Raw genomic sequence first — 57,671 nt, forward strand, 5'->3', positions numbered from 1 at the left:
GCTTTACCGTTTAATTCACTTGCTATTTCAGCAATTACATGTTTTACATCTCCAACAATTGGAAGATCAACTAATACATTTTTATCAATTGCTGTTGGGTCAATATCAACATGAATTTTATATGAGTTTGGAGAAAATGTTTCGATGTTTCCGGTAACACGATCGTCAAATCTAGCGCCTAAAGCTATTAAACAATCACATTCATTAATTGCCATATTTGCCCAAAAAGTTCCATGCATACCAAGCATTCCTAATGATTGTGGATCAGTTCCCGGAAATGCTCCTAAACCTTGCAAAGTCATTGTTACGGGAATTCCGGTTTCTTTTGCCAAAACGTGAAGTTCTTTATTTCCATCCGACATAATAACTCCACCGCCAACATACAATAATGGTTTTTTAGCATTTTGAATTATTTGCGCAGCTTTTTTAATTTGATTTATGTGACCTTTATATTGAGGTTTATAACCTCTAATATCAGTTTTTGATGGATAAACAAATTCTGTTTCCATAGCAATAATATTTTTTGGAAGATCTACAAGAACCGGTCCAGGTCTTCCGGTAGAAGCGATGTAAAATGCTTTTTGAATAGTTGGCGCCAATTCTTCTATTGAACGAACTAAAAAATTATGTTTAGTAATTGGCCGAGTGATTCCAACAATATCAGCTTCTTGAAATGCATCATTACCAATTAAGTGAGTTGCAACTTGTCCGGTAAAAACAACAAGCGGAACAGAATCCATATAAGCATCGGCAATTCCGGTAACTGTGTTTGTTGCACCAGGTCCGGAAGTAACTAAAACAACCCCAGGTTTTCCGGTAACCATTGCATAACCTTTAGCCATATGAGTTGCACCTTGTTCATGTCTAACTAATATGTGTTGAAGGAAATCAATGTCATAGAGTTTTTCATAAATTTTTAATGTTGCGCCTCCGGGATATCCGAAAATTACTTCAACATTTTCTTTTTTTAATGATTCAAAAAATATTTCTGCACCAGACAGTTTTTTAGTTGGACTCATTTTATTTTCCTTCCATCATAAAGTTTAGATTTTTAATATTGCTCCAGTATTAGCTGATGTTACCATTTGAGTATATCTTGCTAAATATCCCCGTTTAATTTTAGGTTCAAACTTTTCCAATTTACTTTTTCTAATTTTTATTTCTTCTTCACTTAAAATAACTTCTAATTTATTATTTGGAATGTCGATAGAAATTATATCACCATTTTTTACAACAGCAATTGTTCCGCCTTCTGCAGCTTCGGGAGATACATGTCCGATGCAAGCTCCGCGAGTTCCTCCGGAAAACCTTCCATCCGTGATTAATGCAACTTTACTCCCTAAACCCATACCCATAATTGCACTTGTTGGCGCTAACATTTCCGGCATTCCGGGTCCACCTTTTGGTCCTTCGTATCTAATAATAACAACATCTCCGGCTTTAACTTTTTTATTTTTAATTCCTTCAAGTGCTTCATCTTGACTATCAAAAATTACTGCAGGACCTTTGTGAACTAACATTTCCTTTTCAACAGCTGCTGCTTTAACAATTGAACCATTTTCAGCGAGATTTCCGAATAAGACAACTAATCCTCCGGTCTGCGAATACGGATTTTCTAATGTTTTTATTACATCATTATTTAGAATTTTAGAATTCATTACATTTTCTAAAAGCGAATTTCCGGTTACTGTTATAACATTATTTGATAATAAATTTTCATTCTTAGAAAGCTCATTAAGAATTGCAGAAATTCCGCCAGAAAAATGTACATCTTCAATGTGAATATCGGGACGAGCTGGACTTACTTTACAAATATTAGGAGTTTTTTCTGAAATTTTATTTATATCATTTAAATCAATTTCAATTCCAGCTTCATTGGCAATTGCCAAAGTATGAAGTATTGTGTTTGTACTTCCTCCCATTGCAACATCTAATGTAATTGCGTTCCTAATTGATTCTTTTGTAATAATATCTGAAGGTTTAATATTTTTTTCAATAAGTGTTAGGAGTTGTTTTGCGGATGCTTTCGCTAATTCATGTCGAGCTGGATCAATTGCTAAAATTGTTCCGTTTCCCGGAAGTGCCATTCCTAAAGCTTCCATTAAACAATTCATTGAATTTGCAGTAAACATTCCCGAACAGGAACCACAAGTTGGGCAACTTAAATCTTCTAATTCTTTTAATTCGCTTTCGTTTATTTCACCGGATTGAAATTTCCCGACTCCTTCAAATACAGTCACTAAATCGCTTGATTTTCCATTTGATAATTTTCCAGCCTTCATTGGTCCGCCAGAAATAAAAATTGTTGGAATATTTACTCGTACAGCTCCCATTAACATTCCGGGAACAATTTTATCACAATTTGGAATACAAATTAACCCATCTAATTGGTGAGCTTCAACAACTGTTTCAACTGAATCTGCAATTAGTTCGCGACTTGCAAGAGAATACCGCATTCCGATATGCCCCATTGCAATTCCATCATCAACACCGATTGTGTTAAATTCGAAAGGAATTCCGCCAAATTCCCTAATTGCATCCTTTACAATTTTACTAAATTCTTGAAGGTGAACATGACCGGGAATTAAATCAATATATGAATTACAAACTCCAATAAAAGGTTTGTTAAAATCTTGATCACTTTTAATAACTCCGGTTGCTTTTAACAAACTTCTGTGCGGAGCTTTATCATAACCTTTTTTAATTATATCAGATCTCAAATAGACCTCAAAAATTTATACCAATTTAACACCTCTTTTAAGGTCATTCCAAATTTAATATTAGGATTTTATTTCCGGGAATGACCTTTTATTCTAGCCAATAATAATAAGGCTGAGAATAAGGTTAATACCGAGAATAATCACGATGCTAATTGGTAGGTTTATTAAAATATTGATGTTTGCTGAGTTGTTTACATCAACTGAGAAGCTACTAGTAATATTTTTTTCTAAGTGTCTCATAATATTGACGGTAATTATATCAGTAAAAAAAATTTTTGTCAAGTATAAAAAAAATTATACCTATTTTATTTTTATATTTGTTTGAAAATTTTGAGATATTATTCGCATTACTAAATAATTATTCATTTTTTAAAATAGGGGTTTTTGTGACAGATAAAAAAAATCTGGAAACTTGGAATTTTCCAAAAGAATTTTGGCTCGCAAATTTTATGGAATTATTAGAAAGAGCTGCTTACTATGGATTTTTTATTGTAATAACTCTTTACTTAACAAATATTGTAAAGTTTTCAGATATTGAAACCGGAATTATTGCTGGAATTTTTGGGGCATTAATTTACTTCTTTCCTCCTTTTGCCGGCGCAATTAGTGATAAAATTGGTTTTAAGAACGGACTCATTTTAGCTTTTGCGTTTTTAACAGTTGGATATTTTTTCTTGGGAATTTTCCATTCAAAAATATTAGTAATATTTTTTCTTTTAATTGTCGTTGTCGGAGGGTCTTTTATAAAACCTCTTATTACAGGAACCGTTGCTAAAACTACAAACGAAGCAAATAAAGCAAGAGGATTTTCACTTTTTTACTGGGTTGTAAATATTGGAGCTTTCAGTGGTAAAACCGTTGTGCCTTCAATTAGACAAGGAATTGGTTTAGAATATGTGAATTTCTTTTCCGCCGGAATGTCTCTTCTGGCTTTGCTTTTTGCAATTTTCATTTTTAAAATTGATGAAAATCGTGTAGAAAAAAGTAAAACTTTTAAAGATGTTTTCAAATCCTTAAAGGCAATTTTTGCAACACCAAGACTTATAATTTTAACATTAATTGTTTCCGGATTTTGGCTAATTCAACATCAGCTTTATGCAACAATGCCAAAATATGTTATTAGACTATTAGGAGAAGAAGCAAAACCAGAATGGCTTGCAAATGTTAATCCACTTATTGTAGTACTTTTTGTTGTTATTATTACTCAACTTTTCAAAAAAGTAAAAGCTGTTTCAGTAATGTTAATTGGAATGATGATTATGCCCTTATCTGCATTAGCAATGGCTTCAAGTCAAACTTTAGAAACATTTACAGGAAACTCAGTTGATATATTTGGACTTTTCACAATGCATCCGCTAACTGTTATGATGATTATAGGAATTGGAATTCAAGGTTTGGCTGAATGTTTTATTTCACCAAGATTTTTGGAATATTTTGCGCTTCAAGCTCCCAAAGGTGAAGAAGGAACTTACATGGGATTTAGTCATTTGCATTCTTTCTTTTCATACTTAATAGGATTTTTCATCTCCGGATTTTTATTGGATGCATATTGTCCCGATCCAACAACATTACCTGCTGGAATTTCTGAAATTGAAAGAACAGCTATTTATGCAAACGCTCATATTATTTGGTATTATTTTGTTGCAATTGCTTCAGTTGCGGCAATAGCATTGTTTATTTTTAGATTGGTTACGAATAGAATTGATGAAAAAAAACAAAACATAATTTCTTCAAAAAATTGAAAATAGATTTTCTCCCGCTAATTTTAATTATTATATCGGTAGCAATTCATCTTGTTGCCGATTATAAAATTAAAAGTATTACATACTTCACAAAACCAATTCCAATGATTATTATTATTGGCTTCTTCTTATTCTCAGAAAATTGTTTTTCATCTAACAAAATTTTTATTCTTTTTGGATTTATTTTTTCTTTAACGGGTGATATTTTTTTATTGAATAAAAATAATTTTGTTAAAGGATTATTATCATTTCTAATTGCACATATTTTTTATATCATTTTTGTATTATCAACTTCTCAATTTCAATTTACAATTATTTTATTTGCAATTACATTTTTAATATTTTCAACTTTTTATTTTGCGATAATTAGTAAAATAAATTCCAATAAAATTTTTGTAATTATTTATTCACTAATTATTTTATTTCTACTTTGGCAATCTTTAGAGTGGACTTTTCCTTCACCAAATAATGTAAATATAATTTTCTTAATGGGAATAATTTCGTTTGTGATTTCAGATTCAGTTCTTGCATACAATAGATTTGTTAAAAGTTTTTATTTAGCACAATTCGTTATACTTTTTACATATTTTGCAGCACAGTATTTAATTCTAATTTCAATTTCTACATGAATTTGCAAATTGTTTTTGGTTGCAGAAAATTCTGTTGGTTTCTGATTTCCAAAATATTGAAAGTTACAAGGAAAATTGGGAGAATGAATTTTGCGTTAATGTGAGTTATCTAAAATATAATTTTAAAAAATTATTTTTATGATTTTTTTACACATCAATTTTGGATAAAAGTTTTGAAGCCTTGCTATACCCCAAAGAAACTGACGTTTTCAAATCTAATTTTGCTCCATCTAAATCATTAAGTTTAATTTTAACTTCTCCACGCTTATAATATGCAACAGCATATTTATTATTTATTCTCAATGCATTATTAAGATCTTCCAAAGCGCCGGAATGATCTTTATACAATTCTTTAATCTCAGCACGCATAAAATAAGCTGTTGAATTTTGCGGGTTTGATTTTATAGCTTTATCATAATCTTCAAGCGGACCTTTGTACGCATTAAGTTTTTCGTAATTTATCTCATTAGAAATTTTCATATTCTGTTGAAATAAATTTCCTTCAAGATTATTTAAGTCAATTACATCATAAGCTCTTGTATCACCCAAAGAAGCAGCTTTTTTTAAATCTTCAAGTGCTGCTTTTTTATTCTGAATCTTTAAATTTGCAACTCCGCGTTCATAATATGCGCAAGCATCTTTCGGATTTAACGCAATTTTTACTGTAAAATGTTTGATCCTTCCTTCGTAATCTCCATATCTCACCCGTTCACTTGGTTTTGATTTTTTGAATATAATAAAACCAATTGCCGAGATAAAGATAATTAGAGAAAATATCCAAATCTCCCCCATTTGGTAATCCCTTATTAAATAATATTTTATAATCGTTAAAATGATTTAGAAATTTAATTTTATGGTGTGATTTGAATTACATTTATGACTTGAAGAAATGTATTTTTTAACTGAGATTTCAATGTATGATTATTTATTTTTTATTGAAAAAACTTACAAATTCTTTTCCGTTCCAATATTTAATTTTATTCATAATATTTTCTCTAAACTCACGAGTATCTGTTAGTGGATAATTAAGTTTTCCGTTCTTAACTAATTTATCTCTATCAACACTTGCATTATCTCCAATAACAATGTGCGTTGGGATTAAACTATTATTAAACTCAACCCCGTACCAAAACATATTTTTATAGATATTTGCATTACCTTCATTTACTGAAATTCTTAATTTATTACCTTCTAATAGCGGTTCATGTGAAACAGAATTATATTTATTAAAATAAAGTTCACCCATATCCGTAAGCGGAAATAAAATATATTTATTAAAATCTGCCATTTTCATATTTAAAAAAGTATAATTTCTATTTGTTGGAAAAGTTCCTTCCAACTTATTGTGATCAATTGAAAATAAAAAAGCTCTGTGCATTCCGTTAGAAATTCCACCCGCAATAATTTCCTTAATTCCATCTTTATTAAAATCACTTAAAACTGCACCAACAATTCCACCGGAATGCCAAAGAATTTTGCTGATTTGTTTTCCGGTTCTAAGATTTAATTTCATAATTCCATTTGGGTAATAATTATTGTGCTGAAAAAAAATTAATATTTCAATTTCACTCCCATTATGAATTGTATCTATAATTCCATTAATTCCAAAACGGCCAGTAAATTTTTCATTATTCGTTTCAACACTATCGTGATGGAAATATTTCCAAATTTCTTCACCTTTATGATTGAACAAAATCAATGGTGCATAATCTTCAGCATAAGTTAATAAAACTTCATTTTTTCCATCGCCGTCATAGTCATAAATATTTGCAAAATTTTTTATTGAAACCGGTGAATCCTTAAATCTTGCATTCAAAATGTAAGATAAATCAGCTGATTTTTTTAACCATAAAACTTCATTCTTACTATTTTTAATTACATAACTTCTATTTTCAATTTCAATTTTGAAGGGATTTTTATCAATATTCAAAAAATAAAATATTGGAAAAGCAGTTATTACTAAACTCAAAAACAGAACAACAAATTTACTTTTAAGAAATTTTTTTGCACTCCATAATAAAATATTTTGTTTTTCAATTTTAATAATATCTCGTCTGTTTAAAACATCTGAAATATTTTTAACCGGCAAAATTTCAAGTTTACGATTTGGATAATTTTCTGATAAATCGTCAAATTCACTTTCTAAATTTTTGAAATCAGAAAACGGAAGAATAAATTTTGCTGAAGTAGAATAAAAAGCAATTCTTGATTTTGGCTTAATAATATCTTCACCTATTCCACCAATTTCACCATTTTTATTTACCGAGCCGGTAGCAATTATTTCATTTTCGTAAGATATTTTTTCTCTCAAATCATAAAATCTATATAGTTCATTTATAAAACCAATTGTAAGTGCAACTCCTAAAGAATCGCCTTCATAAATTCCTAATTTATTAACAAACTTAATTGTTACTTCCAAGTTTGGAAAAAATTTGCCAAAATTTGCAATGAAGAAATTTTCAGAAAATTTCCAAGAAGTATCAATTTGATGTTGAAGTTTTTCTTCTAAATGCGGCAAACTTGGTGAAATAATAAAATCAACTTTTTCAGAATTTCTATTTTTGTTTATTGAAATTTGCAAATATTCAACTGCACCAAAATTTTCAAACTGATTTTTTGATTTTTCTATTACGGGAAAACTTAAGTTACCTTTTATATTATTTCCTTTAAGAACAGAATCTAAAATATTAAGTTCGGATTCAATTCGGTTAATGTTCTTTTTTACAATTTCTAATGTTTCTAATTCCGGAATGTATTTGTAAAACTTTTTTATTGTACCAATTATTTTTATTGTATGATTTGGCTCAATTCCAAATGCGGAATAAAGATTTAAGGATTCAATTAAATGCGGTAAAAGTTCTAAACAATAAACTACTTTTAAATTTTCATCATCTTCAAAAGATAATTCTTCCAGAAATTCAATAAGTAAAAGAATTGATTTCCTTACAGATTTTTCATTCTGATGAATTTCTAAAAATTGATTTTTCCTTTCTTCAAAGTGAAATGAATTCATTTTTCAAATTAGTGAATTTAGTTTTGAGTAATATTTATAAATACTTTAATACTAAACTGATTTTCTGAACAATAATTTAATTCTTTTTTTGCTAAAAGTTTCTGATTATGTTTGCAAAATATTTTTTGGTATAAATAATTGATTAATTGTTTAAGAAGAATTATAAAAAAGTATTATGTTGTTACAATTGTAAATTACACGGCAATATTTTTTTATTTTTGTTATCCACTTTTAAAGTACAGCGAATCTCCGTTTCATCAATCCAACACAAATGATTTCATTTATTCTTTACCGATTTCGGAATTTGCAATTATTCCCGGGAAAGTAAATAGTCCACAAAAAACAAATGGAAATGAAACAAGTGTTGAAAATATTAAATATGTTCAAATTTCATTAAATGATTTTGATTTAAAATCTCATCTAAAATATTTTAATTATCAAATCGTTAAAACTGATTACCACAAATTAAATTTTGTTTTCAATCAAATAATTTCACGTGCACCTCCAAGTAATATTTTTTCAGTTTAAAAATTCCAATAATTCCTAAAAAACTAAAATTTACTTTGAGGTAAAAAATGTCAAATAATTTAAATGAAAATAAAGATGAAAAAATTACTAAAAATGATGTCGTGTTAGAATTGTTAAAACTGCTTGGACCAATAGTTTTAATTATTGCAATTTATTATTTCTTTTTTGCGTAATAAAAAATTTGGTTGTCTCAAAATATTTTGAGGCAACCAATTATTATAGTTTATTGTTTTTCCAGCCAAGCGATAGCTAAATTCGGATCACTGAAAACATTAACTTTTACTCCCATCCCTTGGTAACGTTCAATTATTTTTTTCATATTCATTTGTCCTACAACTTTTTCCGGTAAAATAATTGCCCAAAATTTCCAACCGGCTTTAAATATTTTTGGTTCCCAATTTGCATGTGCCCAATCCAAATCATCTTGCTTTAAAGCAGAATTTCCTCTGTCATCGGAAAGCCATTTTGTACATTTATTTTGAACAAAAACATCCGCAGCTTTAAGCATAAAATTTCTAAAATTATCACCAAATAAAAATTTTTTTATTTCGTGATGAACAATTCTTTTTTCTGGATAATATTTTAAAGTTGCGAATTCTGTATCAAGAACTGTTTGCATCAAACCTCCATAAATTATTTTTCACTAATTATAATCGGATAATTATAACTTATGTTAAGAAATTATTTCAAAATGTGATATTAATTTCACTCTGAAATCTATTCTTTAGAGATTTAACTAAAATATATTATAATTAAAATGTTGATTTAATTTTTCTAAACCTTATTGAGGATAAATGGTAAATAAAGAAGATTTAAAAATGCTGAGAGAAATGGTAAAAGATTTTACAGATTCGGAAATAAGACCTTTAGCTGCTCAGATTGATCAAAATGAAGAAATTCCTAAAGAATTGATAAATAAAATTGCAGAAGTTGGAATGCTTGGAACTGCTTTTCCTGAAGAATACGGCGGCGGAGGTTTCGGAGAATATGGATTTTGCATTGCTCAAGAAGAAGTTACAAAAGCTTGCGGCTCAACCGCAACATTTATTGGTGCGCATCAATCAATTGGAACAAATGCAATTTACATTGGCGGGTCAGAAGATTTAAAATATAAATATATGCATGATTTAACTGCTGGCAAAAAAATTGCAGCATTTGCTTTAACAGAGCCAGATGCTGGATCAGATGCATTTAATTTACAAACAACTGCAAAATTTGATGGAACAAAATGGATATTAAATGGTCAAAAATTGTGGATTACAAACGCAGCAATTGCTGATGTTTATTCGGTATTTGCAAGAACAGAAAAAGGCATTACTGGATTTGTGGTTGAAAGAAATTTCCCCGGAATTATTGTTGGTGCAAATGAAAAAAAATTAGGAATTAAAGGAAGTGTTACAAATACTTTAACTTTCGAAAATGTTGAAGTTCCTCAAGAAAATATAATTGGTGCTGATGGTAGAGGTTTTGCAATAGCTATGAAAACTTTGGATGCTGGAAGAATTGGAATTGGTGCCGCAAGTGTTGGCGCAGCAAAAGAAATGTTAAGACTTTCTGTTGAATATGCAAATCAAAGAAAACAATTTGGGCAACCGATTTCAAAATTTGAAGGAATTCAATTTATGATTTCGGAAATGACAACAAAAATTTACGCAATGGAAAGTATTCTTTACCGCGCTGCCGAAAAATATGATAATAAAGATGAAGTTATGCAAGAAGCCGCAATGGTTAAATTATTTTGCTCGGAAGCAGTTTCAGAAGTTGCTGATATGGCATTGCAGATTCATGGCGGAATGGGATTTTCAAAAGAATTATCGATCGAAAGATTTTATAGAGATGCAAGAATATTAAGAATTTTTGAAGGCACAAGCGAAATTCAAAAATTAGTTATAAGCAGAAAAACAATAAAAAATAATGGAATTTGGAAAATATAAATGAGAAAAATTTTAGTAATTCCTTCAATTGATATTAAGGATAGAAAAACAGTAAGAGTTGTTCAAGGAATTCCCGAACTCGATTGTAAGGAATATGGAAACGATCCGGTTGAAATGGCAATGATTTGGAGATCGGAAAATGCAAAAGTAATCCACGTTGTAGATTTTGATTTATCGCGTGAGCACTCAAGAAAAAATTTAGATTTAATCGGAGAAATTTGTAATTCGGTAATTATCCCAATTGAATTTGGTGGAGGTATAACTAATATTGATGATGCTGAAGAAATTTTAAACTTAGGGGTTTTCCGTTTAGTAATTGGTTCGCTTGCATTTTCTAATCCTAAAGAATTTAAGAGAATTTTTGAAAAATTTGGTCCACTTAAAATTTCTGCTGCAATTGATGTTGTAAATGATGAACTTGTAGTTCATGCTAGAAAAGAAAAAGCCGGAATTTCTGCCGTAGAATTTTCAAAAAAATTATCTGAAATTGGAGTTAACCGTTTTGTAGTAACTGATGTTTTACGAAATGGAATGCTTGATGGACCCAATATAGAATTATGCAAAAAAATTGCCGACGCAACAAATACAAAAGTTACACTTTCCGGCGGAGTTTCTGGATTTGATGACTTAATGAAAGTACAAGAAAATGCTGAGTGCGGAATTGATTCGGTAATTATTGGTCGAGCACTTTATGAAAATAAATTTCCGTGTCAAAAAATTTGGAGAGTTGCGGAATCTGGAATTTTTGATTAAGTTGAAATTATAAGAAATCCTTAAATTTCAAAAATAAGTTTTAACATAAAGAATATTAAAAATCCATGATTTAATATAGGAGGTACGAAATGGAATCAATAACAAAAATATTAGTTCCAGTTGATTTCTCCAATTATTCAAAAAATGCACTTCGGTATGCAGTAAACTTTTCCAAAAAATTTAATTCAAAAATTTATCTCGTTTATGTTGTTGAGCCGGTTATTTATCCTTCTGATTTCAGCATGGGACAAGTAACTTTTCCCGTAACGGATACTGAATTAAATGAACGTGCAAAAGAAGAATTAGAAACTTTAGCAAAAGAAGAGATCGGTTCTGAAATTCAAGTGGAAACAATAATTAGAACCGGAAAACCATTTGTTGAAATTAACGAAACAGCAAGAGAATTGGATATCGATTTAATTATAATTGCGACACATGGCCACACCGGAATGGAGCATTTGCTTTTTGGAAGTACAGCAGAAAAAGTTGTACGTAAAGCTCCATGTCCAGTTCTAACTTTGCGTGAACCTATAAAAGGATATAAATTTAATCCAAACGAAAAGTAATTTCTTAAATATTTAATATCGTTCTTTAATCAAAAATTTATGATGAAAATCATTCCGATTATTTTATTTGCGTTTTTTATAAATATAAATTCTCAAGAAAATATTGAATTTTCTGAATGGGAACTAGTTGTTTCAAATCAACAATTTCCCGAAGGAATAACTTATGATCAAAAAGGAAATTTATATTCTTCAAATTGCAACGGAAATTGGTTAACAAGAATATCCGAAACAAATATTGATACTTTTCTTCTTGCTTCAGATTCAACATTTCAAAAAACCAACGGAATGTTCGCAATACCGGATGGATCAATATTGGCAACTGATTTTGGAAAAGGTGTAATTTTAAAAATTGATGAAAATCGAAAAACGCATATTTTAATTAATGGATTTGAGGGGAAAAAATTTAACAGACCAAATGATTTGACAATTGATGAAAATGGAAATTTATTTTTTACAGATCCAAAAACTTGGGGACCCGAAATTTTTGACGGCAGAGTTTTCTATTATAATTTTTCTACTAATTTGCTTAAACAAGTTTTAGATAGTATTGCATTTCCAAACGGAATTGGAATTTCTCCAAAAGATGGAAGATTATATTTATCAGAATCCGCAAAATCAAGAATCTTAAGTTTTAAATTAAATTCTAATGGAACTTTAGAAGATAAAAAAATATTTGTGGTAATTCCCGGCGGAGATCCGGATGGTTTAAATTTTGATGAAGAAGGAAATTTATACGTTGCGCATTTTGGCGGTGGAAATATTTATGTAATTTCTCCCGAAGGAAAAATTTTGAAGAAAGTTAAAACTCCCGGATTAAAACCAAGCAATGTTGAATTTGCTGGAAAAGATTTAATGACTTTTTACATTACTGAAGACGAAACAAATTCAATTTACAAATGCAGAGTTAACAAAAAAGGATTTAATATTTTCTAAATAAAAAATTGCAAGATTTCCAAGATTGCAAAATTACAAGATTTGAAAAGAATGATTAATAAATAAAAACCTCCAAGATTTTGCAAACCTTGGAGGTTAAATTAAACTCAAAAGAAAAATTAAATTAAGCTCTCAACTTTTCAACAACCATTTTTTCATCCATTCCCAAATTTTTAAATACCGGTTTTAGATCATCTAAAGAATTCATTGGTCCGGATATTTTACCAACAAGTTTAGCAACATTTAAATATGAATCAATTCCCGGAATAATTTTAGCAAGTTTATCAAAATCGCTTTTTTTTCAGTCAACATCATTTAGTTTTTGTTATCTAACTTTGCAAGTGATGTTTTTGCGGTTTCCACTAATTTACTATTCGGAAATTCATTTACAATTTTCGTCCAATTTAATTTTGCTTTATCAAAATTACCTTTTCTTGCTTCCATTACTCCAAGATTATAAATTGCTTCAACACTTTTAGGATTTACTTCCAAAATTTTATAAATATAATTTTCAGCTTCAGCAAAATTATTTTGCTCAAATTGAATAATTGCCAAACTCATTAAAATATCTGTTCGTTTGGAATCCTTTGATAAAATTGTTTTATATAGCTCAATTGATTTTTGCGGATTATGCGAACCGTATAGTAAATCGGCATATTCTCTAACTTTTGCTGTATCATTTGGATTTTTGGTAACATAATCTTCTAGTGATTTTAATCTATTCTTAAATTCTGATGTTACGTTTTGTCCTGTTGGTGATTGAGAATTATTCAATTGAGAATGAACATCATCGTTTGGCATTTGTTGTTCCGTGAATGAAGTGTTATTTATAGAATTTTCGTTTATTGCAAAGTAAACAATCCCAATTATTGCAAGAGCAGATACTAATAAATAAACATGTATTGATTTTAATTTCATTTTTTCTCTTAAATTTATTTTTGATTTAAGAAAAATAATCAATTTTATTTTTAAGAATTGCTATATTATTTCTTTATCATTTCCAAAACTAGTTTTTATTTTTCAAAACTAAAATAGTTTAATTCGAATATTTAGAATTTATGTTTTTTTAGAAAATTAAAATTTTATTTTCTAAAAATTTATAAATTTATTTCAATATTATTATTAATTTAGAGCAAAATTTAATCAGCAATTTTAAGGTGATAAATATGGCAGATTTTGAAAAACTTGGTGCATTTTATTTGGGAAAAATTTTTGATCCAACCTCAAATACTCTAAAAGATGATTTGGTTCTTTATGATTCAAAAGATTTAACAACCCATGCAGTGTGTGTTGGAATGACCGGAAGCGGAAAAACCGGTTTATGTATTTCCCTTCTTGAAGAAGCGGCAATTGATAATATCCCGGCTTTAGTTGTTGATCCAAAAGGTGATATAACAAATTTACTTCTCACTTTTCCAAATTTGGAAGGAAAAGATTTTCTTCCTTGGATTAATAAATCTGATGCGGAAAGAAAAGGAGTTTCTCCCGAGGAATTTGCCGATTCGCAAGCCCAACTCTGGAAAAACGGTTTGCAGCAATGGGGACAAGACGGAAACAGAATTAAAATGCTTCGAGAGAATTCAGATTTTATAATTTACACACCAGGAAGTACTGCAGGAATGCCGATTTCAATTTTGGATTCTTTCAAATCACCAAGTGACGAAATTATTGATGATGGAGATTTATTTGGTGATAAAATTTCAGCAACAACTGCAAGTTTACTAGGGTTATTGGGAATTGATGCAGATCCTTTAAAAAGTAAAGAACATATTTTGCTTTCAAATATCATTCAATTTCATTGGACAAATAAAAAAGATTTGGATTTGGCAACAATAATTCAAAATGTTCAAACTCCCCCATTTACAAAAATTGGTGTTTTTGATATTGAATCTTTCTATCCAGAAAAGGAAAGATTTGAATTAGCAATGCAGTTGAATAATATTTTGTCTGCACCGGGATTTCAAACTTGGTTAACCGGAGAACCGCTTGATATTGATAAACTTTTATACTCAAATTCCGGGAAACCAAAAACATCAATTTTTTATACTGCACATCTTTCAGATTCAGAAAGAATGTTTTTCACTTCTTTACTTTTAAATCAGCTTATTGGCTGGGTAAGAACTCAATCCGGCACAACAAGTTTACGAGCATTACTTTATGTTGATGAAATTTTTGGTTACTTACCTCCAGTTTCAAATCCACCGACAAAAAAACCATTTTTAACTTTGTTGAAACAGGCAAGAGCATTTGGAGTAGGATTAGTTTTGGCAACTCAAAATCCGGTTGATTTGGATTATAAAAGTTTATCAAATGCCGGAACTTGGTTTATCGGCAGACTTCAAACAGAGCGAGATAGAATGCGTGTTTTGGACGGATTAGAAGGTGCAACTTTGGAAGGTGGAAGTAAATTTGATAGAAATGAAATTGATAAACTTCTCTCAAGTTTGGATAATAGAATTTTCCTTTTACATAATGTTCATGAACCTCATCCAGTTGTGTTTAATACACGTTGGGTAATGTCATATTTACGGGGACCGTTAACGAGAAATCAAATTAAGGAATTAAAAAATCCAAACTCCTCTGAATCCGAAAATTTAAATACTTCAATAAATTTAAATTCAAATAAAATTTCTGTAAATCCATTGCCAAAAGAAGTAAAACCAATTTATTTAAAAAGAGAAATTACCGAAACTGAAATTTCTAAAACTGTTTATCAGCCGTATTTATTTGCTCAAGCAGATGTTAATTTCCTTGATAAAACAAAAGGTATAGATTATAAAAAAACCTCAAGTTTTATTGTTCCAATTACCAGTGATGTAATTTCAGTAAAATGGCATGATGGTTACGAAATTAAAATAGATGAAAATATTTTAACAAAAGAAGCAAAAGATAATATTTCATATTCTGAACTCCCAAACTCAGCTAAAAACATTAAAAATTTTCCAACATGGCAAAAATTCTTTGAAGATTATTTAACAACTGATTACTCACTTGAACTTTTTTACAGTCCAAATTTTAAGCAAACTTCAAATCCACTTGAAAGTGATAGAGATTTTAAAATTAGATTAACTCAAATTACTAGAGAAAAACGTGATACGGAAATCGGAATAATTAAAGATAAATTTGCAAGAAAAATTCAAACTCTTGAAACAAAAATTCGCAGAGCACAAGAAAAAATTGATAGAGAAAAGTCACAATCAACGCAAGTAAAATTGCAGACAGCAATTTCTGTTGGTTCAACAATTTTAGGTGCATTATTTGGTAAAAAAGCAATAAGCACTTCCACAATTAGTAAAGCTGGAACTGCAATGAAATCTGCCGGAAAAGCAATGAAAGAAACCGGAGATATAAACCGTGCACAAGAAGAAATGGAATTATTAAATCAAGAAATGGTGGATTTGCAAGATAAACTTCAAGAAGAATTACATATTCTTCATGATAAATTTGATTTATCGATCGAACAATTAGAAACAATTAAAATTCGACCCAAAAAAGCAAATATTTCAGTAAAACTTTTTAATTTTATTTGGATTCCAATTGGAAATGAAATATTAAAAGATATTCAAGAAATTGAATTTATATAAATATTAGATTTGGTAATAATCTTTAGAGTTATATATATTTAGGTGATTTAAATCACACAAAAGGGGGATTTACTTATCACAAATTATGGAGAAACTATGAAGAAAATTCTTTTAATAACACTTGTGTTTACTATTTCGGTTTTTGCTGAAGATACAAAAAAAGATAGTATTGCACAAAAAACTTGGCTCCCGATTGGTGTTGCCGGATTAAATATCAGTCAAATTGCTTTGGATAATTGGACACAAGGCGGTGAAGACGCTTTAGCATTTACACTTTATGGCAATTTTGGTTTAGATTATTTTGATAAACCATGGTCATTCACAAATAAACTAAAATTAGCTTTTGGTAAAACCAAATTAGGCTCGGAAGATTATAAAACTACTGATAATGAAATTTTTCTTGAAGATCTTTTAACTTATAGTGCCGGATGGTTTGCAGATCCATATTTTGCAAATACATTTAGAACCGTTTTAGCAAATGGTTATGATTATAGTGGAGATTCTCCCATTCAAACTGCAGCATTTTTTGATCCGGGTTATTTGATGCAGTCAATCGGTATGGCATATAAAATTTCGGATAATTTTACAACACGTTTGGGTTTTGGATTTCAAGAAACATTCACAAGCAAATTTACTGGATATTCTGATGATGTTGAAACTTTAGACGAAGTTGAAAAATTCAAATTTGAAACTGGTATTGAATCAGTAACTTCTGCAAATTTTAAGCTTGATGATAATTTATTTTACACCGGCGAATTAAGATTATTTAGTGCTTTTAATGAGCTTGACGTTTGGGATGTAAGATTTGATAATATTATTACTGCCCAAATTAGCAAATTAGTTAATGTTAATTTTAATGTACTTCTTATTTATGATGAAGATCAAATTAAGAAAACACAAATGAAAGAAGCTTTACAAATTGGAATTGCATACGCATTATTTTAATCAATTAAAAAGAAAGGAGTAAAACCATGAGTATGATGAAAGAATTTAAAGAATTTGCCATGAAAGGTAATGTTATTGACATGGCAGTTGGTATTGTAATAGGCGGTGCTTTTGGTAAAATTATAAATTCATTAGTTCAAGATGTAATTATGCCTCCAATAGGAGTTTTATTAGGTGGAGTAGATTTTTCCAAAATGGGAATTGTAGTAAAAGCAGCTACAGAAACTACTGAAGCTGTTATTTTAAAATACGGTTCTTTTATTAATACAATAGTTGAATTTTTAATTATTGCGTTTGCAATTTTCATGGTTGTTAAAGCAATGAATTCGCTGAAGAAAAAAGAAGAAGCTGTTCCTGCTGCACCTCCGGCTCCAACAAAAGAAGAAACTCTCTTAACGGAAATTAGGGATCTTCTAAAAAATAAATAAAAAGGTAACCCAAATGCATAAGAAAATATTCTATTTAATTTTGTGTAATCTCGTTTTATTTTCATTTACAAATAATTTTGCACAATTAAATGATTATCCATATAAAATTGGAATTCATGCATCTGGTTTATTACCCGAAACAGATTTTAAAAATGATGATCTGAAATTATCTTTTCTCGGCAGAGCTTTTCTTCGTTTCAAAATTATTGATTTATTTGATATTGAAGCAGGTGCTGGTTATGCAAGACTTGCTGGAGAAGATACCAAAAATAATTATTGGGAAACTACACTAATTCCAGCGGACTTGAGATTGATCTTAAGTCCGTTTAATTCTAAATCAGTTAATCCATATCTTTATGGCGGAATTGGTTACGCAAAATGGAATGTTGAAGATAAGCCAAGCGAAGTAATTGGCTCAACAAAAGAAGATGGTGCAGATTTATATTCTCCAATTGGGCTTGGAATTGAAATGAAGTTATCAAATTCCATTTTGCTTGATCTTTCCGGAGGATATAACCAAATATTTTCTGATTATGTAAATTATGTAAAAGGCGGCGATTTTAATGACGGATTTTGGAATCTAGGAATTGGATTAATTTTTACTGGTGAAGGGGGAACTTCAGATTCCGATTTAGATGGATTAACTAAAGATCAAGAAATTGAATTGGGTACAAATCCGGATAATTCAGATTCAGATAATGATGGTTTAACTGACGGATTGGAAATCAATCAATACAAAACTGATCCGTTAAACTCAGATAGTGATGGTGATGGTTTAACAGATAATGATGAAATTAAAAATTATACGACAAATCCAAATTTAATTGATACTGATAAAGATGAAATAACAGACGGTGATGAAGTTTATCAAACTCAAACTGATCCGCTAAGAGAAGATTCTGACATTGATGGAATAAAAGACAAAATTGAATTAGAGGAATTTAAAATTGATCCAAACAATTCAGATTCAGATAAAGATGGATTAAAAGACGGAGACGAAATTCATAAATACAAAACTGATCCGGCAAAACAAGATACAGATGGAGACGGCATTTCTGATGGTGATGAAATTTTTAAGTTTAACACAAATCCTTCAAAATCTGATACAGACGGTGGAACTGTAAATGATAAAATTGAAATTGATAGAAAAACAAATCCTTTAAATCCAGAAGATGATGTAATTCTCAGCATTGAAACTCCAGTAATTTTAGAAGGTGTAACCTTTGAGGCTGGAAGTTCAGAACTTACTCCCGAAAGTGAAAAAATGTTATCACGAGTTTTAAATACGTTAAATATTTATCCTAAAATTAAAGTTGAAATTCGCGGATATACCGATAATGTTGGAAACGCACTTAAAAATCTAAAACTCTCACAGCAAAGAGCTAATTCAGTACGTTATTGGCTTATAAATAAAGGAGTTCCTCAAGAAAGAGTAACAGCTAAAGGATTTGGAAAAGAAAATCCGATAGCAGATAATTCTACTCCGGAAGGTAAGAGATTAAACAGAAGAATTGAATTTGTGAAAATTGATTAAGAATAATTATAAATAAAATAAAAAATATTTTTTAATGCCGAATTTATTTCGGCATTTTTTTCTCATCTCAATAATTAATAAAAATTCAAGCAAATCCGATTATATAATATGTGTCGAAAAATATTATATATATTAATTTTATTATCAAACATAAATTTTGCCCAATTAAATAATTATTCCATAAAATACGGAATAAATGGCAATTTACTTTTTCCAGATTCCGAATTTAAAAATGAAGTTTATGTTCTTTCGTTAATGGGAAAAGGTTTTGTAAAGTACGAACTAAATCAGAATTGGGAAAGCGAAGTTGCAATAGGATTTGGAAACCTTTCCAGTGTTGATTTCACAAAAGAAAAATGGGAGACAATATTAATTCCATTGGAATTTAAAATTAATTTCAGCCCTTTTACATCACAAATTTATAGCCCATATTTATTTACCGGATTAGGTTTACTTCGGTGGCAAGTAACAAATTTACCAAGTGGCGAATTTGAAAAAAAAAGTGGTTGGGATTTGCAAATTCCAATCGGCGGCGGAATTGAACTTGCTATAAATAGTAATTTGATTATTGATTTTTCCGCAAGTTATAATTTTACATCAACAGATTATTTAAATAATTATACAAATAAAAAATATAATGATGGATTCTATACTTTTGGAATTGGCTTTACATTTGTGGAAGGAGGAAATTTAAATGATCTTGATAATGATGGAATAATTACAAAACTAGAAGAAGAGATAGGAACAAATCCAAATAAATTTGATAGCGATGAAGATGGATTATCTGATGGAGATGAAATAAATTTGTATTCAACAAATCCAAATAGTTTTGATTCAGATAACGATAAATTAACTGATTTTGAAGAAGTAAAAAGTTTTTTTACTGATCCAAATTCTAAAGATTCTGATGGAGATGACATTTTAGATTTTGATGAAATTGATCTTTACTCCACAAATCCTAATTTGAAAGATTCTGATAAAGATGGATTAGGCGACAGCTACGAAGTTTTTAAATATCTAACAAATCCAACTTTGATTGATACTGATATTGATGAGCTTGATGATAAAAAGGAAATTTTTGAGACGAAAACAAATCCGAATAAATTTGATACAGATGAAGACGGAGTTTCTGATGGAATTGAAATAAATATTTTAAAAACAAATCCGCTTGTAAAAGATAATCATCAAAATTATTTACAATCACTACAAAGTAAAATTGTGGATTTAAATTCTTCATTAGAAATTCTAAATTCAGAAAAACCAGTAATTTTACAAGGTGTTCAATTTTTACTTGGTTCTGCGGAAATAAATTCAACGTCCGAAATTATATTAAATCAAGTTTTAAAAATCCTAAATGATAATCCAGAATTAAAAATTGAAATCCGTGGATATACTGATAACATTGGTGAATCAAATTATAATTTAAAACTTTCGCAAGTGCGTGCTGAAAAAGTAAAAAATTGGTTTACCGAAAATGGAATAGATTCTGGCAGAATAATTACAAAAGGACTTGGTGAAGAAAATCCGATTGGCGATAATAATACTTTTGAAGGTCAAGAATTAAATAGAAGAATTGAAATTATTAAGATAAAATAGATTTAAAATTATTTAATTGTGAAAACAAAATCTTCATTTACCTTATCTGAATTTATTGAAAAAATCTCCTTTTCAAATTTCTCCGGATTTGATTTTAATTTTATTTTTTCCAATTGTTTTTCATCAAGATAAATTAAATATTTGCCCGGAGCTAAACCGTAATAGTAAAAACTTCCGTCACTCATTGTTCTCACTTTAATTATCTCTTCAGAATTTTCCTTCTTAAGTAAAATGCTAATTCCTTCAATTGGAATTTTTTCTTTCCCAACATTTTTGAATACAAATCCATTTATTACTGCAGCTTCATAAAATGGAATGTTAATTTCTTTATACTGATTCGGATCGGAAATAAAACTAAATTTATCAATTACCGGAAACCATAACGGATTTTTATTTTTTCTATCAATTAGTTTTAAATCATATTTTGTATAAGATTCCAAATCATTTAAAATAATTTTTCCAGCTTCAATATTTTTTTTATTGCTTACTGAATTTACCGCAACATCCATGTCATTAATTAATTTTTCATTTTCATCAAAAATATTATTGTTGTTTTGATCAAGATAAAATCTTATTGCAGAAGCTGATCTTCCGACCATTCCCCTATTATGAAAATCGATTTGATTAAAAACACTGTTGTAATTTAGTGAGCCGTAAATTGATTGAGAAAATACTGATTTTGAAATATTGGTATTTGATCTTAAAAACGGAAGATCGAAAACAAAACGAAATTGAGTATCTGTAAATTTGGAAATAAAATTTATACTATGTGTTAGTTGTATTCTGTAATTTTGAAAAATTGTTGAAGCAAATGAAATATTAAAACTTTCGAATTTACTTCTGTTAATATTATAATAAATTCTTGAATCAATTATATTTCCGCCGAATATATTTGAAGGAATAAAAAAAGAATAATTTAAGCGCAAATTCAAATACTGTGAAGCAAAATCACTATTAGAAATTTTATAATAATTATATTCTAATGAAGGACTAATATTTTCGTAATCGTAAAATGTTCTGATTGAAAAATCGTAACGATTCAAATCAGATGCAGCGGTTCTTCTTCCTTTTGCAAAAATACTAAGCATGCTTTCGCCCAATGAAATTGGGAGAAAAATATTTCCATCAATTTCATTATTTATATTCGTCGGGTTAAATTTTTCATTTTTCTCAAAAATTTTTGTCCCAATATTAAAATTTGCAAGATCGCTGAAAACAGAATTTATCTCAAATTCATAAAATGCATTTGGTGCAATATTTAGATTTGCGATATAACTATCAAAAAATCTTGCAGAAGTTTTAGAATAAATTGATGAATTTTTAAAATCATCAAAAAACAAATCGGTACCAATCTGCGTTGTAATTCTATCAGTTAAACCATATGCAGAATTTGCTTGCAATAAATATTCATCAATTGAAATTAATTTACCAAAATTAAAACTGTAATCTAATTCACCTTTCGGAATTTGTGTGGTTGGAATTTGATATAATTTTCTTTCGAATTTTGTCTCACCATTTGGCCCGTATTGTTTAATTTCCAAAATTGTAGTGCCGTAAGAAAGCGGAATATCAAAATTATAATTTCCATTTTCATCTGCTTCAGTAATTTCAATAATTTCATTACTTTGATAAATTTCAACTTTCCAAAACGGTTTTGTTTTTTCAATAATTTTATGAGTACCGTGTAAACGCCTTAATTCTAAAGGCTCATTTGAAACAGATATACCTTTTAAATCATAAGATTGCAAACCAAAAGTATTTACATTTCCTAAAGTAATATTGCTGATTTTTCTATTATTTAAAATAGCATAACGCCATTTGTACTCTGCTTGATTATTATAAAAATTATTTTGAAATAATGAATAATTTGTTGTTAGTTGAAAATCTCCGCCAAAAATTTCATTGCCCAATCCAAAATCAAAATTATAAAATGGATTTTCATTTTTAATAAAATTACTTGTTAATGCATAATCTAAAAATCCACCGGTGAAATTATTTCTTTCTCTATCGAATTTTATTGGATAATTCACTTCAATAAGTTGGTTTTTATTATGAGAAAATTTCTGCTGATTTATAAACCTTTCTACCATTGGAAGTTGTATTGGAGCAGTAAATTTAACTTCAAGATTTCTTAAACTGATTTCAAATTTTCCATTTATTAAATTTTCAGCCAATTCTTTTTTCACAAAAATTTCCAACTCTGTTTTAATAAAATCATTTTTTAAAAAAAATATTTTTTCATCATTTTTTATTTGAACAAAATCTTCAAAATCAATAGAATTAAAATTCTTCCCCTCACTTAAACTTTGTGCTGATATTTTTTCAAATTCAGAATCTGAATTATGATTGATTTGAAGAATTGTTAAAATTTCTATCAAGGGCAAATAAACAACGTTATTTTTATATTTTGCAACAATCATTTCATCAATAAAACCTGCGTGCTTAAATCTTAAAATTAAATCTTCAGCAATTTCATTAAATTGTTTTTCTTCAATTTCCGACTGAATTTTAAAATAAAAATAATACGTAAAACTGCTCCAATCATTTCCAATTTTACTTCTTAATTTCCATCTGTAATTATTAAAATTTGATAACATATTTTGCTTAAGAATGAAATTTGTATCTGACAATTCTTCTTTGTGAATTTGAATATATTCTTCGCCTAAAATTCTTGATGTATTAATTCCCTCAATTACAATTTCATACAATTCAGCATTGGGATTTTTATTCCAAATTAAACTTGAATTTTTATTTTCAGAATTTTTCGAATCTATAATTAAGTTATTCTTACTAATAATTGCTGGCGGCAAAAGAATATTTTTTTCAACTTTAGGAAGTTTTTTATTTTCAGATTTAATTATAAAAAATGTTGTTTTAGAAAATTCACTCCAATTTGTTTTATTATAAGCTTTAATTTTTATTGAATATTTCTTGTCATATTCTAAAATGTTTTCCGGAAAATGAAATTCATTTATTTCTATTAAACAAAATTCGGGTGAAAAAAATATTACCTCATTCTCCTTTTCAATTTGAATTACATATCCATTTGCGTTTGGAGATTCTTTCCATTTGAAAAATGGTGTTATAGTATTAATTGTATAAAATGAATCAGAACTTGGGAAAAATAATTGCGGAGTTTTTAATCTTGTGGAATCTGTTAAAATATTATTTTCGGATTCTTTAATATTTTTTTTTGTTTGCGGATAATTAATTGAGAATAAAAAAAAAGTTAAGATTAGAAATAATTTTTGAAAATTTCTAAAATGTAAAAAAAACGATATATTTTTTTTGCAAAAAATTCTCAAGGAATAGTAAACTCAAAACTATTTGAAATATCATTTGGCGGAACCAATTTACTTTCCGGAATATCTTCTTTTTCATTAAACTTAATTAATAATTTTGCGGTGTAATTTCCCGAAAGAAATTTCTCCTTTGGTAAAATATAATTTCTTACAATATTGTAATAAACTGAAATATAATCTTGTTCTTCTAATATTATTTCTCCTTTGGAATTTGTAACAGAAAGATTAAAATTTCCATAATATGGAGAATTTCCCAATTGATTTATTTTATATAAAAGTTGAAATGTTTCTGTAGAATCTTTTATTATTTTTGCATTTTCTATTTGTAAATCTGTAAAGACAGAATCCGTTCTGTAAATTGCGGTTGTAACTTGATTTAGTACAAATTTAAGTTTTGCAGTTACACCGGTTCCATCACTTGTTGTTGTATCATTATTTGTTGGAGTTGAAGAAGTTACAATTCTTGTCCAATAAGTTCCCTTTTCAACATTTTGTGGAGGTTTAATCATTAAACGGATTGTTTGTCGCTCTTTTGAATTCAGCACAAATTTTTTAGGAAATGCTGTTATCCAATTATTTAATGAAGGATATTCCTCGTTCGGATTTTCTAAATATTTCATCGTTCTGTTTCCAAGTGAATCAGAAATCGGAAATCCGAAAATGAAAGAAATTGTAATTTCATACGGATCAAAAGATTCGTTTTGCACAATCATACTTCCGAATTTATTATTTTCATCCATGTAAACAACATAAGGTGAAATTATTACTTGTGCATAAATCGGTAAAGAAAATAAAAATATCAGAAAAAATTTTTTCATAAAAACTCAATTGTTAAAGTTATTGATCCGTTGTAATTTCCGGGACTTATTCCGGAATTTGATGAAATACTTCCGCCAAGCCAAATGTAAATCGGAATATAAAAAAGTGCGTTTCTTATTTCCAAAGGTGAATTTGGGTTAAAAATAGTTCTACCACTTTGTCTGTTATAACGCGACCAAGCACCGCTGTTACTTGCAAATTTTATTGGAATTGTATGAATTCCGTTTGTTAAAAAACTTGGGAGTTTAAAAGTTACCAACAAATCTGCTCTTATAAATTTATTATGATAAAAGTAAAACTGCGCCGCTCTTTCATCTGAATTTAAAATTGTTTCTGTGTATCCAATAAAAATATCGCCAAACTCCAAATCATTGTATTTATAAGTTACAATTGATTGGGAATTAACTTCAGCAAATACAATTACAAATAAAATGAAAAAGTATGATTTTGCTTCTTTCATAAATCAATTTTTTGGTATTTCAAATTAGATAATTTTTAAATTATTTACAAAAATAATATGTTGAAAAACAATCAGTTAGCGGATTTAATTGAAGTAATCTTTAAAGATTGGGAAATTGAAGTTTTATTTTGATTCAGTGAATTTCAATACGTTGAATTAATAAATTACGGTAACAAATAATTCCTTTTGTAAATCATAATTATTTTTTAAAAAAGTTTTTTGATTTCTTTCAACAATTTTCGAAGAAATTTCTGAATTGGGGAAAAGCTTTAATTTTTGCGAATTTTCTTTAATCGAATTATAAATTACTCTATCATTATAGTTGATTAAAATATTTCTTTTTTTCAAAAAATCATCACTTGAGAAAATAAATTTCTCCGAATTTTCTCCATTTTTAATAAAATTTTCGGAAGTTAATAAATTACTTTTTACCAACTTTATTCTTATTTCAACATTTGCAGATTGCATAGATTGACAAAATATATTTGCTGAAACAAATAAAAAAAGAATTATCAATATTTTTGAATATTTCTGCAATGTAAATTTTAATGTGATTGAAGTTTTTCAAATTATCGAATTTTCAAACAAAATTGTTTATTGCAAATCACAAATTAGTAAGTAACGGAAAGTATAAATAGTCCCACATAATCGCCAATTTCTTGTTTTGGATTTATTGTAATTTCGCCGCCAACGTAAATTTGCAGCTCGCCAATAAGTCCGTTTTGAATTAACGGTAGTGAAATTCCATCAAAAATTTGCTTTGCATTTTTTGCTTCTAAAGTTGGAATGAAAGTTAGAGTTCCTAATTTTCCTCCATATTTTGAAACCCATTCATAATTTGTAAGTTGAACTGAGCTGAATCTGATTGTAACATTTTTCCCAGGGTGACCGGTTACAATAAATTGTTTCCCTAAATTTGGTTTAATTCTTTCGGTAAAAGTGCTTCCGGTTAGAATAATTTCCCCAAAGTCTAATTCTCCGCTTCCGGATTTAATTGATAAAGGTTGAATAAGATTTGCAGTTGCGTTTCCGCTAATGTAACCGGATTGTTGCGCAAAAAAGGATTTTGTTAATAGAATTATAATTACTATGAATAATTTTTTCATAGTAAAAAATAGGCATAGATTTGAAATTTTTAAAGATTAAAAAAAAATGGCGTTAGATTTCAATTTTCTTATTATCTAACGCCACTGAGGACCCATGAGGATGTTAAAATTAAATTCTTATCAATTATCGGTACAAAATTTAAAAACTTTAATTTTATTCTGATTCAATATCTAAATAAATTATTATAAAAAACTTTAATTCATCTAAAAAGAAAATATCTAATTTAAATAACAAAGTTTCCTCAATATTCTACTGTTAATGAAAATGTTCCGTTATAATCTCCATACGGCTGATTACTATTTATTGTCAAATTTCCGCCAATCCAGATATATAATTTTCCTAAAGGATTAGTGTTACTTAATCTAACTCTTGAATCATTTCCTAAATTAGTTGCACCGATATAATTAATATTTCCGTTTGTGTGTCGTGCAACAGTTCTAAATCTGATTGTTCCATTTGTTCCGCCATTTATATTTACCCAATTATAATTATTCAAATATACATTTCTGGAATAAGAAACTGTAACATATCTGCGTCTAAATCCGGTTACTTCGTATTCAATTCCAGATTCCGGTATTTTTGATAAAGTTAAATTATTGCCAGTATATATTATTTCACCAAAATCTAAATCACCCTTAATTTTATTTAAAGCCAATCCATTATTTAGTGAAATGTTAATATCTACAGTTGCATTAAAATTAGATTGTGCAAATAATTTGCATGAAGATATCATTATTAAAAGAACAAATATATTTTTTAACATTTAAGTTCAAAAAAGTTTTGGGAATAATCTTGTTATTCCCGTTTAAAGTTTTAGTAAGCAACAGTAACTGTTAAACTACCACCATAGATACCAGCAGGAGCATCTGCTGGAACTGCAATACTGCCACTTAACCATAAATTAAGCTCACCATTTAAACCAAGAGTTTCTGAAGCTAAAACGCTTATTCCACCAGTTGGTGAATCAGATTCACCAGTTTGTGTAAATGACGGAGTAAAGGTTAGACTATTTAATCCACTAATTAAACTAAGTGTACTTGGGAAACCTATATTAACTGTAGCTCCACTGTGACCAGATATAAGAAAATTTACAACATTTGTTGGACTAATTACTTGAGCAGATGATGTAACAACAGCTTCATCAAATTGTAATGCACCTGTTACATTTGTAATTGTTAGTCCCTTTTTCAAGCTTATTTGAACATTTGATGATGCATTACCAGAACTTTGAGCAAACATCACACTTGTTGAAAAAATAAGTGCAACTAAAACAATAAGATATTTTTTTAAGTACATTTAATACTCCCTTTTGATTTGTTGAAATTAATTTTTGATATAAAAATTCAAAGTGTGTGCCAGATCACATTATTGCTAATTTCTACATAATCTTAATAATTTATAGGAGTTGGATTTTCCTGCTGTTTCAAATTGCTGTGGATATTCTTTTCTGTATTTTATTGGGACATTTATATACTTTGATTTTATCTTGCTTAAATATTTTTTTTCTAGTTGAAGATGAATTTTAAAAATTATTACTTTCACAATTATCATAAGTAATATAATTTTGATTTGTTAATAGTTATGAACGGTTGAATTTTCAACAAAGAAATATCGTGATAAGAAGTGTTTAGATTTAACAATTCATAAATTTCAAAAAGTAAAAATTTTTTTCGATTGATAATTTTAAATTATTCTTTAATAAAATTGGAAACTTATGAAAGAAGTTGATTTATGGATTTTTATTTACAACAAATTAAATAGAAATATAAAAGTTAATTTGTTAATTGTTGCAGATTCAAGTCTATCTTCACCGGGAAAATCCGGATTTAAAATGGCAATTTCCGAAGATGTTGAAACTTATGGAACAATCGGCGGCGGAATTATGGAATTTGATATTTTAAATGAAATTCGCGGAACATTAAATCTTGCAGAACCGGTTAACTTTATAAGAAAGTTACATCACAGCAAAACAAAGGATGGACATTCTTCCGGATTAATTTGCGGAGGTACTCAAACTTTAATTGTTCAAACTTTAACAATAGAGTATAGAGATTTAGTAAAAAATATTATTGATAATCTCGAAGAACAAATAAATGGAATTTTACGTTTAAATCCATTTGGACTTGATTACACCGCAAGAAAGGAAAATGAAAAAGATATAAATTTATTTTATGAAGATGAACAAAATTGGCAGTACGAAGAAAACATTGGTTTATTAAATACAGTTTACATTATCGGCGGAGGTCATGTTGGATTAGCTGTTTCACGAGTTATGGCAACTTTAGATTTTTACATTGTAACTTTTGATCAAAGAGATGATATAATTACAATGAAACAAAATACATTTGCAAATAAAAAAATTATTACAAAATATGAAGATGTAAATAAGTTTATTAGAGAATCAAAAAAATCTTATGCTGTAATTGTAACACCAAATCACGATGGAGATAAAGAGGCACTAAAATCAATTATCGGATTAAATCTTAAATATATTGGTCTGATGGGAAGTGATAAAAAATCAAAAAGTATTTTTACACATTTGGAATCTGAGGGGATTAACAGAGAACTTTTTAAAAAAGTTAATACACCGGTAGGTTTAGAAATAAATGCAGAATCTCCGGAAGAAATTGCAATTAGTATTGCGGCGGAAATTATCAAAATTAAAAACTACTAATTTTATTTAAGAGAAAATATCACATATTTTAAGTTTTCTTTTGTAAGAAAATTAATCTTGTTAGGACTTATGAATAAAATTTTAATTACCGGTGCAAGTGGCCTCATTGGAAGTGAGTTATCTGATTTTCTTTTACAAAAGAATTACGAAATTGTAAAACTTGTACGCACTAAAAATAATATCCCAAACATATTCCTTTGGGATATTGAAAAAAGTTTTATTGAAAATGGAGCTTTGGAAAATATTGATTACGTCATTCACCTTTCCGGAGCCGGTATTGGCGATAAACGTTGGACTGAAAAAAGAAAAAAAGAAATTATTGATAGCAGAATTAAGTCTACTGAATTATTATTCAATAGTTTTTCCAAAATGAAAATTAAACCAAAGGCAATTATATCAGCTTCAGCTGTAGGATATTATGGAGCAATTACTTCTGATAAAACATTTAATGAAGACGATCCGCCGGCAAATGATTTTCTTGGAAATGTTTGTAAATTATGGGAAGATTCAGTTAATAAATTTGATGAACTTGGAATGAGAACAGTTAAACTCAGATTGGGCGTAATTCTTTCTAATAATGGTGGAGCCCTCAAAAAAATGCTACTGCCCGTAAAATTAGGAATGAGCTCTGGTTTAGGAAACGGAAATCAGTATATGCCCTGGATTCATATACAAGATGTATTAAGTATTTTTTTACATTGCATTGAAAATGAAAATATTAATGGAGCTTACAACGTTACAGCGCCTTTCTCGGTTACAAATAAAATATTTATAAAAAATTTAGCACAAGTTTTTAATAAGCCATTCTTTATGCCAAATGTACCATCATTTATAATGAAACTTTTGTTTGGTGAAATGGCAAACATAATTTTATATGGAAGTAAAGTTTCATCACAAAAAATAATTGATGCGGGATATAAATTTAAATTTCCGGAATTGGGAATGGCATTGCTGGATTTATTTAAGAAATAAATTATTTGATAAGCATCATCTTTTTTGTTGATAGATAAGATTCATATTTTAACTGATAATAAAATACTCCGCTTGGTAAATTGCTTCCATCAAATTGAATTTTATAATTCCCCGGTTTATGACTTTCGTTAACTAACGTTTTTATTTCTCTTCCCAAAATATCAAATAGCAAAATTTTCACATTGGGCGTTTTACCTTTTTCATTTTTCGGAATCGAATATTCAATTGTTGTTGTTGGATTAAACGGATTTGGATAGTTTTGTTTTAAATAAAATAAATTTGGTTTCGAAATTATATTATTTTCAATTTCTGTAATTATATTAAATTGTATGTCATCAAAAAATAATTCACCAAATTTTTCTCCATTTTCATTCTGAATAATTTTTAACGAATTAAAAAACAAATCGGAATTCTCCAAATTAATTTCTCTAAACTTCCACCCCGTCCAATTTATATTTCCAATATTATAATTATATTCATTACTGTCCGAATCATAAAAACATATTTCTAAATAATTATAACTCAAGTCGCCAAAAATCCATAAGCCAAAATTATTTTGCAGATTTAAATTTATTGGAAATAGATTACTATTTTCCAATTTACAAATTCCGGAGGAATCTACAGAAAAATTATATTTCAACTTTCCGCAATTTAATCCGGAAATAAATTTACTTTTCGAAATTGAAAAATTTGTATTTGCAATATTAATTCCAAATGAAGAAATATTTTGTGATGGTTGAATCCAATTTCCCATTTCTTCAAAATCAAATAAAATATTTCCTTCTGTTTCTGTGAGTGATTCAGTTTTAAAATTTATTGTAGTATCAGATATTAAATTTGAGCCTTCTGTATCTTTAATTCCATTAAGTAGTTTTATTTTATAATCAGAATTTGGTTGTAATTCATACATAGGTTCAAATATAATTTCACCATTTTCATAATTTGTTTCGTTAATTAAAATATCAACATCATTATTTTCATTATTATGGAAATATACATTTCCACCCAATGTATTTTGATCAATTGGTCCATCAAATTGTAATTTAATTTTTACGCTTTTACTGATATCTGAAGAATTATTTTCTGGATAAGATTCAAATAATCTTAATGCTGATCGCGTATCGAATGAAAATATAAATGGTTGCTCAATTAAAATATCATAATAACTTTTTGCAAAAATATTCAAACTCACTTCATATTGCGTTCCACCCGAAAGAAAGTTGTTCGGAGAAAATATTAATCGTTTATCATTATTTTCCCAAGTAAATGTTCCTTGTACAGTTGGAATTATTTTAAATGCAGCTTGAGTATTTATTTTATCCATTTTTACATTAAAATTCAAAATAATTTTTGAATCTAATCTTACATTTTCCGAATCACTTGGTAAAAATGTTGTAACAAAAGGAGGTGAATAGTTTGGAGCTGATACCAAATACTGATCAACAAATGTTGTTTGATTTTCTTGAACATTTACATGGATTGTATCAACCAAATAATTTTCTGCGTTTAAAATTATATCATATTCTCCAGTATTCAATCTATCGAAAAAAAAGAATCCATTATTATACGAATCACCATTATAAACAATACTATCCGGAAGTAAAACTGCATTTACTAAATTCGCCGGTTTATTTTTATCCTTTGTTCCGTTGATATAAAAGTAATCGACAGGTTCAAAATTATCTCTAGCAAATCCGGCAATCTCACCAAATGGCAAAATTTCCAAACTGAAGTATTTTATAAATGATTTTGTGATTGCCCATGCTTCATGTTTTAAATAAGCTTCATTTTTTAATCTAAAAGATTCTGGAATATAATCATGAAATGATCCCTCTGATAACGTGCCGGGCATTGTTAATCCTTTTAGCACACCTAAGTATGGTTGACCAGTTCCATAAAAATCTGCATCACCTCTATTATATTTTGTTGTTGTTCTATGAGCTTTATAAATTTCATCTGCTAAATATGAGCCCATAATTTTTGCTTGTGGATAAGTAGGAGAATTATCTCCGCCTTGAAAAAGTACTAAAGTATAATTTGATTGACCATTATATGCATTACTATGAATTGAATGAAAATAATCTGCATCAAAATTATTTGCATCGGCAACTATTACGGAAAGCGCTAAATCATCCGATGAATTATTTGTTGTTCGGCTTAATTTAGTTTCTGCGTTGAGTGAATCTAATATTTCCTTTAGATAAATTCCTTTTGATAAATTTCCTTCACTTTCCCAAAATCCAGTAGCAGCATTATATCTATCATTAGAATCATGTCCGCCATGACCTGGATTTATATAAATTCTTATTCCGGAAAAATCTTGCGAGAATAATTCAAATGTTATTATAAATAGAAATAATAATATTTTTTTAATTGGTATCATTTAATTTTCGAAACTAATTTTAGCTAGGTAAATTTCACCCAATGATGTATTATAAACAATACTGGTTTGATCATTTGACCACTCCGCAAACATTTCAATAATATTTTCGGTATTTGTAATTTGATATTCTTTATTTTCATCAATTGAAAAAACAAATAAATCCGAAGAAATGTATTTCTCTCCATCGTCTTTGTCTTTCATATATAAAATATATTTTCCATCCGGAGAAAATTTTGGATAATGTCCATCTTTTATGTTTAGCAGAATATTTCCATTATTATCACAGAGAAATGAACCTTGATTTCCAAAAGTAAATAGGATTTTTTCTCCGTCGTTTGAAAATGATTCCCAAACGTAAACCCCTTTCCCCATCGGACTAACATTTATAATATTATCATTTTCCGTTATAAATAAATTATTATTCTGAGAGTAAATTACTTTTGAATTTTGATTGTTTTTTCGAAAATTATTATATGATAATGGTTTGATATTTATTGAGGAATTTTCAATAAAGTAAATATTTGAGTTAACAATTTGATTTGGAATTGAGATTTGTCTTTTATCGTTTTCTAATATTTTTTCAATATTAGTTTTTATATTCTTGGAAGTAATTGAATATATTTTTTTTCCATTTTCAATTTTAGATTTTCTGAAAATTATATTTTCATCATCGATAATTAAGGGATTATATCCGGCTCCGGAAGCGTTAGATATAATTTCAGTTTTTTTTGATTCAACATTATAAGAATATAATCCATCATAATTTTCTGAAGTAAATAATATCAATCTATCATTTTTTGAAAACCGTGGATAAAATGCCGATGAGTATTGCTTCATCTCAATTTTATTGATATCAGAGATTTTAATATTCTGCGAATAATAAATTGAAGAAAGTAAAATAATTATTAAAGAAACCTTATTTATCATAATTTTATTTTTTGGTTATGTTAAAAGTGATAATTCTTATATCGCCATATTCTGTTGCAAAAACAATTTTATTTTTTGTCGGGGACCAATCCGGATAGAGTTTTTGATATTTTTCATCAGTTAATATTTCAAATTCTTTATCACTATCTATAAATCCAATAAACATTTTTGAATAACTCAACTTTTGATCATCATATTTTTCTTTAGTAAAAACAAGTAAGTTACTTTTAAATAATTTTGAAATAAATCCAGCATCTTTAATAATATTAATTGGTTCACCAATTTTATTGTATAGTAAAAATCCAATTGTATTTGTAAGAACAAAAATATTTTCCAAATCTTTAGAATAGAAACACTCAATTGGTTTTATGTTATTCGGAATGTTTAAAGTATCAATTTTATTATCAACTTTTTTTAATACATTATTTTCAACAAAGAAAAAAGGTTTATTAAATGCATCACTAATTGTTTTGTTTAACAAATTTACATTTTTTGGAATTTCATTTTCAACAAAATATATAAGACTATCAGCCAATATCGGCGGGCTTAATCTAAAATCTGAATTATAAATTACATCAATTTTTTTTGTATTAATTTCATAACTTAAAATTGAAAATGATTTTTTACCTTTTGTAACTTTATTCCTAAAATAAAGAACATCTCCATTTTTTGAAATCTGGAAATTAAATCCGCATTGCGGCAAACTCACTAATTTATTTATTGCATCATTACTTAAATCGTAAAACCATATTTCATTAAAATCTTCTGTGGTAAAAAATACTTTTTTACCATCAATACTGAATTGTGGATTTCTAAATCGACCAATTGATTTATCAACTAATATTTTGTTTTCAACAATTTCTAATTTAAAATTCGCAAAATCAGTTTTCTCCTTTTCTAAATCATGTTGATGAATAGATTTTTTTTCTTCAATAATTTTATCTTTTTCTTGTTTGCAACTTGATATGAATAATATCATCATTATAAAAATTATTTTTCTCATTTTTAACTCAATTATTTTAAAAGAAGCATTTTTTTTGTTTGAGAAAAATTACCAGTTTTCATTTGATAATAGTAAACTCCGCTTGGAAGTTTGCTTCCATCAAATTGAATTTTATAATTTCCTGGTTTTCCTATTTCGCTAACCATAGTTTCAACTTCACTACCTAAAATATCATAGATTTTTAATGTTACATAATTCAGACTAAAATCTGAGACTTCATTTGACACTTCACTTTTTAGGATTGACGGAATAATATATTCTATTGTTGTTGTTGGATTAAAAGGATTTGGATAATTTTGCCCAAGTATAAAATCTTTTGGTAATTTATTATCTTCAACATTTACCGTTACAGAAAATTTCTTATCAAGCAAATTCCAAAGTTCGTCTCTTGAGCCGTCATAACCAAGCGCCCACATTCCAATTCCTTTTAATTTTTTTGAAATTGCTAAATCATATTTTAGTGATAGGCTGGAATCTGTATCAAACCAGACTTGATTATTTTTTGAATCAGAAGTAAAACTAAACCAAGAATTTTTATATGTTGAAGACCACTTAACGCCATAATTTTCACTTAATGGTTTTGCATCGCGGTATCTTTTTGATTCAACAAAATTCAATGTTGAAGAACCTTCTTGCGAAGTTGAAGTTTCCCAATGCGGACCGTAATACGGAACTCCTAAAATTATTTTTTCCGGATAAAACGATGTAACCGTTTGATACTGAACATTTATTGTATTTGTAATATTATAACTTCCGCCTATTAACGGAGCTGTTGGACCCGTTGTTGTACTCCAACTTCCAAAAAAATCGTAGCCCATTACAAAAAGATAATCACAACTTTGAGCTAATCCGGTTAAATTCCATCCTCCCCAATTTACTGCCGGTGCGGCAAAAGAAACCTCAAGATCCGGAGAAATTGCGTGCACTGTATCTGTTAATTCTTTCATAAAATCATTAATTACGGTTCCTCGATCGGCAGTATTTAAACCTTCAAAATCAATATTAACTCCGTCCAAATTATAATTTATAATTTTGGATTTTACTCCGCTGAAAAATATCCACTTTGCAATTGAACTTGTTAAAATTTCATGAATATCATTTGCAGAAAAATTAACAATAACCATAATTACTTTTGTTCCGCTTTCATGTGCGCTATTCATTAAATCGGTCCATGGCCAACTTGGTGGTTCAGAAATTGCCCCGGTTTTTGAAACAGGGAAATCAAAAACTGCAATATGAGAAAGTAAATCATAATTAAAATTTTGATGAGCATTTTCCAAATATTCCCAATCAGGCAAATATCCAAAAACTGATTTACTCAAACTTTTAGTTGCTTTTTTATTTATTGGAACTATAGATTCGGAAAAATTTTTCTTCTGGAAATTTTTCATTTTCTCAATAATTTGCGGTTCATTTTTTTCTTGATCAATTTGATGAATTCCTTTAAAGTTCTGTGCATTTATTATGGGAATAGTAACTAATAAAAAAATAATGATTATATTTTGTTTAAACATTTTTGCAGTCCAAAATTTTTATAAACTCAATATAAGAAACTTATGAAATATTACTTATATCATTCTTCATCCTTATTTTGTTGGATAAAGCTCCTAATTAAAATGTAAAATGAGAATTTACAATTCCAATTTTTCAGAATTTTATAAAACTTTAGTTAAATTAAGAATGAAAAATTTAAAAGAAATTTATTACATTTAATTACAAAAAAGTTGAAAGGGATAAAATGGTATCAAGTAAAATTGAACAAGCATTAAATGATCAATTAAATAAAGAAATGTTTTCTTCATATTTATATTTATCAATGGCGGCATATTTTGAAAATAAAAATTTAGCCGGAATGTCTAATTGGATGAAAATGCAATCACAAGAAGAATATTTGCATGCAATGAAGTTTTATGATTTTATTCTTCGTTTAGGAGGGAAAGTAAAATTGGAAACTTTGGAGTCGCCCCAAACAGAGTGGAAATCGCCTCGCGAAGTTTTTGAGAATTCTCTAAAACATGAAAGATTTATTTCGGAAAGTATACATAAACTTTTTGATTTAGCAATTTCTGAAAGTCATCATCCAACAAAAAGTTTCCTTCAATGGTTTGTTGATGAACAAGTTGAAGAAGAAAGTACAGTTTTGCAAATTGTTGAGAATTTTAATTTAATTGGCGAAGATAAAAGCGGGTTATTTATGCTTGATCGCGAATTAGGATCTCGAACTTCAGCATCGGAAGAAAATTAGGATTTTGCGTTAAAAAGTATTTTCTTTTGATTTTTTTTTAGCTATATTAGAAATCTTAAATTTTAAGACTTTGGAGTAAATAATGTCAAGAAGATGTGAATTAACTGGCGTAGAACCAATTGGCGGAAGCAGAATTTCTCACGCTCATAACAAAACAAAAAGAAGATTTTTACCAAATTTGCAGAAAAAAAGAATTTGGGTAAAAGAATTGAATAGATTTGTAACTGTTAAAGTTAGTTCCAAAGCATTGAAAACTTTGGCAAAAAATGGAACTTCAGAATTAGCTAAAATGGTTCAAGAAAAGAAAATTAAAGTTTCCTAAAATATTATTGGTTTCGCAATAAAAAAGCCCATCAAATTGATGGGCTTTTTTATTTAATTTTTGAACCGATACTTCTCAAAATTTGTGAATTAAATATCGGTTCATTACAGTGGATTATTTTCTACTTTTTACAGTTCTTTTTTCTTCTTCTTTATCATTATTTTTTGTAAAACTTCTCGATTTCTCAGTTTCTCTTTTAACTTCAACTCTTGATTCTTTTTTAACGGTATTTCGTTCGGGATTATTTTGTGTCGATTTTTCAATACTTTTCGAACTTTCTCTTTTTACAACTACTCTACTTTTTGATTCCGATTTCGAAATTTCTTTATCATATTTTCTATTAACAATTTTCTCATCATAATTTTTATTTACATTTCTTGAAATTTCAACATCTTTTTTCACATCTCTATTCTCAACTTTTCTTTCAATATTCTTTTCAAATGATTTTTCATCTGAATTTTTAATTTCTGTTTTTCTGGTAATTACAACTTTATCTGATCTTAAATTCTTCAATTCTCTTCCTTTTGTAACTTTTGATCTATCAAAAGAATTTTCTCTATTTACATCAATTTCATTTGGTCTAAATTCTCTAATTTCACTTTTGTTTCTTAATTCCCTTGAATCATATTTTTTTTCACTGAAATTTATATCTCTTGCAGAAATTCTTTTTCCTATTCTTTTCTCAACAAATTCTCTGTTTACACCACCGTTAACAATTCTATCATTATCTGAGTAATAATTTGTTCTGTGCTTTGTTCTTCTATAAATTCTCTCTGCGTTATTTCCAAAAATATAGTGTTTATGAATATCAACAGAAACAAAGTGATTGTATTTTACAAAGTTCCAGTAAAAGTGACCCGAATTCCATCTTATTGAAAATCTGATTCCATGTTTTGGGTAAAATCTTGCATAAGGCGGAAGTGGAGCCCATCCGATATAATAATCATCATATCTCCATTCAACCCAAGCTGGTCCCCATTCACTATCCGGCATCCAAACCCAGCCGTAATAATCGTCAAAAAACCACCTTCCATAATGATATGTTGCCCATCCAAAAGGTTCGTAAGAAACCCAATACCAACCGTTGTGAGTCCATTCCCACCTTCCATCAGTATAAGGTCGCCAATCTCGGTATGTGTTATAAGGTCTCCAAACATAATCATCAAATCCAATATCAATCCATTCACCGTATGGTTCTAAGGAATTGAAAAAATATTCGACACGAATATTTCTATGATAATCATAAGCATTCAGATTAGTTAAAAATAATCCAAATAAAATTGCTGTTAAAAATAACGTCTTTTTCATTTTACACCTCGTTGATAATTACAATATTAGAAATTCACATTTAGTGCCAAATTAGAAATGTTTGTTTTGCTTAATTTTGAACGGTAAGTATTTAATTGTGTATATTTTTTTATACATCATGTTTTAGAATTTTACACAATTTAATTTCTTATTTCTTAATTTTTCAAGCAGAAAATATTTATAGAGGTTATATGAAAATTATTAGCATAATTAATATTATCGCTTTAATTATTACGATATCATCATGTAAAAGTAATTTAGAAAATAAGGATTTGGAAAATATGGAAGAAAAAATTTCGCAATATGCAGTTACAAATATTAAATACGATAAAAATCTTCTTGATGAGAATCAGAAAATAATTATTGAAAAACTTTATAAAGCCGCAAAAATTATTGATGAAATTTTTCTTGAGCAAGTCTATTCAAAAAATTATGACATCAAACAACAATTAGTAAATTCTGATGAACCATTAGATAAACTTAAATTAGCATATTTTAATATAAATTTTGGACCTTTTGATAGATTAGATCATAATAATCCTTTTATTGGAAATGATAAAAAACCACTTGGAGCAAATTTTTATCCCGATAATATTACTAAAGAAGAATTTGAAAATTGGATTAAAGAACATCCAGAAGATCAAAAAGGATTTACAAGTGAATTTACAGTAATCAAAAGAGATGGAAATAAATTAAGATCCATTCCATATTTTATTTATCACAGAGAAAAAATTTTAGAAATATCAAAACTACTTAGAGAAGCTGCTGATTATGCCGAGAATCAATCACTTAAAAACTTTTTATTACTTCGTGCCGAAGCTTTAGAAACTGATGATTATTTCAAAAGTGATATGGCTTGGATGGATTTAAAAGATCATACAATTGAAATTGTTATTGGTCCATATGAAGTTTATGAAGATGAACTATACAATTACAAAGCAAGTTATGAATGTTTTTTAACTATTGTTGATCCAGAAGAAACAAAAAAATTAGAAACATTTTCAAAATATCTAACTGAAATGGAAGCAAATTTGCCTTTACCGGAAGAACATAAAAACTTTAAAAGAGGAAGTGATTCGCCAATTGTTGTTGTGCAAGAAATTTTTAGTGCCGGCGATTCAAAAGCTGGAGTTCAAACTTTAGCATTTAATTTACCAAATGATGAAAATGTAAGGAAATTAAAAGGTTCTAAAAAGGTTATGCTAAAAAATATTCATGAAGCAAAGTTTGACAAATTACTAAAACCAATTGCGAAAACTGTTCTTGATCAATCTCAACAAAAATATGTTACATTCAATGGATTTTTCACTCACACATTAATGCATGAAATGTCACACGGAATTGGCCCGGGATTTATAACAATAAATGGAAAAGAAACTGAAGTTAAAAAAGAATTAAAAGAAACTTATTCTAAAATTGAAGAATGTAAAGCTGATATTCTAGGAATGTTTAACAATAAATTGATGATTGAAAAAGGAATTTTACCTGTTGAATTTGAAAATGAAATGTGGATTACATTTTTAGCTGGTGTTTTTAGAAGTATTAGATTTGGAATAAATGAAGCGCATGGAAGTGGAACTGCAATAATTTACAACTATCTTCTTGAAAAAGGCGGTTATGAATTTGATGAAAAAACTCAAAAAGTTAAAGTAAATTTCGAAAGAATTTATTCTGCATTAAAGGAATTAGCTAATAAAGTACTAATGATTCAAGCAACTGGCGATTATAATGCATCAATTGAATTAATTACAAATTACGCTAAAGAAACAAATTCAATTAAAATTTTGGTGAAGAAATTATCGAATTTACCAGTTGATATAAAACCGGAATTTCAAATAGAAAAAGAATTAAATTAAAATTATTAAAAAGTAAATAATGAACCAATAATAACAGCTAAATAAGCTATTATTGATATCCATTTTATGGCTTTAGATTTGAGATATATATCATTTTTATTTGATTTATCAACAAATTGACTGAATTTTGACTGCGGGATGTTATTTAATATATCCATTTAAAAACTTTCTTAAGAAATTTTTATTTGATAATTAATATAAATAATACTTGATGTCTAAATTGTGCTGTGGATCACATAACTAAATATAATGTCTTATTTTGATACACACAAGAACTTTATATTTATAAACTATTTATTTAATTCCAATTATCTTCACATTCGTATAGATAATCTTGAATTCCCTGAATAATTTTTTTGCATATTTCATCTTTAAATTTTGGATCCATTAGTTTCATTTCATCATTTGGATTACTCACAAAGGCAGTTTCAACTAAAACATTCATAATTTCTGTTGGCGAATTTAAATAAAAATTGAAATTCCCTACATTTCCAAATTGTTCAAGTCCAAGTTCTAACATTCTTTCATAAATTTTAACAGAAACTGGTCTGAAAGCAATATGTTTATAATATGTACTTGTTCCACTAATTTTCACAGGGTCAGCATTATATGCAATTGAATTTGCATGAATACTAATAAGAATATCAGCGTTAAAAGAAAATACTTTTTGCAATCTTTCGCTATTTTGTGAGTAAGTATCATCTTCCCTAGTTTTAAAAACTTTTGCACCTTTTTCAATTAACATTTTTTCAAGTCTATTTACAATATCAATTGTAACATCTTTTTCTAAAAGACCAGTTGCGCCAAGTGAACCATTATTTTCGCCGCCATGACCGGCATCGAGTACAAAAGATAATTTATCAAACTTCAAAATTTCCGGCTGTTTTTTTATTTCAATTTCTAAAGAAGTATTATTATATCCAATTTCATATCCCCAAATTTGTTTTCTTTTTGGTTCAATTGTTATTCGGAATAAATTATTTTCAACTTGCTCATAATTTAAATTTTTAATTCCTTCAGTTGTTAAATGTTGAGTTATCCAATTACTGTTCGATGTTGCTCCATATATATCAACAATAATTCTTGTGGGATTTATTTCTTGTCGTGTAGAAAACGGCAATTTTTCATTCAGATTTATTATAATTTTATCATATTTTTTCCCGCCGTAAGCAGCCCAAGAATCTGTTAAGGAAAGCGGCAGATGATTTCCTAAAGGAAGTAAATCAACTTGATCTTTTTCAATCCACGCAACTAAATTATCAGTTAACCTAACTCTGTATTGTTCGCCATGCATTCCATCAATAATTAATTTTATTCCTTCTTCCAAAAAAGATAATTTCGATCCGCCTAATCGATCAGTTCCCAAACCATAATTTAGTGAAGGTCTTTCACCTTTTGTAATTGCAATTCTCGGCAATTTCGATGGAATTAAGGATACATTTGCTTTAGAATTTTTTGATAATATTTCGCCTTCTTTTTCCAAAGTAAAAGTTATTGGAAAATTTTCCAAATTATCATTATCCGTAACTTTGTAAATTCCCGTGTAAATTCCCTTAATTCCTTTTGTTTCTTTTTCGGGAAGTTCAATCATTTTTATTCCATTCATAAATGTTGCATTGCAGCCCGGAGTTCCTTTAAATTTAACTTCTAAAATATCACCATCATTCAACCACAAATCATCTTTCGGAAGCATTAAATTTTCTTCGATTATTAATACATCCGAATTTGTAGTTTCCAACTTCTTTTCTTCCCTAATAATTTTAAACTCTTTTGAAACTTTTTCTCCATCCTTTGATGATACAATTTCAAATATATTTTCACCAATTTCTAAATTCAACAAAGTTGCAATTGCACCAGAAGGATAAACTTTAATTTTTTCATCATTAATTGTTACTGTGCTTCCGGGAAGTGTGTTTGCGGCAAGTCGGTACTTTGTTAACGTTGTGGATGTAATTTCCTTTTCTGGAATTACAATTGAAATGTAATTTTCCTTCTTATCATTTGCATTTGATGTAGATATAAAAATTAAAAATAAAAAAAATAAATAGTGAACCATTTTCTTAATCAAAATTTCATCCTTTTTTTGAACTCAGAATTATTATGAAAATATACTAAATTGTGTACTTAATTTTTGATTTAATCTTATAGGAATTATTTTTAATGAATATTGCAATCGAAAAATTTTTTCAAAATTTCAAATGTGATAAATTATTTTCGTATGAAGAATATGTAAAATATTATGAACAAAAAGTTGCAAATACTGATTTTGAAAAATTATCTGAACATGATAGAATTTATTTTGAATATAGTAGAATAAATTTGCAAAGAACAAATAGAATTAATAAAACTTTTTCTCCAAACAAGCAGTTAATTGATTTATTTCAAAGTTTAAATTTTCAACAAACTTGGCTTATCATTACAGAAGATTGGTGCGGAGATTCTGCTCAAAATCTTCCGTATTTTATAAACTATGCGAAAACAAATAAAAATATTGAAGTATTTGTAATTTTGCGTGATAATAATTTAGAAGCAATTGATAATTATTTTAATTCTCAAACATCTCGCGCAATTCCAAAAATTATTGGATTTGATGAAAACGGAAATGAATTATTTATTTGGGGACCACGACCAAAATTTGCACAAGATTTAGTAAATGAGTTAAAAGCCGAGGGATATTCAAAAGAAGATTTTAACAAAGAACTTCATTTGTGGTATGCAAGAAATAAAGGTATAGAATTAGAAAAAGAACTTATCCATATTTTTAAGTATATTAACCGCAAAGGTCATAAAGAAAAATAATACACAAAGAACATAAAATTGATCTACTTTGTGTTTCTTTGTGAAAAACCTTTGTGTACTTTGTGGTTTAGTTTTCCAAAATAAATGGTATAATAATTTTTACTGTTGATTCAACAACTTTTCCATTTTCAATTGCCGGCTCAAATTCTGATTTTATAATTACGGATTTTGCAGCTTCATCACACCCGTAACCAATTCCCTTTAGAACATTCACACTTATTACAAAACCCAAATCATTAATTTTTGCTTCTACTTCAACTTCACCACTAATTTCATTACGTTTTGCTTGAGCTGGATATTTTAATTTTTTCAGCATCTCATTAATTCCACCAACTGGCTTGGGACAAACATCATAATCACAAATTATAAATTGTTTCTTTTCCGGAACTTGTTTTATTTCTTCTGTTTTAACTTCATTTGAAGTAACAAATTTTGTTTCATTATTTTCAGATAATTTGAAATTCAAAGAAAATAAAATTTCAGTTTCAGTTACTTCACCATTTTTTTCACCCGGAATAAATTTTGTTTTTTTCACTGCATCTATTGCGGCTTCATCACAACCCAAACCTAAACCTTTATGCACAGTAATATTTTTTGCTTCGCCATTTGCGCCAACAATTACAGAAACTAAAACTTTGCCTTCAAGATTGAATTTTTTAGCAAGCTCGGGATAGACAATATTTTTCTCAATTTCTTTTATTCCTCCAATCGGCTGCGGACAAATTTCAGCATCACAAAGAATATCTTCATTATTATAATTTTTCTTATTTATACCAGCTTCGTATGCAGAAAACGGCGCAGCATAATTTGAATCATAATCAACATTTGAAATTGAAATTAATTTACCGTTATTATAAGTTCTTACTTCTTTCAATCCACCGTTTTCATAATAAAATTTGCTTATTCCATTTAAAACTCCATCCGAATAATGAATTTCTTCTTTCAGCAAACCGGATTCATAAAAACTCTTATTTGAATTATCCAATTTTCCGTTTGAATAATTTTTAATCGTTTTAATATTTCCATTTTCATAATACCAAATAGATTCGCCTTCCAGAACATCATTTACAAAAGATACTAGTGAGCTTACTTTTCCTTTTCCATAATAACTTTTAATAATTCCGTTTTGTGCAAATAAATTTATTGCTAAAAATATGCTTGATAAAAAAAACAGTTTTAACATTTTAGTTTTTAAAAATTATTATATTAAATTGGATTTAAATAAAGTTGGATTTGAATTAATGAGAATTAAAACCCGCGTAAATTTAGTTATTTTGATATTATTATTCGGTATAAATCTGAGTTATTCACAAAAATATTTGAAAGTAGAAAATTTCAAAAGTGAGTTTGCTAAAAAAGTTAATAAAGAAAAATATTACAAAAATCTAATTAGTGAAATTGACAAAACACTCTCAAATCTAAATGAAATCGATGAAAAAAAATGGATTGCGGTGTTTACAAATTCGCAATCAATTTTTTATAAAAGCAAAATTGTAAAAACTGCAATTGAAAATATCCTAACTAATTTAAAAGATAAAAATTTTAAATTACAGAGATCTGCGTTAGAAACTGCTTTTGCTCTTTACCTAAATGATTTTAATGATGAAATTGAAGAATTAATAAAATTTACAAATGATGAAATTTCTTTTGCGATTGCAATAAATTATTTATTAAAAAGCGGAAATTCCAATTCGGTTTTTAGAAATAAATATTTATCACTATTGAAAAATAAATTCCCAGAGTTTAATAAAAATATAATATTATCAAATTTGTATAATGAATTAGAACTAACAAAATCCGAATCAATTCCTTCTATAAAAGATTTGCTTAATCATACATTTCAAAAAGGTAAAACAATAATTTATTCAATTCATAGAAAGAACAGAAAATTTCATGGAATTACAATTATAAAAAAACCGGATGGAAATTTTTCTGAAAATAAAGACGGCACAATTTTTTATATTCCACAATTGGCCCTTTCCTATTCAAATTTACCATATTATTTGCCGAATGGAAATACGCCTCAAGGAATTTATTCGGTAATTGGAATTTACGTATCGCCGACTGAAACTATTGGACCGAGTCCGAATATTTTATCAAGAATTCCGTTTGAAGTTTCACCGGAAAAATTTTATCACTCTGCAAATATGAAGAATGTTTGGAGTGAAGAGAATTATACAAATCTGCTTCCAAAATCTTGGCAACAATATTCGCCAATATATCAATCATATCATGCTGGTAAAATTGGAAGAAAATTAATTATTATTCATGGCTCCACAGATGAAATAAATTATTATAAAAATGAACCTTACTTTCCTTTAACTCCAACCCAAGGATGTTTAAGTTCCAAAGAAAATTGGGATGAAGGAAATGGCAAATGTTCCGAAAGTGATCAAATTAAACTGATTAATGCATTTAATTCAACAAAGCAAAAGAAAGGTTTTTTAGTTGTTTTCGAAATCGATGATAAAGAAAAACCCGTAACAATTGAAGAAATTCTTCCGTATATAAAATAGGTCCCTAAAGATTGAAGGAAAATCTAATAGGGACCTGGGTCAGGGGGTATTACAACTTACTTATAGTCTAATTTTTTCTTTTTTTGGATTTTTTTTTCTGATTTAGAAAATATTTCCGTCAAAAGTTGAATATTCTTAAAAATATTTTTATACAAATTTGAATTTTTTTAATTTTTTATAAAAATAAATTCAAAAATTCAAAAAGTTGGATTATAGAAGAATTATAACATTTGAAAGAAAGATATGATTATAACAGAAAAAGATATTTTTACATTTGTTTTCTTTAGAAATAATTTATCAAAAATTAAATGTGATTACATAATTGAAAACACAAATACTTTTAAAGAAAAAATTATTTTTTTAAAGGAAATGATGAATGAAATTTCATCTAAATTAAATCCACAAGTATGGAATAAAATTAAAACCAAAATAAACAATATTGCCGAGCCGAAAATTTTTATTCTTCAAAAAAAAAATTTTATTCCAACTAATTCAGAAAAAAAATTAGTTTTAGCGGCAGCAAGTAAACCAACAGCTGAAATAAATTATTCTCCGATAACTTTTTCTGATGAAGATTCCAACTATATTGTTAAAGTTTTTTCTAATAATGAAAGCAACAAAATTTATGTTTTCCCAAATGAATCGGTAGTTAATAAATATTTCGAATTAAAAATTTTTCCCGGTGAAGATACTTTTACTTTTTCGGATTTTTCAAGTCCGCTGATTATAAATCCCGTTCAGCAAATTGATTCTATTGAATTAAAAATTGTGTAAATATTTCTTTTTCTAACTTTTTACCGAAGCGATAAAAATTTCCGAATTTTTATGAATTGTACTTATAGAATAAGAATTTAAAATTGCCGGTTTAAGAAAAGTTTCACCTTTTTTGAAAATAGAAATTTTACTCCCGTAATAAATTTTTACTTTCCCTTTCATTACCAAATGGATTTCCGGTAAATAATTTTTTGAAGAGAAAGTATTAAAATCAGAATTCAAAATCACTTTTTTTACATCAAATTCTTCAGCAAAAGTTTTATAGTAAGTGATATTTTTTTTATTTAAAACTTTAACTTTTGTTTTGCTTAAATCTGTTTCTATAATTTTTAATAATGTTTTTACATCTTTGAATTTATTTGTAAGTCCAGCTCTTACAACATTATCAGAATTCGCCATACATTCAACAATATTTCCGCCAAGATAAGCATGCGGAATACCAGCTGGAGTAAAAATTGCTTGGTTAGAATTTAATTCGATAAAATTAAATAATAGCAAAGATATTAACCCAACATCAATTCCATAATTTTTAAATTCACCTAAAAACTGTTTTTCAATTTTACTTTTTTTCTTTTTGGAATTTATATCTTTAACTAATACATCAATAACATTTTCCAAAACGGAATTTTGAGAATTCATAATTAGTTTATAAATCTCTTTTTCAACATTCTTAGTAAAATTATTTAGTAGAATTTTCTTTTTTAAATTTTCATTTAACAATTCAAACAATATTGGAAATTCTTCAAACCTTTTTTTAATCATATGTATATTCTTTAAACCAACAATAGCATTTAATTTATCGATTGCAATTGCAATTTCAGGTTTGTGATTTTCATCGGGATAATTTATCGGATCAATTTTATTTAAATATTTTGCTGTGTTTTTATTTGGATGAGCTTGAATAGAAAGCGCTTTACCAATTGATAAAATTTTTAAAAGAAACGGCAGTTTCTTGTTAAATTTTTTAGAAATTTTTTCGCCAAGAATTTCTTTGGGAAATTTTTCTATAATTTCTATTAAAGGGAATTGGGAATTCTCTATAATAATTTCTGAAGAATTTTTTGGATGCGCACCAATCCACAATTCTGCATAAGGAATATTTGGTTCAGCTTTAAATCCTAACAATTTGGGAATAAATGCTTTTTCATTTTTTGTTCCCCATGCATAATTTTGAATTTTGGGAATAAGTTTATACGGCTTTGCAAAAATCATAATTTTTTAAATTTTAGTTTTAAAATAAATCCCCGGAAATTTAATTAAATATTTAATTTCAGAGGAATTTTATTGGCAAAATAAATTTGGTTTATTTATTGAGTTTCAAATCAATAATTACCGGCATGTGATCCGAAGGATATTTTCCGTTAAATTTTTCACCAATTATTGCATGTTGCAAAACATCAATTTCTTTGGAGACAAAAATAAAATCAATTTTTTCTCTTCCGGTTAAATCATCTTGAAATCCATTAAATGTAATGTCTGTACCGTATTTGAAATTTGCTTTAGATTGTGCATCAGAAATAATTCCGGATTCATTTAAAATTTTATACCCTTCAAAATCTTTGGAAAAATTAAAATCCCCCATCAATATTGATGGAATTCCATTTGGAATATTTTTTATTTTATCTGCAATTAATTTTGAACTTTCTATTCTGGCAATAATTCCCATATGATCAAAATGAGTGTTGATTACAAATAAAATTTCACTTGAAAATTTATTTTTAATTTTTGCCCAAGTTGCAATTCTGTTTAAACTTGCATCCCAGCCTTTTGAGGGAACATCCGGAGTTTCAGATAACCAAAAAGTTCCGCTTTCAACTATTTTAAATTTATCAGAAATGAATAATGCACTAAATTCTCCGCCGTTTATTCCATCTTCTCTTCCAACACCAATCTGCTTATAATTTTCAAACTCTGTTTTTAAATATTCAATCTGCTCTAATAAAGCTTCTTGCACTCCAAAAATATCAGGGTTGTGAAATCTTATCATCTCCGCAACATTTGTTTTCCTAACTTGCCATTCTTCGCCGGGATTATTATTTGCGTATCTGATGTTGTAAGTCATAATTCTACATTGCGAATTTTGTGCAATTAAATTTGTAACAAAAAAAAGGAATACAAATATTGCGGTAATTTTTTTCATTTTTATCTCTGTTAAATAATTCAGAAGTCTGCCTAAACAGACTTCCAAAATTGATGGAATAATTTATTTAAGTAAAACCATTTTTTTAATTTCAACAAAGTTACCAGATTTTAACTTATAAAAATATATTCCGGAAGATAAATTTTCATTTTTAAATTCTACTTCATGCAAACCGGAGTTCAATGTTGTGTTAATAAGTTCATCAACTTTTTCACCAATTACATTGAAGACTTCCAATGTAACTTCAGATTTTTGTGGTAACGAAAATCTAATTTTCGTAGTTGGATTAAACGGATTTGGATAGTTTTGCTCTAAACTATAAATAATAGGAATTTCTTTTTCTGATTCAATATCAGTTAATAAATCACCGTTGAATAAAGATTTTACTTCTTCCGCAGTTAAACCGCGATTATAAATTTGAACATTGTCTATCAATCCGTTAAAATAATGAGTACCATCTTGACCAATTCTTGCTACTTGTCCGGCTTTTACAATTCCGGTTATATTTGGATGAGTATCTTTTAATTCACCGTTCATATAAATCATAGCTTGAGTTCCGTCATAAACACCAACAATATTTATCCATTCACCTTTAATTAATTCAGCTTCCGGAATTCCAGGTCTTTCCGCACCGTTAGCTGTTGTTACTTTAAATCTTAATTCTTTATTTCCTTTATCCTCATAAAAAACATAACTGTCTTGTGGAGCATCATAAATAGGACCAATACCAGTAGGCATTTCAGTTGGTAGAAAACTTAAATTTACCCAAGCAGAAAGTGTAACACCTTCAACGGCAATATCTAAAGAAGTTGAATTTGGAATTTCAATATAATCATCAACACCATCAAAAAATATTGCATTACCAAATTGACCATCATTTATTAGCGGTGAATTTACAATTTTGCCATTGTTTGTTCCTACAAGATCAATTGCCGTTGTATCTTCAGTTTCATCAAGTTTCCAATAACTAACTAATCCCTGCAAATAATTACTGAAATTGAAATTCTTCTGCAAATTTGATTCGATAATATTTCCAGCCAAAGAAACATCTTTAATATTATTTAGATTTAAAGTATAATTACCTTCCGATGTAAATTGATTTAAGGTAAGAATAACGTTCTTATGATCTGCAGAAAGTTCAGCTTGGTTTATTTCAATTCCATTAACAGAATAATTTGAAACTGTGGTAGCAGAATTTTCTTCAAGTTTTTCATCAAAATTAATATAAAGTTTATCATTTTCGCCTGTAGTTCTTACGCTTAAAATTTTTGGTGCAGTTTCATCAGCTTCAGTTGTAACTAAAACATCATTGCTAAAATAAGGATAAGGATTTTTTGCAGCATCCAAAGCTCTTATTCTATAATAAAATGAAGTTAACTCTACTCTTGTTTGATCGGAATAACCGGTTGTATCTTTCACAACGGCAAGAAGTTTATTTGGGAATTCAGTTGTATCTCTATAAACTTCATAAGCGTAAATACCCATTAGTGGATCATGAACATCGTTCCATGTTAAGTTAACAATAGTTTCATCAATATTTGCAACACTTAATGTTGAAGTTTTAATTCCCGAATATAAAAACTTTACTTCTTGTTCAGACAATCCTTTATTATAAACTTGAACATTATCAATTGTGCCGTTAAAGTAAGAAGTTCCGTCTTGACCAATGTGAGCAATTTGTCCGGGTTTTACATTTCCGGTTAAATTATGCGTATCCATTAATTTTCCATCCAAATAAATTTTTGCATGAACTCCATCATAAACTCCCGTTACATTATGCCAAACACCAGTTTTAAGAGAATCTGCCGGAATTCCGGGTCGTTCTGCGCCGTTAAATGTTGTGACTTTAAAACGCAATTCCTTATTTCCCTTGTCAGCATAAATAACATAATTATCTGTTGGGGAATCATAAACTGGTCCATACGGATAAACCATATCAGCCGGAAGTACATTCAAAATTACCCAAGCAGAAACTGTTACTCCGTTTGTATCAATATTTAAACTTTCTGAATTTGGCACTTCTACAAAATCATCAACTGCATCAAATTTTAAAGCGTTTCCAGTTTTGCCAATTGTCCATTCAGGATTATTATTTAAAAATGCCGTATTTGTATTTGTCCAATCATTTGCTAAAGTATCTTCTCCTTCATCAAAACTCCAATAACTTACTAATCCACTTGGAAAAGTTTTGTGAGAAAATGTTTTTGTCGAATTTTCCAAAATAGTATTTGGGATATCGGCAAGATCTTTTACTTCGTTCACAGTCAAATTATAAGTTTTATTTTCCAGAAGTTCTGAAGTTTTTAGAATTACAGATTTTCCATCAATCGTAATTTGTGCAGAATTTACGCTGATCCCATTATCAATATTGTAGTTTGTAGTATTTTCCGCACTTAATTTATCCACTTCTTCATTGAAGTTTACAAAAACAATATTATTAGCACCTGCCGAACTAACTGAAGAAATCTCTGGTGAATCATAATCAATAAAAATATGAACAAATTCAGTATGAAGATAATTTATTTCTTCTTGAGTTAATGCTTTTGCAAAAACTTGAACATTATCAATTGATCCTTGGAAATAGCTATCGCCGCTTTTTCCAATATTTGCAACTTGTCCGGTATTTACTGTTCCGGTTAATGGATGAGTATCCATCAATTGGCCATTTAGATAAACCATTGCATTTGCACCATCATAAACTCCGACAATATGAATCCACTCGTCAGTTTCTAATTGTGCTGCAGGAATTCCCGGTCTTTCTGCACCGCCGCTTGTTGAAACCTTAAATCTTAATTCATTGTTAGCTTTGTCTTCATATATAACATATTGATCTGTTTCAGAATCATAAATTGGTCCAAATGCTCCCGGTAAATCTGCAGGAAGATATACTAATTTTGTCCAAACGGAAATAGTAACTGCACTTCCGTTAATATTTAACGAAGAAGAAGCCGGAATGTTAACGTAACTATCGGTTCCGTTAAATTTTATTCCATTTGCAGTAATACCCGAAGCCCATTCTATTCCACCATTGAAAGTACCATTATTAAGATTAGCTGAATAATCATAAGCAGTAGTTCCCGTGCCTTCTTCAAAATCCCAAGCACCGATTAGATCGGAAAGATAATTTTTATGTATAAATTTAAATTTCAAAGTATCTGAAATTACATTTTGAATTGTTGCTAAATCTGCAATGTTAATTAAAGAAATTTCATATTCTGTTCCATCCATCATTTCAGAAGTTAATAGTAAAATAGAGGAGGAATCAACTGATAATACAGCATTCGTAACATTTATTCCGTTATTGATAGAATAATTTGCAATTTTTTCTGCCGTGGTTTTATCAACTCGTTCATTAAATTCAATAATAATTTTATTATTTAACCCATATGAAGAAATTTTATTTACTTTGGGAGCTTTTTTATCGGAACCAGTGGTGATCATAATTTCATTGCTGAAAATTTCACTTTTAATTCCGGCAAAATTTACGGCTTTAATTCTATAATAAAATGTAGCTTCTTCTTGAAGTGTTTCATCAATATAAAATAATTCATTTTTTACAGTAGCAATTATTTCTGAAGCATCTGGATTTGAACTTCTAAAAATTTCGTAATGTGAAACACCGCTTTCTAAATCTGTTGCCTGCGTCCAAACTAATTTTACTTTAGTTCCCAGAACTTCTGCATCTTCAAGAATAACATTTGATGGCGCAGTAGAATCCATTGCTGCAATTGCGATAATTGGATTATCGGTAGTTACCGCATCATAACCTGATTCTATTAAGGTTTTTATTGTATTAGCCGAATTAACTGTCCACCTATTTACCTTAAGATTTTTTGAATGAGCAAGTTCGAGAAGCTGAGCTGAAAGATCACTTCCGGTTCCAACCCATTCTGCTCCAATGTTAGCAAGATTGTTGATCATTGTTTCTGAGAAAGGGCTCGCAAATAATTGTGCTTCAATATCCGGAGCTAAAGTTTTTGATCTTGAAACTTGGCTAAAAGTAAAACTGCTAATTATTACTCGATTATCTAAATTTTTTCTATGAACAATTTCAAGAACTTTATCGACAATATCACTTTCTGTTGATTTAATTTCAATTACCACACCAATGTCATAAGGTGCTGAAATTGCAATATCAAGAGCTTCGGAAAGTAGAGGAATCTTTTCTCCCGCAAATTCTGCTCCAAACCATGAGCCTGCATCAAACTCTCTCAATTGCTGAAATGTTAATGCACTCACATTTCCGGTTCCGTCCGATGTTCTATCAATTGATGCATCATGCATGATAATTAGCGAATCATCACTTGATTTTCTTACATCAAGCTCAAAATAATGTGCGCCAACTTCTACGGCTTTTTCAAACGCCGCAAGAGTATTTTCCGGTGCCAGAGCTGCTCCACCTCTGTGACTAATAACTTTAAAATTTTGAGAAAATATTTGAACTGACAGCATTAATAAAAATATAAATGCTTTTTTCATTGCGCCTCCTTCTTTTTAAAGAAAATTTATTTCACTACTTAAATTTTATTTATTGCTTGAATAATAAATTAAATTATTGTTTAACAAATTTAATTTCAATAGCATGAATGTGGTATTTAGCTAAAAATTTTTTAGATTAAATTTTCTTTAAATACTTTGGAAACCGCACCGCTTTTAGAGTGTACGTGAAGTTTATTATATATGTTTTTAATATGTGTATTAACTGTATGAAAACTTAAAAAAAGTCTTTCTGAAATTTGCTGTTTTGTAAGTCCATCAACAATGAGTTGAAGTATTTCTGTTTCTCTTTCCGTAAGTCCATAATCATTTTTAATTGGTTTAAATCTTGTGAAAAGCTTTAAAACTTTATTAGCAATGGACATATTCATTGGAGCGCCTCCAAGTTGAACTTCTTTAATTGCAGAAATTATTTTTTCGGGTGATGAATCTTTTAACAAATATCCTGAAGCTCCGGCACAGAGCGCATCAAACAGTTTTTCATTATCATCATAAACCGTAAGAATTACTATTAAAATTTCATTTGATAATTGCTTTAATTTCTCAATGCATTTAATTCCATTAATTCCGGGTAACCCAATATCTAAAAGTACAACGTCCGGTAATTCATCCAAGATATTTTTACTTAATGAGTCTTCGCATGAATTAAAAACCTGCGAACATTTTACATCATCCGTTTTATTTATCAAGTTGGAAATTGTTTTGCTGTATGCAGTATTATCTTCAATTAACCAAACATTTGTATTTTTTTTCATATTAATTTTATTTTTCCAATTCAATTGAAATTTTAGTTCCGCAATATATATTTGTATCTATTTTAAACTTTGCATTAATCTGCTCCGCTCTATTTTGAATATTTAGCAATCCATTTTTCCTTTTTAAATTTTCAATTTCAAAACCAATTCCGTCATCAATTATTTCTAAATAAAAAGCGGATGAGTTTTCAATAAATTTTATTTTGCAATTTTTTGCTTGTGAATGTTTAACAATATTATTCAGCGATTCTTTATAAATCAAAAATATATTTCTTTTAACTTCCAATTTCAGCAAATCAATTTTAATATCTTTAGAACTCTCAAAGTTCCAATTAATACCAGCTAGTAAGTTTGATGAGGCTTCTCTCATTTTGAAAATTAAATCATTATTCCATTCATTCTTTGGATTTATAAACCAAATTATATCACGCATGGCTTCCATAGTTTCCACAGAAGTTTTTTTAATTATTGAAAGCTGTTCTTTAATATTTGAAGGAATATTTTCCGTATTCATTAAAACTTGGCTTTCAACACTTATGCTGCTTAAATTACTTCCAATTTCATCATGAAGATCTCTTGAAATATTTAATCTGATTCTTTCAATTTCCAATAATTGCTTAATTCTTAATTTGTAAATATAATAAGCTAACAAACTTGCTAATCCGATAACTAAACTTTTAAACCACCATGTCATCCACCATGATGGATTTATAATAATTTTCAATGATGAAGTTTTACTCCAATATCCATCGGCGTTTGAAGCTTTTACAAAGAAATTATATTCGCCCGGATCAATATCAGTATATGATGCAAAATTTTTAGACTCAGAACTAATCCAATCGTAATCTATTCCATCAAGCTTATATAAATATTTATGTCTGTTTGATGGTGCAAAATCCAGAACAGAAAATTCAATTGTGAAAAAGTTTTGATTATAATCTAATTCTATTGTATTGAACTTATTTAATAGATATGAATTATAAAATTCTCTATCATTTATTTTAAATGAAATAAACTTAACATTCTGCGTAATTGTATCTTGTTTAATTTTATTGGGATTAAAATAAACCAATCCATTTATTCCACCAAAATATAATCTTCCGTTTTTATTTTTATAATATGCATGCCAGTTAAATTGATTATTAATTAGTCCATCTGACTTATCATAAATTCTAAATTTATTTTCGGATTGAATAAATTTTACCAACCCCTGCATTGTACTTATCCAAAGTGCTCCATCGCTATCTTCTAAAATTCCAAATACAACATCATTCGGCAATCCATTTTGTGTATTATAGTTTGTAAAATTATTTTCTTCATTATTGAATTTATTAAATCCTCCGCTGTGTGTTCCAATCCAAATATTGCCCTTAGAATCTTCTGTAATAGACGTAATTTTATTTGAGCTAATCGATTTGTTATTTCCATCAATTGGAAGAAAATGTAAAACCGATGAATCTTTTGAGCTATATTTATAAAGACCGTTTAGCCAAGTACCAATCCAAATATTTTTTTTGGAATCAATGAATAAGGAATTTACTGAAATACTATCGGGGATTATATTTTTTTGCTTCAAATATTTTTTAGAAAACAGTTCAAACTTTTTTGAAGTTTTATTAAATATTTCTAGTGATTCATTTGTGCCAATTAAAAGTTCAACATCATTAAGTTCTTGAACTTGCTGAACCCAATTAGATTTTATACTAAATGCATCGTTTGGATTATGTAAAAATTTTTCAAATTTATCTAATTTGGGATTGTAAAAATTTAGTCCACCGTAACTTGTACCTATCCATAGATTCTCAAATTTGTCTTCCAATAAACAAACAACATCGCTTGCGTTTAAAGAATTATTTGAATTGTTGCTTTTAAAGTTTTTACTTTCTCCGGTTGCAAAATCAATTTTGCTAAATCCGTCTCCGCCATAACCTACATATAGGATATTATTTTTCCCTTCATAGATACTGCTTATAACTCTTCCAGATATTGTTGAATTCTTCACAGGAAAATATTTAAACTGATAAAATTCTTTTGCGGCTGGTAATTTATTTAATCCGTCTTCGGTTCCAATCCAAATGTTTTTGGATTTATCTTCGTACATACATCTAATTCTACTGCTTGTTAACGTTGTTGGATCGTAATCTGAATATTGCAATATTAAACTTTGTTCATTCAGATTCTCAGAATTTTCAAACAAATAAATTCCATGATAATTATATGTGCCTGCCCAAATTCTATTTTTGGAATCGCAAAGAACTGTTCTAAATATTTCATTTGTATGAAAATATTTAGATTTCTCATTTAATAAATTGTAAGTAATAATTCCATTATCTGAACTTAACAGGAATTCACCTTTTCCTATTTCAGAAATGTGCCAAATCAAATTCCCATTTGGTGAGTTTGAATTTTGATTTAGAACAATTTTTTCAAATGAATTATTTTTCAAATTCAGTTTGTATAAACCTTTTTCCCAAGTTCCAATATAAAGCAAATTTTCATTCTGCAAAGTAAACGTTACATTGTTTGAAGGAAAATAATGTTGAGCATTTTTATAAGTTGAATAATTTTCAAGTTTTCCATTTAGCGGATTTAATTTATTCAATCCGCCATCTAAGGTTCCGAACCATATTATTCCATTTTTGTCTTCGTATAGTGATTGAACATAATCATCATACTTTTCAATAGTATTATATGATTTGAAATTTTCCTTTTCAAAATTAAATTTACAAAGTCCTCCGCCCCAAGTGCCAATCCAGAAATTTTTGCTTTTATCTTCCAGCAAACACATCACATAATTTTGCGGTAACGAATTTTTTCTAGAAAAATCATGCTTAAAAACTTTAAATGAATTACCGTCAAATCTATTTAAACCGTCTTTAGTCGCAATCCAAATAAAACCATCACTCGTTTGCAGGATGCAATTAATACTATTATTTGAAAGTCCTTGATCAATCGAAATTCTTTCAAATGCCAATGAAGTAAATTGTGCAAAAATGTTATTGTGAAATGAAAAAATAAATATTATTAGAATGAAGATATTTTGTTGAAATATTTTAGTTTCTTTTAACAAAATTAATAAAGTTTTATGTTCATTTAAATTTATCTTATTTAAGAATAATCATTTTTTTCGTCTTTATATAATTACCATATTTTAATTTGTAGAAGTAAACTCCGCTTGATAAATTTTCTGAATTAAATTCAATTTTGTAGCTTCCGGCATTTTGTTTTCCATCAACTAGCTTTCTTATTTCCCTTCCTAATATATCATGAATTGTCAGTTGTACAGACTGGCTATGAATTTTGGAGCTACTTGGAATAGAATATCTAATTGTTGTTACTGGATTAAAAGGATTTGGATAGTTTTGAAATAGTTCAAATTTGTTAGAAATTATTTTTTCATCTTCATCAACTGAAGTGATAAAATTACTATTTTGTTTTCCGGGAGTTCCATTTCCCGCAGAACTTCCCCAATTTGAAAAAATACTGTTTTCTAAATTTGGATTCAGTAATTCCAAAGTACTCCCAGAACCGTCTGGTATTGAGATCCAAGGATTTACATCATCATATCTAACACTATCAATGATTTCCATTTGAGAATTAAATAATCGAATTAATTCTCCGCCATTACTTAAATTAAAATTAAAATTCCCAACAAAGTTGTTAACACTTGTATGATAAGTTTTAAAATCGGTTGAATCCGAAGTTAATACTAAATATTCTTGAGACTGAAGAATTGTGTTTTGTGGAATTACAAAAATGTTTGTATCATTTTCATCACTAAAAATCCAATTGCTTATGTCAATAATTTCATCGGAATTATTTACAATTTCAACCCAATCTTCAGTATCAAAATTTGTATTTGAGTTATAATTTATTTCATTTATTACAATATTCTTAAAGTTATTTT

Annotated in this window: 48 protein-coding genes (2 of these 48 cut by a window edge); 20 read left to right on the plus strand and 28 right to left on the minus strand. The window is 28.2% G+C overall.

The window, feature by feature from the left end:
- Both ilvB and ilvD read right to left on the minus strand, forming a co-directional pair.
- On the minus strand, positions 1-1,019 hold the 5' portion of the coding sequence (gene ilvB / locus IPM32_17225; protein MBK8946991.1) for a biosynthetic-type acetolactate synthase large subunit. The gene continues 697 nt to the left of window position 1, outside the view; only the first 1,019 of its 1,716 coding nucleotides appear in the window; the start codon lies at positions 1,017-1,019; its stop codon lies off the left edge, out of view.
- A gap of 24 nt (positions 1,020-1,043) precedes the next feature.
- Positions 1,044-2,720 carry a dihydroxy-acid dehydratase gene (gene ilvD / locus IPM32_17230; GenBank protein ID MBK8946992.1) on the minus strand — a complete coding sequence of 559 codons (1,677 nt, stop codon included), beginning with the start codon at positions 2,718-2,720 and terminating at the stop codon, positions 1,044-1,046.
- Between the two features lie 449 nt (positions 2,721-3,169).
- Here ilvD and IPM32_17235 point away from each other — a divergent pair, with 449 nt between their 5' ends.
- Entirely contained in the window at positions 3,170-4,462 is a 1,293-nt protein-coding gene (locus tag IPM32_17235) for an MFS transporter (GenBank protein ID MBK8946993.1), read from the plus strand.
- Positions 4,459-5,091, plus strand: a complete 633-nt coding sequence (locus tag IPM32_17240; protein ID MBK8946994.1) for a lysoplasmalogenase — start codon at positions 4,459-4,461, stop codon at positions 5,089-5,091. Before IPM32_17235 ends, IPM32_17240 begins: the two co-directional genes overlap by 4 nt.
- A gap of 147 nt (positions 5,092-5,238) precedes the next feature.
- Here IPM32_17240 and IPM32_17245 read toward each other — a convergent pair whose 3' ends face one another.
- On the minus strand, positions 5,239-5,883 hold the full coding sequence (locus IPM32_17245; GenBank protein ID MBK8946995.1) for a hypothetical protein: 645 nt from the start codon (positions 5,881-5,883) through the stop codon (positions 5,239-5,241).
- Positions 5,884-6,016: 133 nt separating this feature from the next.
- Positions 6,017-8,104, minus strand: a complete 2,088-nt coding sequence (locus IPM32_17250; protein MBK8946996.1) for a hypothetical protein — start codon at positions 8,102-8,104, stop codon at positions 6,017-6,019.
- A gap of 138 nt (positions 8,105-8,242) precedes the next feature.
- Here IPM32_17250 and IPM32_17255 point away from each other — a divergent pair, with 138 nt between their 5' ends.
- On the plus strand, positions 8,243-8,632 hold the full coding sequence (locus IPM32_17255) for a hypothetical protein (protein MBK8946997.1): 390 nt from the start codon (positions 8,243-8,245) through the stop codon (positions 8,630-8,632).
- A gap of 223 nt (positions 8,633-8,855) precedes the next feature.
- Here IPM32_17255 and IPM32_17260 read toward each other — a convergent pair whose 3' ends face one another.
- A complete protein-coding gene (locus IPM32_17260) occupies positions 8,856-9,251 on the minus strand; it encodes a hypothetical protein (GenBank protein ID MBK8946998.1) in 396 nt (131 codons plus the stop codon).
- 175 nt (positions 9,252-9,426) lie between these two features.
- On the opposite strand from IPM32_17260, the gene IPM32_17265 reads away from it, so the two are divergent.
- From IPM32_17265 to IPM32_17280, 4 genes are all read left to right on the plus strand, one after another.
- The gene (locus tag IPM32_17265) at positions 9,427-10,566 is read left to right on the plus strand and encodes an acyl-CoA dehydrogenase family protein (protein ID MBK8946999.1); all 1,140 of its coding nucleotides are present in this window, start codon (positions 9,427-9,429) and stop codon (positions 10,564-10,566) included.
- Positions 10,567-11,319, plus strand: a complete 753-nt coding sequence (locus IPM32_17270; GenBank protein ID MBK8947000.1) for a 1-(5-phosphoribosyl)-5-[(5-phosphoribosylamino)methylideneamino] imidazole-4-carboxamide isomerase — start codon at positions 10,567-10,569, stop codon at positions 11,317-11,319.
- 89 nt (positions 11,320-11,408) lie between these two features.
- On the plus strand, positions 11,409-11,885 hold the full coding sequence (locus tag IPM32_17275; protein ID MBK8947001.1) for a universal stress protein: 477 nt from the start codon (positions 11,409-11,411) through the stop codon (positions 11,883-11,885).
- Positions 11,886-11,924: 39 nt separating this feature from the next.
- On the plus strand, positions 11,925-12,818 hold the full coding sequence (locus IPM32_17280; protein ID MBK8947002.1) for an SMP-30/gluconolactonase/LRE family protein: 894 nt from the start codon (positions 11,925-11,927) through the stop codon (positions 12,816-12,818).
- A gap of 124 nt (positions 12,819-12,942) precedes the next feature.
- On the opposite strand, the gene IPM32_17285 is transcribed toward IPM32_17280, so the two are convergent.
- Entirely contained in the window at positions 12,943-13,089 is a 147-nt protein-coding gene (locus IPM32_17285) for a hypothetical protein (protein ID MBK8947003.1), read from the minus strand.
- Between the two features lie 44 nt (positions 13,090-13,133).
- Entirely contained in the window at positions 13,134-13,736 is a 603-nt protein-coding gene (locus tag IPM32_17290; protein MBK8947004.1) for a tetratricopeptide repeat protein, read from the minus strand.
- A 248-nt stretch (positions 13,737-13,984) separates the two neighbouring features.
- Between IPM32_17290 and IPM32_17295 the strand changes: the two genes are divergently transcribed.
- The 5 genes from IPM32_17295 (at position 13,985) to IPM32_17315 (ending at position 20,905) form a co-directional block, all read left to right on the plus strand.
- The gene (locus tag IPM32_17295) at positions 13,985-16,402 is read left to right on the plus strand and encodes a DUF87 domain-containing protein (protein MBK8947005.1); all 2,418 of its coding nucleotides are present in this window, start codon (positions 13,985-13,987) and stop codon (positions 16,400-16,402) included.
- Positions 16,403-16,498: 96 nt separating this feature from the next.
- Positions 16,499-17,347: a DUF3078 domain-containing protein gene (locus IPM32_17300; protein MBK8947006.1), complete on the plus strand. Its 849-nt coding sequence runs from the start codon at positions 16,499-16,501 to the stop codon at positions 17,345-17,347.
- A 32-nt stretch (positions 17,348-17,379) separates the two neighbouring features.
- Positions 17,380-17,775 (plus strand): large-conductance mechanosensitive channel protein MscL, encoded by a 396-nt coding sequence (gene mscL, locus IPM32_17305; GenBank protein MBK8947007.1) that lies wholly within the window; start codon positions 17,380-17,382, stop codon positions 17,773-17,775.
- A 13-nt stretch (positions 17,776-17,788) separates the two neighbouring features.
- Positions 17,789-19,309, plus strand: coding sequence for an OmpA family protein (locus IPM32_17310; GenBank protein MBK8947008.1), 1,521 nt, complete (start codon positions 17,789-17,791; stop codon positions 19,307-19,309).
- Positions 19,310-19,417: 108 nt separating this feature from the next.
- On the plus strand, positions 19,418-20,905 hold the full coding sequence (locus IPM32_17315; protein MBK8947009.1) for an OmpA family protein: 1,488 nt from the start codon (positions 19,418-19,420) through the stop codon (positions 20,903-20,905).
- An 8-nt stretch (positions 20,906-20,913) separates the two neighbouring features.
- On the opposite strand, the gene IPM32_17320 is transcribed toward IPM32_17315, so the two are convergent.
- The 7 genes from IPM32_17320 to IPM32_17350 form a co-directional block, all read right to left on the minus strand.
- Complete coding sequence (locus IPM32_17320; protein MBK8947010.1) at positions 20,914-24,210, minus strand: hypothetical protein; 3,297 nt, start codon at positions 24,208-24,210, stop codon at positions 20,914-20,916.
- A complete protein-coding gene (locus tag IPM32_17325; protein ID MBK8947011.1) occupies positions 24,207-25,025 on the minus strand; it encodes a hypothetical protein in 819 nt (272 codons plus the stop codon). The genes IPM32_17320 and IPM32_17325 overlap by 4 nt, the downstream gene beginning before the upstream one ends.
- Positions 25,022-25,486 (minus strand): hypothetical protein, encoded by a 465-nt coding sequence (locus IPM32_17330; protein MBK8947012.1) that lies wholly within the window; start codon positions 25,484-25,486, stop codon positions 25,022-25,024. Before IPM32_17330 ends, IPM32_17325 begins: the two co-directional genes overlap by 4 nt.
- 156 nt (positions 25,487-25,642) lie before the next feature.
- Positions 25,643-25,954 (minus strand): hypothetical protein, encoded by a 312-nt coding sequence (locus IPM32_17335; protein MBK8947013.1) that lies wholly within the window; start codon positions 25,952-25,954, stop codon positions 25,643-25,645.
- Between the two features lie 143 nt (positions 25,955-26,097).
- Positions 26,098-26,592 (minus strand): DUF4402 domain-containing protein, encoded by a 495-nt coding sequence (locus IPM32_17340; GenBank protein ID MBK8947014.1) that lies wholly within the window; start codon positions 26,590-26,592, stop codon positions 26,098-26,100.
- 242 nt (positions 26,593-26,834) lie between these two features.
- Positions 26,835-27,356, minus strand: a complete 522-nt coding sequence (locus IPM32_17345; GenBank protein MBK8947015.1) for a DUF4402 domain-containing protein — start codon at positions 27,354-27,356, stop codon at positions 26,835-26,837.
- 50 nt (positions 27,357-27,406) lie between these two features.
- Positions 27,407-27,889: a DUF4402 domain-containing protein gene (locus IPM32_17350; GenBank protein MBK8947016.1), complete on the minus strand. Its 483-nt coding sequence runs from the start codon at positions 27,887-27,889 to the stop codon at positions 27,407-27,409.
- Between the two features lie 418 nt (positions 27,890-28,307).
- Between IPM32_17350 and IPM32_17355 the strand changes: the two genes are divergently transcribed.
- Positions 28,308-29,267: an XdhC family protein gene (locus tag IPM32_17355; protein MBK8947017.1), complete on the plus strand. Its 960-nt coding sequence runs from the start codon at positions 28,308-28,310 to the stop codon at positions 29,265-29,267.
- A 69-nt stretch (positions 29,268-29,336) separates the two neighbouring features.
- Positions 29,337-30,239 (plus strand): TIGR01777 family protein, encoded by a 903-nt coding sequence (locus IPM32_17360; GenBank protein MBK8947018.1) that lies wholly within the window; start codon positions 29,337-29,339, stop codon positions 30,237-30,239.
- Between the two features lies 1 nt (position 30,240).
- On the opposite strand, the gene IPM32_17365 is transcribed toward IPM32_17360, so the two are convergent.
- From IPM32_17365 to IPM32_17380, 4 genes are read right to left on the minus strand one after another with little or no spacing between them, the layout of a single operon-like run.
- A complete protein-coding gene (locus IPM32_17365; GenBank protein ID MBK8947019.1) occupies positions 30,241-32,622 on the minus strand; it encodes an Ig-like domain-containing protein in 2,382 nt (793 codons plus the stop codon).
- Positions 32,623-33,549, minus strand: coding sequence for a PD40 domain-containing protein (locus IPM32_17370; protein ID MBK8947020.1), 927 nt, complete (start codon positions 33,547-33,549; stop codon positions 32,623-32,625).
- A gap of 4 nt (positions 33,550-33,553) precedes the next feature.
- Entirely contained in the window at positions 33,554-34,552 is a 999-nt protein-coding gene (locus IPM32_17375; protein ID MBK8947021.1) for a hypothetical protein, read from the minus strand.
- An 11-nt stretch (positions 34,553-34,563) separates the two neighbouring features.
- Entirely contained in the window at positions 34,564-36,066 is a 1,503-nt protein-coding gene (locus IPM32_17380; GenBank protein ID MBK8947022.1) for a T9SS type A sorting domain-containing protein, read from the minus strand.
- Positions 36,067-36,290: 224 nt separating this feature from the next.
- Between IPM32_17380 and IPM32_17385 the strand changes: the two genes are divergently transcribed.
- A complete protein-coding gene (locus IPM32_17385) occupies positions 36,291-36,797 on the plus strand; it encodes a ferritin (GenBank protein ID MBK8947023.1) in 507 nt (168 codons plus the stop codon).
- A gap of 82 nt (positions 36,798-36,879) precedes the next feature.
- Entirely contained in the window at positions 36,880-37,119 is a 240-nt protein-coding gene (gene rpmB, locus IPM32_17390) for a 50S ribosomal protein L28 (protein MBK8947024.1), read from the plus strand.
- 114 nt (positions 37,120-37,233) lie between these two features.
- Here the strand turns inward: rpmB and IPM32_17395 are convergent, their stop codons facing one another.
- Complete coding sequence (locus IPM32_17395; protein MBK8947025.1) at positions 37,234-38,427, minus strand: hypothetical protein; 1,194 nt, start codon at positions 38,425-38,427, stop codon at positions 37,234-37,236.
- Positions 38,428-38,618: 191 nt separating this feature from the next.
- Between IPM32_17395 and IPM32_17400 the strand changes: the two genes are divergently transcribed.
- Positions 38,619-40,283, plus strand: coding sequence for a peptidase (locus IPM32_17400; GenBank protein MBK8947026.1), 1,665 nt, complete (start codon positions 38,619-38,621; stop codon positions 40,281-40,283).
- 5 nt (positions 40,284-40,288) lie between these two features.
- Here the strand turns inward: IPM32_17400 and IPM32_17405 are convergent, their stop codons facing one another.
- On the minus strand, positions 40,289-40,441 hold the full coding sequence (locus IPM32_17405) for a hypothetical protein (protein MBK8947027.1): 153 nt from the start codon (positions 40,439-40,441) through the stop codon (positions 40,289-40,291).
- A 140-nt stretch (positions 40,442-40,581) separates the two neighbouring features.
- Entirely contained in the window at positions 40,582-42,351 is a 1,770-nt protein-coding gene (locus IPM32_17410) for an N-acetylmuramoyl-L-alanine amidase (GenBank protein MBK8947028.1), read from the minus strand.
- Positions 42,352-42,443: 92 nt separating this feature from the next.
- Between IPM32_17410 and IPM32_17415 the strand changes: the two genes are divergently transcribed.
- Positions 42,444-43,082 (plus strand): thioredoxin family protein, encoded by a 639-nt coding sequence (locus IPM32_17415; protein ID MBK8947029.1) that lies wholly within the window; start codon positions 42,444-42,446, stop codon positions 43,080-43,082.
- A 67-nt stretch (positions 43,083-43,149) separates the two neighbouring features.
- Here IPM32_17415 and IPM32_17420 read toward each other — a convergent pair whose 3' ends face one another.
- Positions 43,150-44,265: a TonB family protein gene (locus tag IPM32_17420; protein MBK8947030.1), complete on the minus strand. Its 1,116-nt coding sequence runs from the start codon at positions 44,263-44,265 to the stop codon at positions 43,150-43,152.
- A 58-nt stretch (positions 44,266-44,323) separates the two neighbouring features.
- On the opposite strand from IPM32_17420, the gene IPM32_17425 reads away from it, so the two are divergent.
- Together IPM32_17425 and IPM32_17430 are read left to right on the plus strand one after the other, a co-directional pair.
- A complete protein-coding gene (locus tag IPM32_17425; GenBank protein MBK8947031.1) occupies positions 44,324-45,598 on the plus strand; it encodes a hypothetical protein in 1,275 nt (424 codons plus the stop codon).
- Between the two features lie 243 nt (positions 45,599-45,841).
- Positions 45,842-46,372, plus strand: a complete 531-nt coding sequence (locus IPM32_17430) for a hypothetical protein (protein ID MBK8947032.1) — start codon at positions 45,842-45,844, stop codon at positions 46,370-46,372.
- Positions 46,373-46,384: 12 nt separating this feature from the next.
- On the opposite strand, the gene manA is transcribed toward IPM32_17430, so the two are convergent.
- The 6 genes from manA to IPM32_17460 all read right to left on the minus strand — a co-directional run.
- Positions 46,385-47,584: a mannose-6-phosphate isomerase, class I gene (manA, locus tag IPM32_17435; protein ID MBK8947033.1), complete on the minus strand. Its 1,200-nt coding sequence runs from the start codon at positions 47,582-47,584 to the stop codon at positions 46,385-46,387.
- Between the two features lie 91 nt (positions 47,585-47,675).
- Positions 47,676-48,512 carry an endonuclease/exonuclease/phosphatase family protein gene (locus IPM32_17440; GenBank protein MBK8947034.1) on the minus strand — a complete coding sequence of 279 codons (837 nt, stop codon included), beginning with the start codon at positions 48,510-48,512 and terminating at the stop codon, positions 47,676-47,678.
- A gap of 63 nt (positions 48,513-48,575) precedes the next feature.
- A complete protein-coding gene (locus IPM32_17445; protein MBK8947035.1) occupies positions 48,576-52,991 on the minus strand; it encodes an Ig-like domain-containing protein in 4,416 nt (1,471 codons plus the stop codon).
- A 131-nt stretch (positions 52,992-53,122) separates the two neighbouring features.
- Entirely contained in the window at positions 53,123-53,764 is a 642-nt protein-coding gene (locus IPM32_17450; GenBank protein ID MBK8947036.1) for a response regulator transcription factor, read from the minus strand.
- Between the two features lie 7 nt (positions 53,765-53,771).
- On the minus strand, positions 53,772-56,738 hold the full coding sequence (locus IPM32_17455) for a hypothetical protein (GenBank protein MBK8947037.1): 2,967 nt from the start codon (positions 56,736-56,738) through the stop codon (positions 53,772-53,774).
- A 130-nt stretch (positions 56,739-56,868) separates the two neighbouring features.
- Positions 56,869-57,671: the end of a CotH kinase family protein gene (locus tag IPM32_17460; GenBank protein MBK8947038.1), read on the minus strand. 2,737 nt of this gene lie beyond the right edge of the window; the window shows 803 of its 3,540 coding nt (coding positions 2,738-3,540); its start codon lies beyond the right edge, outside the window; the stop codon is at positions 56,869-56,871.

Source organism: Ignavibacteriota bacterium (assembly GCA_016716225.1).
Taxonomy (GTDB): Bacteria; Bacteroidota; Ignavibacteria; order Ignavibacteriales; family Melioribacteraceae.

Coding starts and splice junctions, on each gene's coding strand:
- IPM32_17420 (MBK8947030.1), bottom strand. CDS start 44,265: ATGTTAAAACTGTTTTTTTTATCAAGCATATTTTTAGCAATAAATTTA.
- IPM32_17295 (MBK8947005.1), top strand. CDS start 13,985: ATGGCAGATTTTGAAAAACTTGGTGCATTTTATTTGGGAAAAATTTTT.
- IPM32_17260 (MBK8946998.1), bottom strand. CDS start 9,251: ATGCAAACAGTTCTTGATACAGAATTCGCAACTTTAAAATATTATCCA.
- manA (MBK8947033.1), bottom strand. CDS start 47,584: ATGATTTTTGCAAAGCCGTATAAACTTATTCCCAAAATTCAAAATTAT.
- IPM32_17245 (MBK8946995.1), bottom strand. CDS start 5,883: ATGGGGGAGATTTGGATATTTTCTCTAATTATCTTTATCTCGGCAATT.
- rpmB (MBK8947024.1), top strand. CDS start 36,880: ATGTCAAGAAGATGTGAATTAACTGGCGTAGAACCAATTGGCGGAAGC.
- IPM32_17315 (MBK8947009.1), top strand. CDS start 19,418: ATGTGTCGAAAAATATTATATATATTAATTTTATTATCAAACATAAAT.
- IPM32_17265 (MBK8946999.1), top strand. CDS start 9,427: ATGGTAAATAAAGAAGATTTAAAAATGCTGAGAGAAATGGTAAAAGAT.
- IPM32_17330 (MBK8947012.1), bottom strand. CDS start 25,486: ATGAAAGAAGCAAAATCATACTTTTTCATTTTATTTGTAATTGTATTT.
- IPM32_17375 (MBK8947021.1), bottom strand. CDS start 34,552: ATGAGAAAAATAATTTTTATAATGATGATATTATTCATATCAAGTTGC.
- IPM32_17405 (MBK8947027.1), bottom strand. CDS start 40,441: ATGGATATATTAAATAACATCCCGCAGTCAAAATTCAGTCAATTTGTT.
- IPM32_17360 (MBK8947018.1), top strand. CDS start 29,337: ATGAATAAAATTTTAATTACCGGTGCAAGTGGCCTCATTGGAAGTGAG.
- IPM32_17395 (MBK8947025.1), bottom strand. CDS start 38,427: ATGAAAAAGACGTTATTTTTAACAGCAATTTTATTTGGATTATTTTTA.
- IPM32_17235 (MBK8946993.1), top strand. CDS start 3,170: ATGGAATTATTAGAAAGAGCTGCTTACTATGGATTTTTTATTGTAATA.
- IPM32_17365 (MBK8947019.1), bottom strand. CDS start 32,622: ATGATACCAATTAAAAAAATATTATTATTTCTATTTATAATAACATTT.
- IPM32_17335 (MBK8947013.1), bottom strand. CDS start 25,954: ATGCAATCTGCAAATGTTGAAATAAGAATAAAGTTGGTAAAAAGTAAT.
- IPM32_17345 (MBK8947015.1), bottom strand. CDS start 27,356: ATGTTAAAAAATATATTTGTTCTTTTAATAATGATATCTTCATGCAAA.
- IPM32_17300 (MBK8947006.1), top strand. CDS start 16,499: ATGAAGAAAATTCTTTTAATAACACTTGTGTTTACTATTTCGGTTTTT.
- IPM32_17440 (MBK8947034.1), bottom strand. CDS start 48,512: ATGAAAAAAATTACCGCAATATTTGTATTCCTTTTTTTTGTTACAAAT.
- IPM32_17270 (MBK8947000.1), top strand. CDS start 10,567: ATGAGAAAAATTTTAGTAATTCCTTCAATTGATATTAAGGATAGAAAA.
- IPM32_17340 (MBK8947014.1), bottom strand. CDS start 26,592: ATGAAAAAATTATTCATAGTAATTATAATTCTATTAACAAAATCCTTT.
- IPM32_17445 (MBK8947035.1), bottom strand. CDS start 52,991: ATGAAAAAAGCATTTATATTTTTATTAATGCTGTCAGTTCAAATATTT.
- IPM32_17280 (MBK8947002.1), top strand. CDS start 11,925: ATGATGAAAATCATTCCGATTATTTTATTTGCGTTTTTTATAAATATA.
- IPM32_17400 (MBK8947026.1), top strand. CDS start 38,619: ATGAAAATTATTAGCATAATTAATATTATCGCTTTAATTATTACGATA.
- IPM32_17290 (MBK8947004.1), bottom strand. CDS start 13,736: ATGAAATTAAAATCAATACATGTTTATTTATTAGTATCTGCTCTTGCA.
- IPM32_17325 (MBK8947011.1), bottom strand. CDS start 25,025: ATGAAAAAATTTTTTCTGATATTTTTATTTTCTTTACCGATTTATGCA.
- IPM32_17355 (MBK8947017.1), top strand. CDS start 28,308: ATGAAAGAAGTTGATTTATGGATTTTTATTTACAACAAATTAAATAGA.
- IPM32_17250 (MBK8946996.1), bottom strand. CDS start 8,104: ATGAATTCATTTCACTTTGAAGAAAGGAAAAATCAATTTTTAGAAATT.
- IPM32_17350 (MBK8947016.1), bottom strand. CDS start 27,889: ATGTACTTAAAAAAATATCTTATTGTTTTAGTTGCACTTATTTTTTCA.
- IPM32_17430 (MBK8947032.1), top strand. CDS start 45,842: ATGATTATAACAGAAAAAGATATTTTTACATTTGTTTTCTTTAGAAAT.
- IPM32_17275 (MBK8947001.1), top strand. CDS start 11,409: ATGGAATCAATAACAAAAATATTAGTTCCAGTTGATTTCTCCAATTAT.
- IPM32_17425 (MBK8947031.1), top strand. CDS start 44,324: ATGAGAATTAAAACCCGCGTAAATTTAGTTATTTTGATATTATTATTC.
- IPM32_17415 (MBK8947029.1), top strand. CDS start 42,444: ATGAATATTGCAATCGAAAAATTTTTTCAAAATTTCAAATGTGATAAA.
- IPM32_17380 (MBK8947022.1), bottom strand. CDS start 36,066: ATGTTTAAACAAAATATAATCATTATTTTTTTATTAGTTACTATTCCC.
- IPM32_17450 (MBK8947036.1), bottom strand. CDS start 53,764: ATGAAAAAAAATACAAATGTTTGGTTAATTGAAGATAATACTGCATAC.
- IPM32_17385 (MBK8947023.1), top strand. CDS start 36,291: ATGGTATCAAGTAAAATTGAACAAGCATTAAATGATCAATTAAATAAA.
- mscL (MBK8947007.1), top strand. CDS start 17,380: ATGATGAAAGAATTTAAAGAATTTGCCATGAAAGGTAATGTTATTGAC.
- IPM32_17310 (MBK8947008.1), top strand. CDS start 17,789: ATGCATAAGAAAATATTCTATTTAATTTTGTGTAATCTCGTTTTATTT.
- IPM32_17370 (MBK8947020.1), bottom strand. CDS start 33,549: ATGATAAATAAGGTTTCTTTAATAATTATTTTACTTTCTTCAATTTAT.